Here is a 57,544-nt window from a genome sequence, read left to right on the forward strand (position 1 = left end):
CGGGAGGCTGGCGCGCGCCGCGGGCCCGTGCCCCGATCCTGTCCGGGTGCTGAGCGCGCCCTTCGACGAGCGGTGGCTGATCCCCGATCACCGGCTGATCGACGCGGCCCGCCCCGAGTTGTGGCGGGTGGCCGACGACCGGCAGGTCTTCGTGGTGGAGACGGCGACGGCACCCGAGGCTCCCCCGCTGCTCGCCACCTCCTGTCTGCCGTTGCTGCGGCCCGGCCGGGTGCGCCCGCTGTTCCGCCGCCCCGGCGGCACCGAACCCAACCTGGCCCCCGGCCTGATCGACCTGCTGGCCGCCCGGCTCGGCCTCTCCCCCACCCCGCGTGACGTGCTGGCCTGGATCGTCACGGCCGTCCGCGACGACCTGACGGTGCCGCTCACCTCCGACCCCGAACTGTGGTCCCGTGGCGTCGAGTCGGGGCGCAGGGCGCTGTGGCTGATGCTGCGCGACGGCGAGCGCCCCCGGCTGCCCGGCGGCCGTCGCCCCTATGTCCGCGCCCCGTTGCCGTCCCGCCCGCTGACCCTGCGCTACGACCGCGCCGAGGAGACCCTGCACCTGGACGAGGGCCGGGTCTCCCCGGTGCCGCCGGCCGCGTGGGAGTTCCGGACGGGGCAAGTCCCGCTCATTCAGGAGTGGTTCACCGCCAGGACCGCGGAGCCCGAGGAGGGCGGCCTCGCGGCGATCCGCCCGGCGCTCTGGCCGCAGTCCTGGACGTCGGAGCTGCTGGAGCTGATCACCGTGCTGACGCTGATGGCGGAGGTGGGCGAGGAGCGGGCCGGGCTGCGGGTGACCGCGCCGATCACGGCGACGGAGCTGCGCGGGGCGGCCGTCCTGCCGCCGCCGCGGGCGTCCCGGCGCCCGGCGTCGGTCCTCGATCACCACGAGGAGGGCCCTGACGGGCAGTTCGCGCTGCTGTAGCGGGCGGGGCGAGCGCGAACAAGCACGGGGGGTGCGCCGTTCACGTCGGCCTGGGGAGGTACGGGTGTGGGCGTGGCATGCGTCGACCTCCGTGCGGCGTGGGTGCGTCGCACGGAGGTGGGGTGTGTCTCGGGTACGGAGCGGGCGGGTGCGTACGGAGACCTGACGAGGGGGCGGTTTCGGCTAGTGGCCGCCGAAGAGCGAGCGGCGCAGTCGGCGCAACGGCGCGAAGAGCGACACCCTGCGGACGCGGGCACCCCGGTCACTGCGGTTCTGCACGGTGCTACGCGCGGTCAGCTCACGCATCAGCGAGGTCGCCTCGTCCGCCTCCCGCCGCGGTACGGCGGGACCCGCCAGCACCGAGAGATGGCGGTCGAGGCGCGAACTGGTCGCGCTGCTCCCGCACGTGATCGCAGGGACCCTGGCCCTGCTGCGTGTTATCTGTTCCATGTCACTCCCCACCCGTACGAATCCACCCGGCACGGGCAGGGTAACCCTATCGCCCTCCCGAGGCACCCGTGTATCCCGGTCACAGGATTCACCTTCCCCGTACGGGGGTTGACGACTCCTTTTTGATTACTCTCCGAATCCAACCGATTTCAGGGCGAGTTGGACAATCGGCTGACTTGTGGGCTGCTCCGAACCCCCGTCCGGCTCGACGGTCACAGCGAGTGAGATGGCGGACCGGTCGAGGTCCGTCGCGACCAAGGGCGTGTCGCCCCCTCGGAAGAGGCCGAGGGAGCGCGGTTCGGCGTCGGGACGCATCAGCCAGAGCTGGTGGACGCGCCCCCCGGGAAGGGGGTCGTACCCGCTGAGGGTGACGATCGCGTCGCCCTCCGACGCGGAGGCGATCACCGTGACGCTCCGCCCGCCGGCGTCCCGGCCGGAGCCCGCGCGGGCGTCGGGGGCGGCGAGAACGTGGGCGATCTCACGTGACTGCGCGCGAGCGGCGTCCAGTTGCTCCCTGGTCCTGTCCGCCTGCACGGCGAAGAGGGAGGCGACCACCAGGGCCGCCGCCGCGGTCGCGGTGGCGAACGGCACGAAGAGCGGTCGGCGCTCGCGCGGCGCACGGGAGCGTCCGGGCGGCGGTTGCGCGCCCCAGACGTGCGGTGGGAGCTGGGCACGTCGGCCGCGCGCCGGAGCGGACTGCGGCGAGGTGGCGCGCGCGGGCTCCTGCGGGGTGGTGCGGACGGCGGCCAGGACGCGGTCGCGCAGCTCGGCGGGCGGCCTCACGGCGGTGGACCAGGCGAGCCTGACCGCGTCCTCGGACAGGGCGCGCACCTCGGCCACGCACGCGGGGCAGCGCGCGAGGTGCTTCTCGAAGCGGACCCGCTCGGCGGGTTCCAGGGCGTCGAGGGCGTAGGGGGCGGCCAGCGAGTGGCGGTCGTCCCGGCCGAGCATCCGGTCGAGGAGACTCACGCGGCACCTCCCAGGCAGTCGCGCAGCCGGGTCAGTCCGTCGCGCATACGGGTCTTGACGGTGCCCAGCGGCAGCGAGAGCCGCTCGGCGACCTCACGGTAGGTGTACCCGTCGTAGTAGGCCAGCGTCACCGACTGGCGCTGGAGATCGGTGAGCCGCTTCAGGCAGCGGCGCACCCACTCGCGTTCGAGGCCCGCCTCGACCTCCTCGGAGACCTGGTCGAAGGCGGTGCTGTGGGAGCGGTGGGCCTCGCGCTGCTCGCGCTCCCCCGCGGCGCGGGCGCTGCGCACCCGGTCGACGGCGCGCCGGTGGGCGAGGGTGAGGACCCAGGACAGGGCGCTGCCCCTGAGCGGGTCGAACTTCGGGGCGGAGCGCCAGAGTTCGAGCAGCACCTCCTGGGACACCTCCTCGGACTGCGCCGGGTCCCGCACGACGCGTCGCACCAGTCCGAACACCGGGCCCGACACGATCCCGTACAGCGTCTCGAAGGCCCGCTGGTCACCGCCGGCCACGAGCACCAGAAGCTCGTCCGCCTCCATCCGCTCCCCCTCCCGCCGGCCGCCGCATCCGGACCGACCCGTCACCCCAGGCATTCGCAACGCACGCACCTCCGCCAGGGGTTACGGATCAGCGGGCTCGAAACGCGGGTCGGGGGACGGAGAAATAAGTTTTGGATTCGACCAATCCGGTCCGCGGGGCTCTCCGAATGTCCGGTCGTCAGGCAAGTTGGCACAGAGGACGGACGGCATGACACCTCACTCGACCGGCAGTGCGGGACGCAGGAGCCTCGCGACCCTCGTATGCGGCGCGCTGGCCGCCGGCGGGCTCGTGGCCGCGGGCGTCGCCACGCTGGAGCCGGGGGCGGCCTCCGCCTCCAGCCACCGGGAGGCCCCGCTGATCTCGGGGCAGCCCCAGTACGACAACACCGACGTGTACGCGTTCGTCAGCCCGGACAAGCCGGACACGACGACGATCATCGCGAACTGGATCCCGTTCGAGGACCCGGCGGGCGGCCCGAACTTCTTCACGTTCGCGGACGACGCCCAGTACGACATCCACATCGACAACAACGGTGACGCGCGCAGTGAGTTGCTGCTGCGGTACACCTTCACGACCCACACGAAGAACAAGGACACGTTCCTCTACAACACGGGCGCGGTCACCAGCCTCGACGACCCCGACCTCAACGTCACCCAGACCTACGACATCGACCTGGTGAAGTCGCACGGCGGGAAGGTGCGCTCGCGGACCAGGCTCGCCGACGACGTGCCGGTGGCGCCGTCCAACGTCGGCAAGGCGTCGATGCCGGACTACGACACCCTGCGCAAGCAGGCGGTCCACAAGCTCTCCAGCGGCGCGCAGACCTTCGCGGGCCAGGCCGACGACCCGTTCTTCCTCGACCTGCGGGTCTTCGACCTGCTGTACGGCGGCAACCTCTCCGAGGTCGGCCGGGACACCCTCAAGGGCTACAACGTCAACTCCATAGCCCTCCAGCTCCCCACGGACATGATCACCGAGTCGGCGGAGCAACCGGTCGTCGGCATCTGGTCGACCACCCAGCGCCGCAACGCGCAGGGCTACTACCAGCAGGTCTCGCGGCTGGGCATGCCCCTGGTCAACGAGGTCGTCAACCCGCTGAAGGACAAGGACAGGTTCAACGCGTCCTCGCCGCGCGACGACGCCCAGTTCCTGAAGAACGTCACCAACCCGGAGCTGCCGAAGCTCATCGAGCAGATCTACAAGATCAAGGCGCCCGCGGAGCCGCGCGACGACCTGGTCGACGTGTTCCTGAAGGGCGTCGAGGGCCTCAACCAGCCCCCGCACGTGGTCCCGTCGGAGCAGCTGCGCCTCAACACCTCGATCAAGCCCACCCACAGCCCCAAGCGGCTCGGCGTCCTCGACGGCGACAACGCGGGCTTCCCGAACGGCCGTCGGCTCACCGACGACGTGATCGACGCGGCCCTCCAGGTCGTCGAGGGTGAACTGCTGGGCGCGAAGAACGACTTGGGTGACGCGGTCGACAAGAACGACAAGAAGTTCGGCTCGTCCTTCCCGTACCTGGCGAACCCGACGGCCGGTTCGCGCGGCGCGGTCGCCAAGGGCGTCAGCGGCGGCAACGACGTCCGCAACCAGCTCGGTGACGCGCTCCGGCCGGCCGGCGCGTCCGGCACCGGGAACATGGGGCTGATCACCGCGTCAGCGGGCGCGGGCGCGGCCGGTATCGCCCTGATCGGCGGCGGCCTGCTGTGGTGGCGCCGCATCCGGCGCGGGGCGTACTGACGCCCGGCCACCGACAGGCGCGGCCCGCTGTGTCCCCCACGCGCGGGCCGCGCCGCACCACCCCGCACCCGCCGACCAGGAGCCGAGGAGAGGGCATGGGCCCGCGCGAGAACAGCAACACCCCGAAGAGGGGCGACGACGGCCGACGGCCACCGGGCGACCAGACCGCCGGGGAGGCCGCGCGCGAGGCCGGGGACGGGTCGGGGTCGGCGGCGGGACCTGGCGCCGGGGACGACGGGACGGCGGCGGGGACGCACGAGGCAGCGACCCGGGCGGCGACCGAGTCGGCCGCCGAATCCGCCGCCGCCCGCGCCGCGGAGGCCGCCGCCGAGGCAGCCGCCCGTGACGAACGGGCCGCCACGCAGCGACGCACGGCCACGGGCCGCGTCCGGGGCAGGCGCGCCGACGGCCTCCGCCTGGTGCCCGACCCGACGCCAGAACTCCCCACGCCCTCCGTACCCCCACCCCCCGACTCTGCCGAACCCTCAGACTCCCCCGAACCCTCCGAACCCTCCGTCTCCTCCGGTCCCCACGACTCCTCCGGTTCCTCCGGCCCGTCCTCCGACCCCCGTGTCCTCGCCGTGCGGCGGTTCAAGGAGTTCGGCCGGCGGCTGCGGGCGCTGCGACTCGGCGGTTCCGTGGTGCTGTTGGCCGTCGCCCTCACCGCGGGCTCGGTCGCCGTGGGGGCGCTGCGCGACGACGGCACCGGGACCGCCGTCGCCGCCGCCGCGCCCGGCGTCCTGTCGCCTGCCGCCCTGAACGGCGGTGACCTCGAAGCGAACATCAAAGCCCTGCAAGCCCATCTGCGCGGCCAACCCAAGGACTTCGGCGGCTGGGCCACCCTCGGTCTCGCCTACGTCGAACAGGCCAGGACGAAGGGCGACCCTTCCCGATACCCGCAGGCCGAACGGGCGTTGCGGCGCTCGCTCGATCTGCGGCCCGGCAACGAGCAGGCTCTCACCGGCCGGGCCGCGCTCGCCGCCGCCCGGCACCGGTTCGACGAGGCGCTCGGCTACGCCGACCGGGTGCTGAAGGAGAACCCGTACAGCGAGCGCGCCCTGTGCTCCCGTATCGACGCCCTGGTCGAACTCGGCCGCTACGCCGAGGCGTCGAAGGCCGCCGACACCGCGGACGACCGTCGTCCCGGCATCCCCGTCTTCACCCGCTACGCGTACGTGCGCGAGCTGCGCGGCGACGTGCGGACCGCCCGCCGGGTCCTGGAGCAGGCCCTCGCCACCGCCGCCACCCCGGGCGACATCGCCTACGTCGCCGCCCAGCTCGGCCAACTCGCCTGGAACCAGGGCGACTACGCCACCGCGCTGACCGACTACGCCCGCGCCCTCGCCGCCGACGAGAACTACCTTCCCGCGCTGGAGGGCCGGGCCCGCGTCCTGGCCGCGCGCGGCGAACGCGCCACCGCCGTCGCGGCGATGGAACAGGTCGTCGCCCGCTTCCCGCTGCCCGGACCGCTGGTGGAGCTGGGCGAGCTGTACGAGGAGCGCGGCGGCGAGGGCGACCAGGCGCGGGCCGCCGACCAGTACGCGCTGGTCGACGCCTGGACCGCGCTGGCCCGCGCGGGCGGCGTCAACGCCGACCTCGACACCGCGCTCGCCGCCGCCGACCACGGCGACCGGGCGTCGGCGCTGCGCGCGGCCCGCGCCGAGTACGCCCGCCGCCGCACCGTGCACACGGCCGACGCCCTCGCCTGGGCCCTGCACATGGGCGGCCGGGACGCCGAGGCGCTCCGGTACACCCGCGAGGCCGCCGCCACCGGGTACCGCAACGCCCTGTTCCTGTACCACCGCGGCACCATCGAGCGGGCCACCGGACACGAGCAGGACGGCCTCGCCTCCCTGCGGGCGGCCCTGCGGCTGAACCCCGGCTTCTCGACGCTCGGCGCCCGTCAGGCCCGCGCGGCCCTGGAGGACGCCAAGTGACCACCAGGAGAGGGCTGTTCCCCTCGATCGCGGCCGTCTGCGCGGCCGTCTGCGCGCTCGTGCTGGCCCCTTCCACCAGCGCGAGCGCGCACCCCCTCGGCAACTTCACGGTCAACCGCTACGACGGTCTGGTCGTCGCCCCCGGCGCCCTCCGCGTCGACCATGTGGAGGACCTCGCCGAGATCCCGGCGACCCAGGCACGGCCCGCCGTGCAGCGGCTCGGCCTCACCGAGTGGGCCCGCGAGCGGTGCGCGGCGGCGGCCGAAGGCTCCCGCCTCACGGTCGACGGCCGCGAGGTCGCCGTCACCGCCCGCAGCGGTCTGGCCCGGGTCAGGCCGGGACAGGCCGGGCTCACCACCCTGCGCGTCGAGTGCGTGCTCACCGCCCCGCTGCCCGAGGACGCCTCCGTCGGGCTGCGCTTCGCCGGCGCGGGCGGCGCGGCCGGCGGCCCCGGCTGGCGGGAGATCACCGCACGCGGCGACCGGACGACCGTCACCGCGTCGGACGTGCCGACGGCCTCCGTCTCCCATGAACTGACCTCGTATCCTGCGGAGTTGCTCTCCTCCCCCGCCGACACCGCGACCGCGTCCCTGCGGGTGCGCCCCGGCGGCCCCGCGCTGGCGGAGGAGCCGGGGGACTCATCCGGCGCCCCCGGCGCGGCCGTTCTGCCGCGCGGCGCCGACCGGTGGACCCGCGCCCTGGAGTCACTGGTCGCCCGGCACGACCTCACCGTCGGATTCTCGGCGCTCGCCCTGCTGATCGCCGTCGTCCTGGGCGCCGGGCACGCGCTCGCCCCTGGCCACGGCAAGACGCTGATGGCCGCGACGGCGGCGGCCAGGGGCGGCCGGGCCCGCCTCAAGGACGTGCTGCCGCTGGCCGCTTCGGTGACGGTCACCCACACCCTGGGGGTGGTCGCCCTCGGCCTGCTGGTCACGGCCGGCTCGGCGCTGGCCCCCTCGGTGATCACCTGGCTGGGGGCGGCGAGCGGCGCCCTGGTGGTCGCGGCGGGCCTGACCCTGACCCGCAGGGCGTGGCGGGCCCGCCGTCCCGCCCCCGCGGCCGGGCCGCCCGCGGAGTCCGTTCCGGAGAAGACACCGGAACCCGCCCTGGCCCTGGCAGCCGCTCCCGGCGGCCACCACCGTCACCATGAGCACGACGGCCCGCGGGTTCATCACGCGCACCACGGTCACCGTGAGCATGAGGGTCCTCATGTTCCTCGCACGGAACACGGTCACCGTGAGCATGAGCGTCCTCATGTCCATCGCACGGACCACGATCACCGTGAGCATGAGCGTCCTCATGTTCATCACGCGCACCACGATCACCCTGAGCACGACGACCGCCGGGTTCATCACGCATCCCACGCCCACCACGTCCACCACCGTCACCCGCACGCCCTCGAACACACCCACGGTGGTGTCACCCACACGCATCCCACGGCCCCCACGCTCCGCGGCACGATCCTGCTCGGGTTCGCCGGGGGGCTTGTGCCCAGTCCGTCCGCCGTCGTCGTGCTGGTCGGCGCGGCGGCGCTCGGGAAGGCGTGGTTCGGGCTGCTGCTCGTCGTCGCGTACGGTGTCGGGCTCGCCCTCACCCTGGGCGCCGCCGGGTTCGCCGTCGTGCGGTTGGGCACCGGTGTGAACCGGATGCTGGACCGGCGGCCCCGCTGGACCTCTCACCCCTTCGCGCTGCTGGTGCGCCGGTCGGCGCCGCTGGTGTCGGCGCTCCTGGTCGTCGCGATCGGGGTCGGTCTGATGCTCAACGGCGCCTCGACGGCGTTCGGTTGAGCCGCTCCGCGGGTACGTCGGAGCCGGCGCGTGCTCGGTGACGTGCGTGGGGGAGGTCCCGTCGGACGGGACCTCCCCCACGGACTGCGGGTCCGCTTCGCCCTGAGAATCAGGCCGCGTTGGTGAGGACGGGCAGGTAGCCGCCCGACTGGCCCGCGGCGGTGGGGTGGTAGGACTCGCCGACGTTCAGCAGGTTGAGGCTGTGCAGCCAGGCGCTGCCTGAGCACAGTTCGTGGCCGGTGAAGGTGGTGCGGACGTCCCCGAAGGAGAAGCCGTGGTTGGCGGCTGCCTTGGCGGTGGCGGTGTTGAGCTGGTCCGAGGCTTCGTTGATGGCTTTGCGCTTGGTGTCGGAGAGGCCGACACAGGTGGTGGCGAGCTGGTAGAAGCGCGGGTAGCCGAGGACGACGACGTGGGCGGACGGGGCTTTGGCGCTGATCGCCGAGTAGACGCTGTCGAGTCTGCCGGGGAGGGTGTTGGCGACGTACGTCTTCGCGGTGGCGATCCGGGAGAGGCAGGCGCTGTCGGACTGCAGGACGCAAGTCGTCATGACGTCGGAGAAGCCGGCGTCGTTGCCGCCGATGCTGATGGAGACGAGCTTGGTCGCGGAGCCGAGCGGGGTCAGCTGACCGGAGAGAACATCACTCGTACGAGCGCCCGAGCAAGCGGTGAAGTCGAACGTCGAGGGTGAATGGGCGGCCGCCCAGAGGTAGGGGTAGGCCTTCGTGCTGCGCTTGCAGTCGCCGCTCGAGCTGATGTAGCTGCCCGACCCGACTCCCGAGGAGTAGGAGTCGCCGAGGGCCACATAGCCTCCGGCCGCGGCGGTTTGGGACGCCTGCGCCGCGGTGGCACCGGTGAGGGCGGTGCCGGCGGCGAGGAGGAGCGAGCTCACGAGGACGGCAATTCGGGAACGTCTCATGGAACCTCCCTTTAGCAGGATCTCTGCCATCACGTTCGTACCAACTACGCGCGTCGAGCGGAAGTGTTCATGCCAATACTTTCCGGTCCCCACCCCTCTCCACCCCACATGTTCACCACGCGTTCGATTGCGCGCACATGACAAGTGTGGTGACGGAGACTCAACCCCTGGTGCTACGCCCGAAGATCGTGGCCGTCCGGGTCCTCGACCACAACGGGTCGGGCACCACCGTCGGGGTCGTCGACGGCATCGAGTAGGTGACCGAGTCGCACCTCGGCCACCCCGGCGCGGGTCGCGACGGCCCTGGTGGGCGGGGCCACGCTGAACGCCCTCACCGGCGTGGGCACCGGTTCGCCGAACAAGCTTCTGAAGCTCGTTCCGCAACTCCCGCCCCACCCGTCACGACGACCGTCCCCCGGAGGCGGCCGGCGCCCCCGGGGAACGCGTGTTCAGGCGTCCACAAGAACTGGTGTGAACGACCAGGACGTCTTGACGCCCGCTCTCGCCCTGCGCGACATTGAAGCCCGGCATCCGGCGCTTCGGGGGGCAAAGTCGGCCATGCAGGCCATACCTGTCAAGAGATCTTCAAAAAGCGGCACCGAGCGGGCAAAGACCACGTCGGGGAGGGATCTGCCGGCGCTGCTCGCCGGTGGAGCGACGGCCCTCGGGACAGCGGGGGCCGTTCTCGCGCTCGCCGACGCGCACTCCTGGATGCGGGGCCCGCTCACCCTGTTCTTCCTGCTCGCCGCACCCGCGTCCGCTCTCGCGGCCGTGCTCCGCGGGCTGGATCCACTGGGCCGCACCCTGACCGCGCTCGCCGGCGCGATCGTCGTCGACATGCTCGTGGCACAGGGAATGCTGGCCGTTCACCGATGGTCGGTCACCGGCGGAATCATCGCCGTCACGGTGATCAGTCTCTGCATTCTCCTCAGTTGTGTAACGGTCAAACCAATAAAAACGTGAGGCCGCCTTCCGGGCCTTGCTCAACGGGTTCAATCATCAATACCGTCGTACATCTCACTCGCGTCGGACCATCATCGAGCGGCTCCAGGGGGAGGGCTCAGGACCGCGATGGACCCCGGCGCGAGGCGCGGTAGGGGGGTGCCGTGCTCGGTGACCGCACCGGTGACCGGGCCGTGCCGCGCGACCGGCGGCCGCTGTCCGGCTGCCGGCCAGTCATGCCAGCTCACCCGACATGCACGGAGCGCCAATTCGTCATGCCGCCGGGGTGAGAACCCCCCTTTCGAACCGGATATATCGCCGGGCCGCCCAGGGGCGGGCGGTCCAGCCGGACGAGAGGGACCAGACTCATGAGTTCCGTTCTGCGGCCCGCGGCCACCGGCCACGAACCGTCAACCACCGTCACCTATCGGCCCATCTCTTCCCATCTGGCGATCACGCCGCCGGTGAGCGTGGTCATTCCCGCCATGAATGAGGCCGAGAATCTCCCCTACGTCTTCAAGACACTTCCTGACTGGATACATGAAGTGGTTCTCGTGGACGGCAATTCCACCGACGACACCGTCGAAGTGGCCCGTTCGCTGTGGCCGCAGGTCAAGGTCGTCGAACAGCGCGGCAAGGGCAAGGGCGACGCGCTGATCACCGGGTTCGAGGCGTGCAGCGGCGACATCATCGTGATGGTCGACGCGGACGGCTCGGCCGACGGCAACGAGATCGTCTCCTACGTCTCCGCGCTGGTCTCGGGCGCCGACTTCGCCAAGGGCTCCCGCTTCGCCAACGGCGGCGGCACCGACGACATGACGTTCATCCGCAAACTCGGCAACTGGGCGCTGTGCACCGTCGTCAACCGCAAGTTCGGCGCCCGCTACACCGACCTCTGCTACGGCTACAACGCCTTCTGGCGGCACTGCCTCGACAAGATCGAACTCGACTGCACCGGCTTCGAGGTGGAGACCCTGATGAACATCCGGGTCGTCAAGGCGGGCCTGAAGGTGCAGGAGATCCCGAGCCACGAGTACCTCCGCATCCACGGCACCAGCAATCTGCGGGCCGTCAGGGACGGGCTGCGGGTCCTCAAGGTGATCCTCGGGGAACGCTCCAACCGGCGCGCCCTGCGCCGCCGCGTGCGCCACTCGCCGATGCTCGACTCGGTGCGGGGAGAGGTGTCTTGAGCGGTCCCGACATATCCGTCGTGATCTGCGTCTACACCGAGGACCGCTGGGAGGACATCCTCGCGGCGGTCTCCTCGGTGCGCGCGCAGTCCCGCCAGGCCAGGGAGACACTGCTCGTCGTCGACCACAACCAGGCGCTGCTGGAACGGCTCACCAAGGAGTACGGGAACGCGCCCGAGGGGCCAGGCGCGGTGCGGGTGCTCGCCAACGCCGGGCCGCGCGGCCTGTCCGCCGGGCGCAACACCGGCATCGCCGCCTCGCACGGCGAGGTGATCGCCTTCCTCGACGACGACGCGGTCGCCGAACGCGACTGGCTGCGCCGCCTCGCCGAGGGCTACGCCGACCCGCGGGTGCTCGCGGTCGGCGGCCGTACCGTGCCCGTCTGGGCGTCGGGCCGCCGACCCGCCTGGTTCCCCGAGGAGTTCGACTGGGTGGTGGGCTGCACCTACCGCGGGCTGCCGCCCGGCCGGGTCAGGGTGCGCAACGTGCTCGGCGGCAACGCCTCGTTCCGGCGCACCGCGTTCGACGCGGCGGGCGGCTTCGCCACCGGCATCGGACGCGACGGCGACCGGCGCCCGCTGGGCGGCGAGGAGACGGAGCTGTGCATCCGTCTCGGCCAACTCCGCCCGGACGCCGTCCTGCTGATCGACGACCGCGCGGTCATCCACCACCGGGTGCCCGCGGCACGTGAGCACTTCGGGTACTTCCGCGCGCGCACCTACGCCGAGGGACTCTCCAAAGCACTGGTGGCGCGAAGTGTCGGCGCGGGCAAGGGACTTGAGTCCGAACGCCGGTACACCACCCGGGTGCTGCCCGCCGGCGTCGTGCGCGGGCTGCGGGACGTAGTACTGGCCCGCCCCGGCGGCGCGGGACGGGCGGGCGCGATCGTCGCCGGGGTGCTCACCGCGGCCGGCGGCTACCTGGTCGGCAGCGTGCGGGCCCGCCGCGACGCGACGGCCTTCACCGCCACCAGGATCGAGGGGACCCGTGATGCCTGACGCCACCCCCGTGCCGATCCTCATGTACCACGCGGTCGCCACCACCCCCCACCCCGCCACCCGGACCCTCTCGGTGACCCCCAGCGCGTTCGCCGAACAGCTGCGGCTCATCGCCGACCTGGGCATGACGCCGGTCAACACCGCCGACCTCGCGTCCAGTTGGCGCGGCGGCCGGCCCCTCCCGGCCCGCCCGCTGCTCATCACCTTCGACGACGGCTACGAGGGCGTCCACCGGTACGCGCTGCCCTCCCTCGCCCGGCACGGCTTCCCCGCGACCCTGTTCGTCTCCACCGGCTGGATCAGGGGCGCCCACCACACCGGGGGCTGCCCCGACACCATGCTGGACTGGGACCAGGTGCGGGAACTGGCCGCCGTGGACGTCGAGATCGGCGGCCACAGCCACACCCATCCGCAGCTCGACCAGCTCGACGACGGCCCGCTCCGGCACGAGCTGCGCCACTGCCGGGAGATCGTCACCGCCGAACTGGGCCGCGCACCCGCCTCGTTCGCCTACCCGTACGGCTACTCGAACCGCCGGGTGCGGGCGGCCGTGCGCGAGACGGGCTGGTCGCAGGCGCTCGCCGTCGGCAACGGCCTCGCCCGCCGCCGTCAGGGCCCCTACGCGCTGCGCCGCGTCACCGTACGCCGGGGCACCGGCATCGAGGAGTTCGAGCGGCTCCTCCAAGGCCGCGCCCTCACCCGCGAGTTCGCCAGGGACCGGGCCCTCACCAAGGGGTACGCCCTGGTCCGCAGAGCACGACAGCTCCGCCGGAAGGCCATCCGTTCCCGTGTCTGACACGACCACCACCACCGAGGCCGCGGCGCCCCCGACCGAGGAGAAGACCCGGCAGCGGGGTCGCCGCCTCAGACTGCCGGGGCTCGGCGGGTCCGACGGCGGCAGCCAGCTGTTCCGCAACGCCTACGCGCTGATGCTGAACACGGGCATCTCCGCCGTCCTCGGACTCGGCTTCTGGCTGGCAGCCGCCCGCTACTACACCGAGGACGCGGTCGGGCAGGGCTCCGCCGCCATCGCCGCGATGAAGTTCCTCGCGGGCCTGACGGCGGTGACCCTCACCGGCGCCCTGGCCCGCTTCATCCCGGTCGCGGGACCCGCCACCGGGCGCCTCATCCTCCGCACTTACGCGGGCAGTTCGCTGGTCGTGGCGTGCGCGGCCGGGATCTTCCTGCTGACCCTCGACCGGTTCGGGCCCTCGTACCGCTTCCTGCACGGCGCGCTCGCCGGCGCCGGGTTCCTCCTCGCCGTCGTCGCGTGGAACCTGCTCACCCTCCAGGACGGGGTGCTGACCGGGCTGCGCAGCGCGCCCTGGGTGCCGGTGGGCAACACCCTGTTCTCCGCCGTCAAGTTGGCGCTGCTCGTCGGGTGCGCGTTGGCGGTGCCGATGGCCGGCGTCTTCGTGTCGTGGGTCGCCGCGATAGCGACCTCGGTCGTGCCGCTCGGCTGGCTGGTGTTCCGGCGCCTCGTGCCCCGGCACGTGCGGGCCACCGAGGGGCGGGCGGCACCGCCCACGCTGCGCGAGATCGGGCGGTTCCTGGCCGGTGACTACACCGGCTCGCTGTTCTCGCTCGCCGTGGTCTACCTGGTGCCGGTGCTCATCGCGTCCCAGGTCAGCTCCGAGGACAACGCGTACTTCTACATCACCACGACGATCGGCGGCACGGTCAACCTGCTCGCCATCAACATGGGCGCCTCGCTGACCGTGGAGGGCTCGCACGACCCAGCCAGGCTCGCCGCCGACACCCGCGCCGCCCTCAAGCGGATGGCGCGCATCATGCTGCCGGTCTGCGGCGGCCTCTTCGTCGGGGCGCCGTGGATCCTGGGCGCGTTCGGCGCGGGGTACGCGGACGCGGCCACCCCGCTGCTGCGCTGGTTCGCGGTCGGCGCGCTGCTGCGGGTCGTGATGGAGACGTACTTCGCGGTGCTGCGGGCCCAGAGCCGTACCGCCGGACTCGCCTGGCTCCAGGGCCTGTTGTGCGTCCTGGTGCTCAGTCTGACGCTGCTGCTGCTGCCCCGGATGGGGCTGACCGGCGCGGGCGTCGCGGAGATCTCCAGCCTCGCGGTGATCGTCGCGGTCGCCGCGCCGAAGCTGCTGCGCACGATCAGGACCGCGCCCGCGCCCGGCCGGGACGACGGGGTGTCGCCCGACGGGGACCTCGCCGACCTGGGCGCGCGCGAGGCGCCGTCCGCCGGGAAGCCGCGCAGACGCGGCCCGGCCTGGGCGCTGGACAGCGACACGCTCGCACTCGGCGTCCACGTCGACTTCGACCACCAGGAGCGCAGGCCCGACGTCCGCCCGGGTCCCGGCACCCCGCCCTCGGGCACGCCGGTTCCCGACCCCGGTGAACCGGCCCTGGGCGCGGACCGGTCGCCGCGATGGGCGCAGGGACGGGCGGGGGCCGGCTCCGACGGGGAGCCGGACGGGGTCGACGGGCACGGACCTGGCCAAGGCGGGGTCGGTGAGGGCGAGTTCGGCTGGGGCGGGCTCGGTGAAAGCGGATTCGGCCAGGGCGGGCCCGGTGGGCACGCGTTCGGTCGGGGCGGGCTCGGTGACGGCGGGCTCCCCGACGACGGGCTCGACGAGGACGAGTCCAGCCGGGGCGGGCCCGGTAACGGTGGGGTCGGTGACGGCGGGCTCCTCGACGGCGGGCTCGACGTGCCGGCGCAGGCGTCGCCGTCCTGGCGGGAGCGGCTGCGGCCGACCAGGGCCGGGGCGGTGCTGGGCTCGCTGCTGGCCGCCGCGCTGCTGCTGTACTGGGTGCCCGCCGCGCGGCTCGGCGAGGCCGACCTGGACCGGATGGGCGGGCTCGGCCTGATCTCCGTGCTGCCGCTGCCGACGCTGGCCGGGGCCGCCCTGCTCGTGCTGGTCTTCGGTGCGCTGCTCAGGCTCGGCCACGAGCACAGGGCGCTGCTGCTGGTGACCCTCCTCGCGACGGTCCTGTCCCTGCACGCGCTGCCCGCGGTCATCGAGACACAGCCCCGGTTCGCGACGGCGTGGCAGCACCTCGGCTTCCTCGACTACATCGACCGCACCGGGTCCGCCGTGCCCGACCTGGACGCCCGCTGGAGCTGGCCGGGGTTCTTCGCGGTGGCCGCGTTCGTCGCGCGGGCCTGCGGGGTCACGGACCTCACCGAGGTGATCCGCTGGTGGCCGACCCTCATCGAACTCCTCTACCTGGCACCGCTGTTCCTCCTGACGCGTTCTCTACGGGCGAGCTGGCGGGCCCGGTGGACCGGCGTCTGGGTCTTCGCGCTGAGCAGTTGGGTCGGCCAGGACTACTTCTCGCCGCAGGGCTTCACGTACCTGCTCTATCTGGCGTTCGTGGCCGTGCTGTTGGTGTGGTTCCGGGCGCCCCGGGTGGTGTGGACCAGGACGCGGCCGGGCGAACTGGAGGTCGAGCCGACCGAGCGGCGGCAGCAGGCCGTGCTGCTCGCGGTGGTGATCGGCCTCTTCGCGGCGAGCGTCCCGGCCCACCAGCTCACCCCGTTCGTGATGCTCGGCGTCCTCACCGTGCTGGTCATGCTGCGCCGCAGCGAACTGCGCGGCCTCCCGCTGCTGTTCACGGTGCTGGTCGTCGGCTGGCTCGGCTTCATGGCCGAGCCCTACTGGTCAGGGCACTTCGACGACCTGTTCGGCGGGCTCGGCGGGGTCGGCGGCAATGTGTCGTCGTCGGTGTCGGGGCGGATCGAGGGCGGCAGCTCGACCCACAAACTGGTGCTGTACGCGCGGGTGCTGCTGGCCGGCGGGGTGATGGCGTCCGCCTGCTGGGGCTGGCTGCGCCGGCGCCACCACCGGTACCGGGAAGTGTCCCTGCCGGTCCTCACGTTCGTCCCGTTCCTCGGCTTCGGCATGCAGTCCTACGGCGGCGAGATGGCGCTGCGCGTCTTCATGTTCGCGCTGCCCGGCGCGGCCCTCCTCTCGGGTCTCGCCCTCTTCCCGCGCACAGGCGTCACCGCCGAGGAACGGGACAAGGACCGGGTGAGTCTCGCCCCGCTGGCCGCGGTGCTGGCCGGACTGCTGCTCATGGGCGGCTTCCTGGTGGCCCGTTGGGGCAACGAGGCGTTCGAGCGGATCAGACCGGGCGAGGTCACGGCCATGGAGTACGTGTACGCCCACGACGATCCGACGGTCAGGCTGCTGTGGTTGAGCGACGACCCCGTCAACAACGTGACCCCGGCGATGCCGTGGGGCGCGAAGGACATGGAACGGGTCGACTATGTGCCCACCCTCGCGCCGGGCGACCCGGTGCTGGTGTCCGGCCTGGTCAAGGCGTTGCGGGACGCGGGCCCGCACTCCTATCTGATGGTCAACCGGAGCCAGGTGACGTATCTGGAGATGGACGTCGGCTACGCCACGACCTGGGAGCCGCGGCTGCTCCAGAACCTGGACCGGCGGCCCGAGTTGGAGAAGGTCCTCGGCAACGGGGACGCGACGGTCTACGCCTTGCGGGAGCAGCCGCCCGGCGCGGTGCCGAAGGCCGACCCGGGTCCGATCGGGCCCCGGATCACCTGGACGCCGTGGTCGATCGTCGGCGGCCTCGCGGCGGTGGCGCTGATCGTCCTGCTGACGGCACGGGAGGTGGTCCGGGTGGCGGTCCGGCCCAGCGTGCGCCAACTGCACTGGATGCAGGGCAGCTTCTGGTTCTGCCTGCCGCTGCTCGCGGTGTTCCTGGCGTCGCTGGTGCAGCGGTTCCTGACGATGAAGTAGCAGCGGGGACGGTGGCGCTCGGCCGGCCGGTGGGAGAGCGGCGGCCCAGCGGTCGGCCGGCGCCGTCGGGTGAAGGGGCTCAGCGCCGCCGCTTGAGCCACTTCCGCCGTCGGGTGAAGGGTGCTCAGCGCTGCCGTTTGAGCCACTTCACCCCGTACGCCTGCATCTCGAAGCGTTCGCCGTCGACCTTCGCGCTGATCGTCCGGTCGAGGGTGTTGACCACCAGGACCGTCCGGTCGTCGGCGAGGACCCGGACGTTCGGCACGTCGTCGGCGGCCACCGGCACCGACCGGTACCGGGTGCCGGGCGGGAACTCCCGGTGGAAGCGGGAGAGCAGCCCGAACATGGGCAGCTTGCGGCCGCCGTCAGAACCGTAGGTCGGTGTCCACAGGCAGCCGGGGCAGTCGGTGCCCTTCTCGTCCTGCGGGTTCCAGTAGAAGCCGGACGTGGCGCCGCCCTTGACCATCGCGATCAGACCGGCGGCCTGGACGGCGACCCTGCGGGTCTCGGACCAGCCCCGCCGCTCGTCGTTGCCGTCGGCGGGCTCGACGTAGTACTCGGACCACCACAGGGGCAGCTCCCCGGTCTGCCGCCGCACCCAGGCGCCGACGGCGGTGAACTTGTCGGTGGCCGCGAACTCGTCCGGCAGCAGCTCGTCGTCGTTGGTGTAGCTGGAGCCGTCGACGACGACGAAGTCGGCGCCCGCCTTGTGCCGGTTCCAGTAGGTGAAGGCGTCCAGGACCCGCTGGTCCATCGCGCCCCAACTCCCCCGCACCGTGCGGGAGGCGTCGTGCGCCCGAGGATCCAGGCTGTCCATGGCCAGGTAGGGGCCGCCGACCATGATGTCCTTGTCGACCTTCTTCAGGGCCCGGTACACGAGGTTGTACAGCCTGGTGTAACCCTCGTAGTCCCAGCGGGCCTTGGCGTCGTCCCAGAAACCCTTGAACTCGTTCCAGACCATGAAGTGCCGTACGTCCGGGTACCGTTCGGCGACGGTCGCGGCGAGCGCGGCGAAGTCCGCGTAGTGCTCGGGCCGCGGGGCCGTCTCCAGCGCGGCCTGGCTCCAGTCGGTGGCGCCGACACCCGGCTCGCCGCCCTTCATCCAGTCGGGTGAGCAGCACAGGGTGACGACGGGGGTGCCGCCCGAGGCGCGGATGAAGTCGATGCGGCGGTCCATCGCGCCGAAGTCGTAACGCCCCTTCACCGGCTCGGGGTTGTCGGCGCCCCAGCCCATCAGCGCCTGGTCCTGCGGCATGCCTCGGGCGTCCCGGACGAGCCGGTCGACCCGTTCGGTCGCGGTGTCGTCGCCCTCGTCGGCGCTGTACTGGGTGTGGGTGAAGCCCCAGCCGACCTCGGGCCCCCGCGGGCCGGGCGGGGTGGCCGGGGTGCCGTGCACCCGGTCGCCGTCGCGTGAGGTGCCCGCCGTGTCGGCGCCGTCGTCGGGCGGCGTCCTGATCACCGTCACGACCAGGGCGAGTACCGCCACGCCCACCCCGAGCAGGGCGGCGAGCCGCCACCGCCATGCCCCCGAAGTCCACTCATGACGTGCCATCGTGGCAACAGTAACCGGGCCGGGACCCGGGCGGGCGGGATGTCGGGACGTCCGGCACCGGGGCCGGGCGGACCGGGCGCCCCGGCCGTCCGCGACACGGCCGACACACCCGGCGGACCACGAAACCGGGTGCACTCGGCGCCCCGGTGCCGGATCATGGACGGCATGTCTGCGAACCCACACGACGCGCTGCCGATCCGGCTCAACGTCGACGACAGCGACTCGCCGTCCGACGTCGTCGACGCGCTGTTCCTCGGCCGTTTCGCGACGGGCGAGCAGCCGTACTCGCACGCGGCGAACATCGAACGGGTGAAGTCCGCGGCGACGCTGCTGCCGCCCGGCGCTCGGGTGTTGCGGGTCGCGCGCGACGACGACCGCAGCGCGACCCTCGCCGAGGGCGACGGCTGGACGCTGCTGATCTCCCGCTGGAGCCGAGGCGCGGACGTCACGGTCACCGCGACCACCGCCGACCTCGCCGAGCAGGTCCTCGACCAGGCCACCGACGGCGCGGCCGACGAACCCGAACCCCAGCCAGACAACGTGACGATGGGCTTCTGGTACGTCTCCCCCCGGCGCGGCCCGTACCGCACCACCCGGCAGATCTCGGCCGGCACCTGGGACGAGGTCCGCCCCAACTACACGGCGCCGGTCGCCGACGCGATGGACCGGCTGATGAAGACGACCCCCGAGGACATCGCGGGCCGGCTGCTGCTGCTGCACGGTCCGCCGGGCACCGGGAAGACGTCGGCGCTGCGCACCCTGGCCCGCTCCTGGCGTGACTGGTGCCAGGTGGACTGCGTCCTCGACCCCGAACGGCTGTTCTCCGACGTCGGCTATCTGATGGACATCGCGATCGGCGAGGACGACGGCACCGGCAAGGGCCGCTGGCGGCTGCTCCTGCTGGAGGACTGCGACGAGCTGATCCGCGGCGAGGCCAAGCACACGGCGGGCCAGGCGCTCTCCCGGCTGCTCAACCTCACCGACGGGCTGCTCGGGCAGGGCCGCAACGTCCTGGTGGGGGTCACCACCAACGAGGACCTGGAGCGGCTCCACCCGGCCGTCGTGCGCCCCGGCCGCTGTCTCGCCCGCATCGAGATCGGCCCCCTCACCCGCCCGGAGGCCACCAACTGGCTGGGCACGGAGGAGGGCGTGGGCCGCGAGGGCGCGACACTCGCGGAGCTGTACGCCCTACGCCGGGGCACCTCACCGACGTCCCTACCGGAACCCCGAGAGGGCACGGACGCGGGGCTGTATCTGTAGGGGGCGGGGGGCGAGGGGGACGGCGAGGGCAGGGGCAGAGGTCCCGTCCCGGCCGTCAGCCGTTCCCGTCCCGCCCGTCAGCCCTTCCTGTCCCGGCCGTACCCGGCCCGCAGCGCGTCCCGGACGGTGGCCAGGGCCGTGGCCTCGTCAAGGCCGAGCCGTCGGGCCCGCTCCGCGTAGACCTGCGCCGCCGCCGCGGCCTCCCGTTCCGCCGCCGGGCCGGCGGCGGCGACGAACGTGCCGTTGCGGCCCCGCGTCTCGATCACCCCGTCGGCCTCAAGCGCCCGGTACGCCTTGGCTACCGTGTTCGCCGCCAGGCCCAGCGACTCGGCGAGCCCCCTGACCGTCGGCAGCCGGTACCCCACGGGCAGCGTCCCGGCCCGCGCCTGTTCGGAGATCTGCGCCCGCACCTGCTCGTAGGGCGCGGCACTGTCATCGATGTCGATCTTCAACGTCACGCGCTGATTGTCCCGCACCCGCCGGAAAATGAGGGGCGCACGATCCTGCCCCGCCCGTAGCGTGCACGCCCATGACCGTGATCGTGCGCGACCTCCGCACCGAGGACCGGGACGATGCGGAGCGCTTCGCCCGCTCCCGCCACCGGGCCCTCCCCCACCTCCTGTGGACGGCGGAGGGCACCCTCCACCTCCTCGCCCACACCCCGCCGGCGGCCCGCCGACGCGCCCTGGTGGCCGAGGCGGACGGCGAGGTGATCGGCACCGCCCAGGTGGACCTCGTCCACGACAGCCCGGAGCCTGGACAGGGCTGCTTCACTGTCTATGTCGCCCCGGAGCGGGCGCGCCGGGGCGCGGGGACGGCGCTGGTCCGCGCCTGCGAGGAGCACCTCGCCGCGCACGGGGCGACGAAGCTGTTCGCCTGGGTGCTGGACGCCCCGGCCCACCGCGCGTTCGCCGAACGGCACGGCTACCGCGCCGCCCGCCACGCGCACTTCCTGCGGCTCGACCTGACGGCCGCCACGCTGCCGCCGCTCCAGCCCGCGCCGCCCGGTGTCCAGCTGCGTCCCGCCGCCGGCTTCGCCGACGATCCGCGCCCGCTGTTCGCGCTGGACCTGGAGACCGCGGCCGACGAACCGAGCGACGTCGAGAGCGGGTCAGCCGGCTACCAGGAGTGGGCCGCGTCGACGTGGGAGCATCCGATGCTGGACCGGGAGCTGTCCATGGTCGCCCTGGTGGACGGCGTTCCCGCCGCGTTCAGCCTCGCCCACACGGACGGGCGGGGCCGCTACGCCACCGCGATGACCGGCACCGCCCGCGCGTTCCGGGGCCGCGGGCTCGCCAAGCTCACGAAGAACGCCTCCCTGCACCGGGCCCGTGCCGCGGGTGTCACCGAGGCCCTGACCGGCAACGACGGCGGCAACGGACCGATGCTCGCGGTCAACTCGTGGCTGGGCTACGAGATCGTCGCCACGGAGGTGCGGTATGTCCGCGAACTCGGCTGATCCCGCGACCGGGTTGACGGTCAGGCTCGTCAAGGCGGGCCGCACGAAGATCCGTTACGCGGCCGGGCTGGTCCACGACGACGGTGTCCGTATCGTCGTCAGCGCCCCCTGGGCGGGCGAGGGCGTGCGGGACTTCGGGTTCGTGCGCTTCGCGCCGGGCGATGTGTTCACCGAGTACTACTGGCGGGACCGCTGGTACGCGGTGAAGGAGGTGCGGGACTCCTCTGGTGCGCTCAAGGGCTGGTACTGCGATGTGACCCGCCCGGCCGTGCTGACCGGCTCCGAGCTGCTCGTCGAGGATCTCGACCTGGACCTGTGGCGGTCCGCCGACGGGACGGACGTCCGCAGGCTCGACGAGGACGAGTTCGCCGCGAGCGGCCTCGCGGAACGCGACCCGCGGGCGGCGAGGGCCGCGACGTCGGCCCTCGACGAGTTGGCGGCGCTGGCCGCGACGGACGAGTTCACGACGCTCCTGGCATGAACCCGCTCCGGTCTCCCCCGCGTTCACGACCCGCTGCCCCGGCCGTCCCCGCTAACCCGACCGTCCGGCTGGCCCGGTCGTTCCCGCTGCCTCGGTCGTCCCGGCTGGCCCGCGCGAGCACCGCGTACCGTTCGTCCGCGACGGGTCCTCCCCACAGCGCGGGGTCGTCCGACAGCCGCTCCAGACGGATGTCGGGGGCGATCGGCGCGAGCAGGGCGGTGAGCCGCTCGGCAGGTATCCCGACCGGGTCGACGGCGCCCCACACGCCCTCCACCAGGACGAGCCGGCCGGCGGGACGCAGCAGGTCGTACCAGCCGCGCAGGGTGCGGGCAGGGTCGGGCAGCGTCCACAGGACGTGCCGGGCGAGGACGGCGTCGAAGCGCTGCCCGCCCACCGGGGGCGCCGACGCGTCGCCGACGAGGAACCGCGCGTCCCGGCCGGCGAGCTTGGCCCTGGCCAGCGCCACCATGGCGGGTGAGAGGTCCACACCGGTGACACGGTGGCCGCTCTCGGACGCCAGGAGGGAGAGGCTGCCGGTGCCGCAGCCGACATCAAGGACGGCACCAGGGCGGCCCGGCAGCCAGTCGGCCAACCGGTCGGCCCAGGCTCGGCGGACCAGGGGGTCGCGCAGCCCGTGGTCGGGCTCGTCGTCGAAGGAGGCGGCCCGCGCGTCCCACTCCTCGCGGGCCCCGCGCCGGGCCCCGCCCGGCTCGTCGATGGTCATGGGCCCAGCGTGACACCCGCCACTGACAGTCCCGGAGTGACGGGCGCCACAGACAGGCCGGGGCCGATGGGTCACCCTCCCGGAAAGGGTCTGCCGCCCTGAGCGCAGGGAACCCGGCAGGCGCTGCGAGGAGGCAGGCATGCGCCGTACCACCGTGCAGAAGCCCCTGATCAGGAAGCCGGACTCGCGCCGTGTGCGCGAGGAGTCCGAACGGCGGCCCGGCGCGCGCCCGGAGATCCGCGAGGACATCGCCCGCACCTGGTGGCCCGACAACTGACCCGACGCCCGGCCGGTCCGGCAGACGGACGGGCGGACGGGCGGACGGACAGGCGACCGGGCCGCCGGCCATCGCCCCGTCGGCCATCGCCCCTCGCTCACCGCCGCGTCGGTCGTCGCCCCGTCGATCACCGCCCCGCCGGCCGGTCTCCGTCCCCGTGCGTCGGGTCGAGCCGCTTGCGGTAGTGGAGCCGGTCGTACGGGCCGTCGAGACGGCGTTCCACCAGTTCGTACCCGTAGCGCGGGTAGATCTTCTGGTTCTCGGTCATCAGCGCGTTGGTGTAGAGCCTGACCTCGGGCAGCCCGAGGGCGTGCGCGTGCGCGTCCACGAAGTGCAGCAGCCGCCGTCCCACGCCCCGGCCGTGCGTGTCGGGGTGGACGGCGATGCTGTCGAGGAACAGATGGTCCCCGCGCGCCTCCACGACGACGAGACCGGTCACCGGGTCGCCGGTCACGAACACCTTCCCGGCGGCGACGTCCGCCGCGTGGTCGGCCCGCATGGGCACCGGCACCAGTCCGATGCGCGCGATGAAGGGCCGGTAGGCGGCGTCGGTCACGTCCCGCACGGCCGGTACGTCGGCGGCGACGGCGAGCCGGATCTCGTCCTGCGTCATGGGGTGAACGGTACCTACCTGAGCGCAGTCTCAGCACTCCCTTAACGGCACCATAAGGATCTCCCCCGGCCGCCCTCAGCAGGCGATTCCGCGGTTTCTTGGCGCTAGCTTCTGATCGCCCCCCACGGGATCGCACCCGCGGGACCGGACCCCGACGGGCCGTGTGCCCCACCAGGCCGCACCCGCCGGACCGGACCCCGTCGGGACCGCGCCCACGCCAAGACGAGGCCGTACCGAGGAGTTCCCCCATGGCACCCATGGCATCCATGGCCCCCCAGCCCGCCGTGCCCGCGCGCCGCAGGGCCGCCGCCGTCGTCGCGAGCTTCGCCGCCGTCGGTGTCGCCCCGCTCGCCCTGACCGCGCTGGCCGCAGCCCCCGCGGCCGCGCACGGCACGATGGGCGACCCGGTCAGCAGGGTCTCGCAGTGCTACGCGGAGGGACCGGAGAGCCCGAGGTCGGAGGCGTGCAAGGCGGCGGTCGCGGCCGGCGGTACGCAGGCGCTCTACGACTGGAACGGCATCCGCATCGGTGACGCCGACGGCCGCCACCAGACGCTGATCCCGGACGGCAAGCTGTGCAGCGCGAACAGTGAGGAGTTCAAGGGCCTCGACCTGGCCCGCGCCGACTGGCCCGCGACCGCCGTGAAGGCCGGTTCGTACACCTTCAAGTACCGGGTGACGGCGCCGCACAAGGGCACGTTCAAGGTGTACATCACCCGGTCGGGCTACGACCCGGCCAAGCCGCTGGCCTGGTCCGACCTGGATCTGGAGCACCCGGTGGCGACGTCCACCGACCCGGTCGCGACGGGCGGGTTCTACACGTTCTCGGGCGCGCTTCCGGAGCGCGCGGGGCAGCAGTTGCTGTACGCCGTCTGGCAGCGCTCGGACAGCCCGGAGGCGTTCTACTCCTGCTCGGACGTCACCTTCGGCGGCGCGGGCGGGGCCGGGGGCGCCGGGACGGCGAGCGGTGACACCCCCGGTTCGGCGGCCGGTCCCGCGCCCGCGCCGAGCGCGTCCGTGCCCTCCGAGAAGCAGATCGAGGCGGGCGCGGACAAGTCGACGGTCGAGCACCACGGGCACGGTGACGACGACGCCGCCACCTCGGCGGAGCCGACCACGGCAGCGACGACGGCGGGCACGGAGCCCTCGCAGGCCGCCGCGGCCACCGGTTCCGACCCGGGCAGCGGGGTCAACGAGCCCAAGGCGGCCGGGAGTTCGCAGAACCTCGCGGAGACGGGCGCGGACTCCACCACCCCGTATCTCGCCGTCGGCGGCGCCGCCGTCCTGGCACTGGGCGCGGCGACGCTGTTCGCCTCGGTCCGCCGTCGCGCCGTGAACGTCAGTGGCCGACACGGTCGTTGACGGCCGACGAGGGGCGGGGTCTGTCCGGCGGCTCAGGCCGGACAGACCCCGTTGTGCGTCAACTGAGCGCCGAGGCGCAGGTGGTGGGCGTGGCGTGGGCGGGGTCGAGGGAGTTGGCGACCTCGTGGAAGGCGATCCGGTCGGTCAGGCCGATCAGCACGTGCTCGCTGAGGTCGACGGCGCACAGGTTCTGCAACAGGACGTTGCGCACGTCGGATCCGCTGAGGAACTGGCTCCGGTAGGGCGTGACCACCTCGTCGTACTTGGAGGCGATGACGGTGTAGTGGACGCCCGGCACGGTGTCGCCGCCGGCGTTCAGCTTGGTGAGGAGCGCGGAGCCGACGACCTGGTCGGCGAGGGCGGGGGTCTTGGTGGTGAGCAGGTCGCCGACGCCGGGGAAGTACGGCAGGAGGTTGGTGAGGCCGTCCAGGTCGGTGCCGTGGTTGCTGGGCGCGATGCCGACGAGGGCGTTCACCTTGGCGGCTCCGCCGAGGAACTTCAGGTAGTAACGGGGCATCATGCCGCCCTGCGAGTGGCCGACGAGGTCGGCCTTGGCGGCGCCGGTGGCGGCGAGCACCTTGTCGACGAAGGTGGACAGTTGGGCGGCCGACGCGTCGACGGGTCCGAGGCCGCCGATGAGCGGGACGCCGGGCAGCCGGCCGTAGTCGAGGGAGAAGACGCAGTAGCCGCGGTCCTCCAAGTAGGGGGCGAGGCCGAGCCAGTTGTCGACGGAGTTGGCGAACGTGCCGTGGACCAGTACCACGGGGCGGGGGTGGGCGGCGGAGGGTTTGCAGGAGTAGTCGTTCCAGCCGGTGCTCGGCGCGGACGCGGCGTGTGCGGCGGTGGCGGGGATGACGGACACGGCGGCGGCGAGAAGGACCGCGGCCAGGGGTCTGAACACTCGTTTCCAGGGCAGCATCGAGTGATCTCCTTGCGGCTCAAGGGGGGTGCGACGGCCTGACGCCCTGTGATCCGGATCACGAGGATGCTTTTCATTCGCCAAGTTACGGGCGAGTAGTACAACTGTGAAGTTACGCGTCAGTAAAAAGTTCCGGCACCGACCGAACGACCCGCCGGGCGGACGGAATCCTCCGATCCGTCACCGGGAAGCGCCCGCCCCGCCGTCGGGACCCACCCGGCCTGCGACCGGAACCCTCCGGTCCGTCACGGAACCCTCCGGCCCGCCACCGGAAACCAGAGAGTCGGCCGCCCGGAAGCCGAGGGTCGCCCGCCCGGAAGCCGAGGGCCCGCCCGCCAGGGAACAGAAGCCGCACCCGTCACACGCGAACCGCTGCGCGCTCCCTGTACGCACGGCACGTCCTGGGATAACGTCGCCTCGCCCGACGCGTTTGAATCGTTTCAGTCAGTTGACCACTGAGGAATGAGAGGCGTCATGACGTTGCCAGAAACCCCCGGTACCGGCGCGCGGCCAGCCCCCCGCAGACGTACGGTCGTCGCCGCAGGGGCCGGTGCGGTGGCCCTCTCCGCGCTCGGAGCCCCGACGGCGGGCGCGGCCGACGGCGACGCGGTCCACGGGACGGCGGTCCACGGGAGAACGCCCCGCGCCCCGCGCCTCGGCACCGGCTGGCAGCGCTATGTGCAGGCCCCCGCCTCCCGTACCGTCCGCCCGGTCCTGGTGCTCGCCACCACGGGCGATGTGCGCGCCCCCGAAGGGCTGTTGGCGCCCGGCGGTGCCCGGACCGTGCTGCGCAGACCGCGGCCCGCGGCGGCTCCGCGCTGGCCCGAGGGGACGGTGGCCGAGGCGTCGTCGGCGCACGCGGGCAACAACGGCAACGACGGCAGGCCGCGCACCTACGACGCGGGCAACGCCATCGACGGCGACCCGGACACCTTCTGGAACGACGACACCCTGGGCGAGTTCCCCGACACGCTCACCCTCACGTTGCCCGCCGCCCGGGAGCTGTCCGGGATCACCGTCGTCTCCAACAGCGACGGCGTGCCGACCGACTTCACCGTCGACGTCTGGCGGGACGGCGGCTGGTGGACCGCCGCGACGGTCGCCGACAACGATGTCAGCCACCGGGCCGTCCCGTTCGCCCGGCCGGTCTCCACCACCCGGGTCCGCATCACGGTGACGGCGGTCCAGGACACCCCGCGCGGGGCCTTCACCCGGATCAACGAGGTGTGGCCCGAGGCCGTCGAACCGGTCGAACCCCCCAGCGTCACCGTGGACTTCGGCAAGGTCGTCGTCGGGTACCCGCGCGTCCGGTTCACCTCGGCGTCCGACAACTCCCCCGGTGTGCGCCTCGCCTTCTCCGAGACCCGGCAGTTCCTCACCGACCGCTCCGACTTCACCCGCTCCGACCAGTCGGGGGTGCCGGCCCAGGGCACGGACCAGTTCGCCGTCCCGGCGGGCGGCGCGGACTGGACCGACCGCAAGGGCCACCAGAACGGCACCCAGGTGTACGCGGACGGCCTGCACGGCTTCCGCTATCTCAAGATCACCCTGGACGCCCTGGCGTCGGACGCCCCGGCGGCCGAACCCTGGGGGACGGTCGAGATCGACTCCGTCGGCCTGGACTTCACCGCCTATCTGGGCACACCGGCTACCTACCGCGGCTGGTTCCTCTGCTCCGACGACGACCTCAACCGCTACTGGTACGGCGCCTCGTACACCAACGAGCTGGTCACCGACACCTTCCGGCAGGACGACGTCGACCCGCGCAACGCCTGGAGCGCCTCCCTGGAAGGGCAGTTGGTCCTGCACGACGGGCCGAAGCGCGACCGCGACCCCTACGTCGGCGACCTGGCGGTCTCCGCCCGCACCCTCTATCTGACCCATGACGAGGCCGCCGAAGCGGCCCGCAACGTACTGGCCGACCTGGCCGCGCACCAGCGCGCCGACGGCTGGATACCCCCGGCCTCCATCAACGCCTACACGCTCCCCCTGTTCGACTACCCCCTGTGGTGGGTGACGTGCAGCTGGGACTACGTCCTGTACACCGGCGACCGCGGCTACGCCGAACGCCACTACCCGAACCTGCTGAAGGTGCTCGACGTCTGGTACCCGAGCGTCACCGACAGCGCGGGCCTGCTCAGCAAGGGCCTCAACGACACCGGCGGATACGGGGACTACGCCTTCCTCGGCCGCACCGGAAGGATCACCTACTACAACGCGAACTACGTCCAGGCCCTCAACGACGCGGCGGCGCTGGCCCGTTGGCTGGGGCGCCGGGCCGACGCGGACCGCTGGACCGAGCGGGCGGGCCGGGTCCGGGACGCGGTCAACGCCCAGTTGTGGGACGCGTCGGCCGGCGCCTACCTGGACTCGGGGACCGGTCCGGTGCGGCACGCGCAGGACGGCAACGCCATCGCCGTCACCGCGGGGATCGCGGACGCCGGGCGGGCGGCGTCGGCGCTGGCCCATCTCGACGCGACCACCCGCCGCCCGTACGGCAACGCGTTCATGGACAACGACACGCTCTTCGACGGCGCCTCCCAGCGGGTGTACGCCTTCACCTCGTACCCGGAGATCGTGGCCAGGTTCGAGACCGGGCGGGCCGACTCCGCCCTCGACCAGATCCGCCGCACCTACGGGTGGATGGACGGCCACGACCCCGGCATCACCCACTGGGAGGGCATCGGGCCCGACGGCTCCCTCTACGAGGACGCCTACACCAGCATGGCGCACGGCTGGTCCACCGGTGTGCTGCCGGCGCTGACCCATCAACTCCTGGGCGCCCGGCCGACCTCACCGGGATACGCCACCTGGGAGGTCAGGCCGCACCCGGGGGACGTCAGCTGGGCGCAGGGCCAACTCCCCACACCACACGGTCCGTTGCGGGTCGAGTGGAACCGGACCTCGACCGCTTTCGCCGTCACGGTGCACGTGCCCGCCGGTACCCGGGGTGCCGTCGCGCTGCCGGGGGACAGCGGCCGGCTGACCGTCCGCGGCGGGGGCCGGGTGCTCTGGAACGGCGGCCGCGTGTCGGCCCGTTCGGTGTCTGTCAGCGGAGGCCGCGTCACGGTCTCGGACCTGGGCCCGGGGACCCACTCCTTCACGGCGACGACCGGACGCGGATAGCGGCGGACGGGCCTCGGGCGGGGACGAGGGGCGGGCGGCTGGTCGCCTCTGCCGGGACCGGTCCGCCGACGGTCCCGATCCCGCCCGCGACCTCACCCCTCACCCCTCACCCCTCACCCTCGACTGCGCCCTCGGCTCCGGCTCCGGCCCGGCTCCGGAGCCCGGCGTCCGGGTTCATGTCCGGCGTCCGGGTTCACAGGGAGCCGTCAGTCCGCCAGTGCCGCGGGCCGTACCGCCTGCGGGCCGAAGCGGCGTCTGGCCCGGTCCGCCGCGGACTCGACCGCGCGGGCCCGGTCGGCGCCGGGGTCGAGGGAGAGCTGGCGGTGGGCGCGTTCGGCGGGCAGCAGGCCGTCGGCGCGGACCACGAAGGCCCGCACCCGGGCCCGTTGCAGCCCGAGGCCGTTCAACAGCCCCAGCGCGGCGGCGGCGAGGGCCGGTGAGTGCGCGGTCGGCTCCGGGAGCGCGCAGGTGCGGGTGGTGGAGCTGCGGTCGGCGTACCGCACGGTGAGGGTGAGCCGGCCGGCGATCAGCCCGTCGCCGCGCAGGCGTTGGCCGATCCGGTCGGCGAGGCCGAGGACGGCGCGGTGGTGCCGGTCGGGGTCGAGGCAGTCCCGGTCGAGCACGAGGTCGGCGGCCAGCTGGGCGGCCGGTTCCGACGGGGTGACGGGTCGGGGGTCGTGGCCGCGGGCGCGTTCGGCCAGCAGCCGGGCCGAGCCCGTGCCGAGGAGCCGTTGCAGGGTCGCGGCGGGCAGGTCGGTGACCTGGCCGATGGTGTGCAGACCGTACCGGCCGAGGGTGTCGGCCGTGACCCGGCCGACGCCGGGCAGCGCGGTGACCGGGCGCGGGTACAGCCAGGCGGCGGCCTGTCCCTCCCTGACCCAGGTGGTCTCCCCCGGCCCGGACGCGTCGGCGGCCATCGCGGCGAGCATCCGGTTGCCCGCGAGCCCGGCGCTGCCGTCGATGCCGTGGTGGGCCTTCAGCCGGAGCAGCACCGTCTGGACCAGGTCGTAGGGGGACAGGTCGAAGTAGCGCAGGGCGGAGGTCAGGTCGAGCTGGAAGGCGTCGGGCGGCACGGCCTGCACATGAGGCGTGATACCAGACATCAGTTCGATTATTTGGGCGTACTGCTCCTCGTTCGGCACGGCGTGCAGATGGAGGTGGGCGATGTGCCGCTGCCGTGTGCTCATCCCGCGCTCCCCGGACTGGTGTGGCCGAACTTCTTCAGGTCGGCCGACCGGCTGCCGGCCGGCTGGAGGTCGGCGTACGGGTGGAGGCGGGCACCCGTGGTGCCGTTGGCCAGGGTGCGCCGCGGCTGGGCGGGGGTCGGGTGCGGGCGGCTCTCGCCGAGCAGGGCGAGCGCGGCCTCGGGACCGTGGTCGCGGCGGGCGGCGGCGATCTCGTCCAGGTCCCAGACCATGGTGCCGACGACCGTGCGGCGGCTGCCGCGCACCTGGACCGTGCCGCGCACCAGCAGCAGCCCGCTGTGGAAGACGGTGTAGGCGCAGGCCGGGTGGGAGTCCTCGAAGAACGCCAGGTCGACCAGGCCCGAGCCGTCCTCCAGGGAGACGAAGATGATCCGCTTGCCGCTGGCGATCGGCGGGGTCTGGGTGGAGGCCCGCACCCCGGCCACCAACACCTGGCGGCCGGCCCGCAGTCCGGCCAGATGGGCCGCGTCGGTCGCGCCGATCTCGCGCAGCAGCCGGTGGTGATGCTCCATCAGATGGCGGGAGACGTCGATGCCGAGCGTGCCCAACTCCGCTCCCAGCGCCTCGCGTCCGGTCATCTCGGGCAGTCCGCTGGGCTCGGCCCCGCCGACGGCGCCGGTGTCGAAGGGGAGTTGGCCCGCGCCCGCGGTCCTGGTACGGGACTGGCGGTGCAACTCGGTGATCTGGAGCAGGAGATCGCGCCGGGTGAGGCGGCCGTCGTGCAGTGAGTCCAGGGCGCCGATCCCGGCGAGCCGTTCGGCGACGGGCCGGCTGGGGCGGCCCCGCTGCCAGAAGTCCGACAGCGACCCGTACGGTCGGCCCGCCTCGATGCGCGCGCACTCCTCCGCGCCGATGCCGTGCACGGCGGACAGCGCGAGCCGTACCCCCCACCGGTCCCCTTCGGCCTTCTCCACGGTGTGCGTCACCCGGGAGTGGTTGACGTCGACCGGCAGGATCGGGACCCCGCGCCTGCGGGCGTCGGAGACCAGGACCCGCTTGGGCCACATCCCGGGGTCGTGTTCGAGCAACCCGGCGAGCAGGAACGCCGGATGGTGCGCCTTGAGCCAGGCGCTCTGCAGGGCGGGGACGGCGAAGGCGACCGCGTGGGCGCGGCAGAAGCCGTACGCGCCGAACGCCTCGACGGTCCTCCAGACCTCGTCGCGGACGGCGGTGTGGTAGCCGCGGGCCCGTGCCTGCCGGTGGAACCAGTCCCTGATCCTCGGCAGCCGCTGCTTGTCGCCGAGCGCGCGCCGGGCGATCTCGGCCATGGCGAGGTCGCAGCCGGTCATCACGTGCAGGGTCTCGATGATCTGCTCGTGCCAGATGGTCACGCCGTAGGTGTCGGCGAGCACCGGTTCCAGGTCGGGGTGGGCGTACGCCGGTGTCCCGCCGTGCCGGGCGGCGATGTACCGCTCGGGCATGCCGCCCGCGACCGGACCCGGGCGGAAGAGGCTGATGTCGGCGATGACGTCCTGCTGGTCGCGCGGCTGGAGCCGGGACAGCAGGTCCTGCTGTCCGGGCGACTCCAGTTGGAACAGGCCGAGGGTCTGGCTCTCCTGGATGAGCTTGAAGGCGAAGACGTCGTCGAGCGGCACCTGCCGGGGGTCGTCGAGGTCGACGCGGTCGCCGGTGACGCGTTCGATCTCGGCGACGGCGTGCGCCATCGCGGACTGCATCCGCACGCCCAGCACGTCGAGTTTGATGTTGCCGAGCGCCTCGATCTCCTCCTTGGCCGCCATCGCCATCGGGTAGTCGCCCTGCGGGGTGGGCTGGACGGGCAGCCGGTCCAGCAGGGTGGCGTCGCTGATGACGACTCCGCAGGGGTGCATGGCCATGCCGTGGACGAGTGAGTCGAGGCCCTCGGCGAGTTCCCACAGCGGCCCGAACCGGGGTGCCTCGGTGGCCAGTTCGCGCAGTTCGGGCAGTTCGGTGAGGGCGCTGGTGATGTCGGAGGCGCGCAGGTGCGGGAAGCTCTTGGCGATCCGGTCGACGTCGGCGGGCGCGATCCCGAGGGCGAGGCCGGTGTCGCGCAGGGCGCGGCGGGCCCGGTAGGTCTCGGGCATGGCGGTGACCGCGACCCGTTCCCTGCCGAACCGTTCGAAGATCGCGTCGTAGCACTCGAGGCGGCGGGCGGACTCCACGTCGATGTCGATGTCGGGCAGCGAGCCCCGGCGCACGCTCAGAAACCGTTCGAACAGCAGCCGGTGGTCGAGCGGGTTGGCGGTGGCGATGCCCAGCGCGTGGCAGACCAGCGATCCGGCGCCCGAGCCGCGGGCGGCGACCCGGATGCCCTTGGCCCTGATGTCGGTCACGACCTGGCCGACGGCGAGGAAGTACGAGTCGTAGCCGAGCGTGGAGATCACTTCGAGTTCCTGTTCCAGCCGCTGCCGCGCGTCCGGGTCGTGGTCGAGGCCGCGGCGGGCGAGGCCCTCCTCGCTCTGCCGGCGCAGCAGCCCGGCGGCGCCGCGGGCTCCGGGCGGGGCGCCGAACAGGGCGGGTTCGGGGAAGTGGTGGGTGCCGAGTCCGAGGTCGGCCCGGGGGTCGACGGCGCACTCGGCGGCCGTGGCGGCGGTGTCCGCCAGCAGCCGTTCGGCGCGCCGGGGGTCGGCTCCCGCGCATTCGGTGACCATCCGGGCGACGGCTGTCATCTCCCGTTGGCCTTTGAGCCAGCGCTGTCCGCTGTCCAGGCGGCGCCGGTCGATCGGGCGCAGCAGCCGGGCGGCGTCCAGGACGTCGGCGAGGCGGTGCTGGTCGGGGTCGGCGTAGCGGACGGCGTTGGAGAGGACGGCGGTGGTGCGGGTGCGGTCGGCCAGGGCGAGGGTGCGGGCGGCGAGCCGGAGCGACCCCGGCCCGGTGCCGGAACGTTTCTGCGCAACGACTTCGAGCCGGAGCCCGGGGCCGAAGATCTCCCGCCACGGTGTCAGCAGCCGCTCGGCGACGTCCTCCCGGCCCACCGCCAGCGCCCGCGCCGGCTCGGAGAGCGGCCCGAGCAGCACCGTCAGCCCCGGGCCGCCGTGTTCGCGCAGCGCCTCCCACGACACCACAGGGGCGGTGCCCGACAGGGCGCCGACGTGGGCGGCCGAGGTGATCCGGCACAGCCGCGCCCAGCCCGCCCGGTCCCGGGCCAGCAGGGTGAAGCGCAGCGGCGGCTCGACGACGTGCGCGCCGCCGCGCGCCGGGGTGCGCGGGCGCGCGGCGGGCGGCGGGGGCGCCAGGGCCGTCACCGCGAGATCGACGCCGAAGACCGGCCGCACCCCGGCCCCGGCGCACGCCCGCGCGAACCGGACGATCCCGGTGACCGTGTCCCGGTCGGTGAGCGCGAGGGACGTCAGACCGCGTTCGGCGGCCCTGCGGGCCAGTTGCTCGGGATGCGAGGCGCCGTAGCGGGCGGAGTAGCCGGACGCCACATGCAGATGGGCGAAGCCCGTCATGCCACACCTCCCTTGCCTCACGCCCCCTTTTCGGCCATACGCCCCATATGCTCATCGTACGCTCGTTCGATTACCCTAGCCCCATCCTCCCCGGTAAGCGACTGGGTGCGGCGTTTATTCGAACACATCAGCGATTCTCGAGGCGAGCGAGGGGTGGCCGAAACCCACTGCCCGCCCCGCCCGGCACGGCGACACGCCTTGTCCGGCACGGCGACACGCCCTGTCCTGCACCGCGACACGCCTTGTCCGGCACCGCGACACCCGGGCGCCCCGGCCCCCGCGCCCGGCCGTCCGGCTCCGTCGGCCCCCGACGGACGGGACGGCCCACCCCCGGAGCGGCTGGTCTTCGGCGGGCGCGGCGTGGTTGTCTGGCGGACGAGTCATCGGGCGAGGCGGGCGGGGTTGTGGCGGAAGCGTTGGAGTACCCGGACGGCACGCGGGGCGACGGGCTGCCCGCGGTGCTGGCGGACCCCGGGCGGCTGGCCGCGCTCGCGGCCAGCGGGCAGGTCGGCAGCGGGCCCGAGCCGGTGTTCGACGACCTGACGCGGCTGGCGATGACGGTGAGCGGGTGCAAGATCTCCGCGGTGACGTTCGTCGGGGAGAGCCGGACGTTCTGGAAGTCGGTGCCGTTCCTCCCGTACACGGACGCGGAGAGCTGGCAGAACGCGGTCGGCGACAGCTTCTGCTACTTCCCGGTGGGCCTCAACGCGCCGTTCGTGGTCGAGGACGCGGAGAAGGACCCGCGCACCGCGGGACACCCGGCGATCGGACCGTGGGGCGTGGGCGCCTGGGCCGGGTTCCCGATCGTGACCACGGACGGCCACGCGATCGGCAGCATGTGCGTGATCGACGACAGCCCGCGCGCCTGGACCGCCCAGGAGCTGGAGACCCTGGGCATCCTGGCCCGCGCGGTCTCCAGCGAGGTCAACCTGAGGATCTCCCTCAGCACCGCGCGCATCGCGCTCCAGAGCGCGGAGAACGCCCTGGAGACCTCCAGCGCGCTGGCCCGCAGCCTCCAGGAGAGCCTGCTGCCGCCGGTGCTGCGGCCGGTGCCCGGTCTGGACACCGCCGCCCGCTACCTGCCCGCCACCGGGGACGCCACCGTCGTCGGCGACTTCTACGACCTCTTCCAGGCCCGCGGGGCGTGGTGGACGGCGGTGATGGGCGACGTCTGCGGCAAGGGCACCGAGGCCGCGAAGGTCACCGCGCTGGCCCGCTACACCCTGCGCGCCGACGCCGGCGAACACCTCTCGCCCGCCGCGGTCCTCGACCGGCTGAACACCGCGATGCTCGCCCAGCGCGCGCCGCGCTTCCTCACCGCGGTCCAGGCCACCTTCCGCGCCACCTCGGGCGGGGTGGCCGGACGGGTGTGCCTGGCCGGGCACCCGCCCGCGCTGATCCGCAGGGCCGACGGCCGGGTCCAGCGGCTCGGCACCACCGGCACCCTGCTGGGCGTGCTGGAGACCGTGCGCCTCACCGACGTCCGCTTCCGGCTGGCCCCCGGCGACCTGCTGCTGCTCTACACCGACGGCGCCTGCGAGGCCCGGCCCGACCCCCGCGCCGCCGGGCCGCGCCGGCGCATGTTCGACGAGGTGGATCTCGCCCGCGCCCTGGCGGCCGGCCGCGGTCTGGACGCCGCCGCCACCATCGACCACGTCGCCGCGGCGCTCTCCGCCCACCACGGCGGCTGGGCCAGCGACGACACCGCGCTCCTCGCCGTCCGCGTCCCGCACCGCCCCTGACCGCGCCGCCCTCCCCCGGCGCCGGTACAGCCGTTCGGCCGCCTCCGCCTGCGCGGACGCCCGGTGCCCCGGAGCGTGAGGGCATGACCGAGACCTCCTTCCTCGACGAGGTGAAGGACGCCGTCACTCCCCGGGCCACGCTGCTGGTCGTCGGCGTGATCGCGCTCCAGTTGCTGTTCATCGCCTCCTACGTGGGCGCCCTGCACGACCCGAAGCCCAAGGACGTGCCGTTCGGCGTGGTCGCGCCCCGGCAGGCGGCGGCCCAGCAGACGGTCACCCGTCTCGCGCGGCTGCCCGGTTCGCCGCTGGCCCCGCGCACCGTGGCCGACGAGGCGACCGCCCGCGCGAAGATCCTGAACCGGGAGCTGGACGGCGCCCTGGTCGTCCACCCGGACCGGAACACCGACACGCTCCTGGTCGCCGGCGGGGGCGGCACCGCCCTCGCCACCACCCTGGAGCGGCAGCTCACCGCCGTGGAGGCCGCCGAGCAGCGGTCGCTGCGCACCCGGGATCTGTCCCCGGCCTCCGGCCAGGACTTCAACGGGCTGTCGTCCTTCTACCTGGTCATCGGCTGGTGCGTGGGCGGCTATCTGTGCGCCTCGATCCTCGCGATCAGCACCGGCGCCCGGCCCGCCAACCTGCGCAGGGCGGTGATCCGGCTGGCCGCCATGGCGCTGGTGTCGCTCGTCGGAGGGCTCGGCGGCGCGGTGATCGTCGGCCCGATCCTGGGCGCCCTGCCCGGCGGCGTGGTCGCCTTCTGGGGTCTCGGCGCCCTGACGACGTTCGCGGTCGGCGCCGCGACCCTCGCCCTCCAGGGGGTCTTCGGCGTCGTCGGCATCGGGCTCGCCATCCTGCTGGTGGTGATCGCGGGCAACCCGAGCGCGGGCGGCGCCTTCCCGCTGCCGATGCTGCCCCCGTTCTGGAAGGCGGTCGGCCCGGCGCTGCCGCCGGGCGCGGGCACCTGGGCGGCCCGCTCGATCGCCTACTTCAAGGGGAACGCGATGACAGCCCAGTTGCTGGTCCTGTCGGCCTGGGCGCTCGCCGGGATCGTGGTCACCCTGGCGGCCGCGGTCCTGCGGAGCGACCGCCGAACGGCGCGCGGGGCGCGCGGGGTTCAGGAGCCGAGGCCGTCCTGAAAGCCGAGAGGTCCCGCCCCTCGCGAGCGGGGCGGGACCTCGGGGTGGCCGGTGTGGGGCCCGGCCCGGGTGGGTCAGCCGATCTCGGCGCCGAACGTCGAGAGCGCCTCGGTGACCGGCTGGAAGAACGTTTCACCGCCGGAGGTGCAGTCGCCGCTGCCGCCGGAGGTGAGGCCGATCGCCGCGTCGCCGTCGAACAGCGAGCCGCCGCTGTCGCCGGGCTCGGCGCAGACGTCGGTCTGGATGAGGCCGTTGACGATGTCGCCGTTGCCGTAGTTCACGGTGGCGTCGAGACCGGTGACCGTGCCGTCGTGGACCTGTGTGGTGGAACCGCTGCGGGTCACCTTCTCGCCGACGGTGGCGTCCGCGGCGTGCGTGATGGCCTGCGTGGAGCCGTTGTAGAGGTCGACCTCGCTCGGGTGGTCCACGTCAGACGTGTACTTGACAAGCCCGAAGTCGTTGTCGGGGAAGCTGGACTGCTCGTTGGTGCCGATCTGGGTGCCGCTGGAGTCCGACCAGGTCGAGATCGACTCGGTGCAGTGGCCCGCGGTGATGAAGTACGGCTCGCCGCCCTTGACCACGTTGAAGCCCAGCGAGCAGCGCCCGCCGGAGCCGGTGATCGCGTCGCCGCCCGCGATCAGGGGCTTGTACTCCCCCTTGGTGCGCTTGACCTCGGCCACCTGCCCGAGGCCGTCGACGACCTTGGTGAGCTTCGCCCACTCGGCCTTGGAGACCGTGCGGTCCGCCGTGACGACGACCTTGTTGGTGGTCGGGTCGGTCACCCAGGACGTGCCCGGGATGGTGGCGTCACGGGTGAGCGTGGTGCGGGCGCTCTTCAGGTCGGCGAGGGAGTTCTCGACGATTCTGGCCCGCGCGCCGGCCGCCTCGACGGTCTTCGCGGCGGTCGCGTCGAGGACGTTCACGACGAGGCTCTTGGCCTTCGCGTCGTAGTACGTGCCCGCGGCGTCGGCGCCCAGGTCCTGGCCGAGGGCCGAGGCGAGCTTTCCGGCCGTCGCGGCCGACAGGGTGCGCGGCGCCGAATCCTTCGCCGGCTCACTGGCGTTCGCAGTCTGGAAGGTGACTCCCGCGGCGACCAGCGCGACAACTCCCGCGCCTACCATCGCCGTCCGCCGCCTGGGTATGCGTCGGTGCTTCAACTCGCGTCCTCCTGTGGGGGGTCGACCCGGGAGGTAGTGGGGACCTCACGGGCCGGAAGGCTGGTTGACGTGCGCCACTATTCCGAGATCCGCGGGGAGCACACAAGGTCGACTTCAGGACGCGCGTACGGTCACGGAGCGCACGCCCGCGCCGCCCGTCGTTCGCAGGAGGGGCCAGGAAATTCGCATTGCAAACACTACGAGCGAGTAACCATGGGCAGAGGGTAAGGATCGCGCCTGGCTGGAAATCGACCATTCGCCGGGCGCGGACGGCCGTTTCGGCGATCCGGGCGGTCAACTCCGGTGGCGTTCACGGAACTCGCACAAGGGGCGAGCCCCCGCACGGCTGTCGCGTGCGGGGGCTCGCCCCTTGCCGAAGTGCCGGGTGCTGTCCGATGCCGGTGGAGCGGATCAGAAGACGTGCACCCCGTAGGCGCTGAGCGCCTCGGTCACCGGCTGGAAGAACGTCGTACCGCCGGAGGTGCAGTTGCCGCTGCCGCCGGAGGTCAGACCGTACGCGATCCCGCTGTTGGAGTAGAGCGAGCCGCCGGAGTCGCCGGGCTCGGCGCAGACCGTGGTCTGGATGAGCCCGTACACGATGTCGCCGCTGCCGTAGTTGACCGTCGCGTTGAGCGCGGTGACCTGGCCGCTGTGGATACCGGTCGTGGAACCACGACGGTAGACCGTGGTGCCCACGGACGGCGTGCCCGCGCTGGTGATGTCGACGCTGCCGACGGTGCCCGCCTTGGCGACCGACGAGTTCGTGTAGCGCACGAGACCGTAGTCGTTGGTCGGGAAGCTGGAGCCGGCGGTGGTGCCGAGCGTGGTGGTGTGACCCGAGTTGGACCACCAGGTGCCCGCGCCGTCGGTGCAGTGACCGGCGGTCAGGAAGTAGTAGTTCCCGCTGTTGTCCTGGACGTTGAAGCCCAGGGAGCAGCGCCAGCTACTCGCATAGATGGCGTCGCCGCCCGCGATCAGCTTGTTGAACTTGCCCGGCGTCCGCTTGATCGTGAGAGCGCCGGAGTTGCCCGCGGCCTGCCGCTTGATCTTCGCGATCTCGGCCTGGGAGACGGTGCTGTCGACGGTCACGACGACGCGGTTGGTCTTGCTGTCGACGACCCAGGCGGTGCCGGGGATGTCGGCCTTGAGCACCGAGTCGCTCGCGCTCTTGAGCTGGGTGGTGCTGAACGGGGTGGCGGCCGAGGCGCTCGCGTTGGGGAGGGCGATGGCGGCCGCGGCGACGAGTCCGGTGGAGACGGCGATCAGCCGGTTCCGTCTCGAGACGCCGCTGCGGGGGGTGGTGCGCTTGATCCTCACTTGTCGTTCCTCCACATGGGAAGTCGGGGGCCTTCGTGGGGTTCGGGCCCGTGAGGCGCAGCCAGGTGCGGGGCTCTCCGGATTCCGGATACGCCATGCCCCTGACAAGCACTGAGGGGGAGTATTCGGCCGCACCGCCGACAGGCGCAAGGGCGCCTTTCGGCCGTCAACCCTTGAACCAACCATGGGGGAATCTTTAGATACCGCGCCGACGCCCCCGAGCGCGCCGCACACCCCCGGACGGCGATGCCCGACGGCTCCCAACTCCCCCGCGCCCGACGGCGGTTGTGCTCGCACCGGAGAATCAGGCGGGTCCCGGCCGCGGGCCGGGGCGGCCGTGGTGGTCCGCGAAGGCGCACGGAGGCACCGGGGCGCGGTCGGGGACGACGGCCGCGCGCCCCTCGGGGCCGGGCACGACCGGTCACCCCGGACGGCGACGGTGGCCGCCGTTCCCGCTGGTGGCGTCGGCGAGGACCACGGACGGCCCCGGACGGCCGTCCGCCCCGACCGCGCCGGTCCCTGCGGCCCCCGACCGCCGAGGACGCAGACCGGCTCCCCGCCGGACCCGAGGGCGTGGCGCGATCACCGCCGCCCCGGAGCACACCGTCACGGCCCGCACGGCACACCCCCCACCGGCCGCCGCACCCCTCCCCCGCGCCGACCGACGCGTGCCGCAGGGCGCGGGCGCCCGCTCCCCGTGACGGGCGCGAGGACCCGGCACGGAGGGTCGAAGTCGGCGCTCCAGCCGTCCCCTTCACCCATCCGCGCGACCAACCACCGTGATGCGCACGCCAGTCGGTCGCCGCCACCGCCGCCACGCCTCCGACCAGCCGGACTTCGCGACCGCGGGTCCGTCGCCCGCGCCCGGACCGCCGTCCGCGAACGTCGTCGGGCGGCCCCCGCCGGCATCAGGCGTCCGGCCCCCGGGGTGTCCGGAAGTAGACCGTCCGAATAATCCTCCCGTGCCCCGGTTGCAGCCCCCCGTCGCGGCCCTGATCAGCGCGTCTGTGCCGGTTCCGGCAACCCGAGATGTGCGCGCAGGGTGGTCCCCCGGTACCGCGTGCGGAAGGCGCCGCGCTCCTGGAGCAGCGGCACCACCCGGTCGACGAACTCGTCGAGCCCGCCCGGCGTGGGATCAGGGACGAGGACGAAGCCGTCGGCGGCGCCGTTCCTGACGAACCGGACGAGTTCCTCGGCGACGGCCGCCGGGGTCCCGACGAACGACGGGGTGCGGCCCGCCTCGATGACGGTCTCCCGGATGGACAGCCCCTTCTCCCGGGACAGCGCCCGCCACTTCTGCGCGAGCGCGACGGTGTCACCGCGCCCGGCCCGCCCCTGCGGGAGCGCCGGGTCAGGCACCGGGTCGATGTCGGGGAGCGGCCCTTCGGGGTCGTAGGAGGAGAGATCGGTGCCCCAGATCCGCTCCAGGGTGAGGATCGCTTGGAGCGGTGACACCTCGCGGCGTCTGAGGGCGGCGGCCCGCTCGCGCGCCTCGGCCGCCGTCTCGCCGAGGACGACGCCGACACCGGACATGACCCTCACGTCGTCGGGCCCGCGCCCGTGCCTCGCCGACCGGCGCTTCACGTCGGCGTAGCGGACACGCGCCTCCTCCAGGGTGCCGTGCCGGGTGACGACGACATCGGCGCGGGCGGCGGCCGACTCCCTCTCCCGCGGGGTGTTCCCGTCCTGGATCAGCACCGGATGCCCCTGCGGCGGACGCGGCACGGTGAACTCGCCCGCGATGTCGAAGTGCCGCCCCCGGTGCGCGAAAGGCCGCGCGGGCTCGTCGGGCGACGGCCAGGAGTCCCACAACTCCGCCGCCACCCGCTGGAGTTCGGCAGCCCTGCGGTCCCGCTCGGCGGGGTCGGGGCAGCCGCCGCGCCGGAAGTTCCCGCCGTCGCGCGCGTCGCCGGTACCGGTCAGGTGCCAGGCCGCGCGGCCGACGCTGAGATGGTCCAACGTGGCGAGTTCGCGGGCGAGTTCGTAGGGCTCGGTGAAGGACGCGTCGACGGTGGCGGCGAGGCCGAGCCGCTCGGTGACGCCGGTCAGCGCGGCGAGCACGGTGAGCGGCTCGGGCCGGCCGGCGACGTCCAGGTCACGCCCCCGCCCGGGGTGTTCGCGCGGCCACAGCCCCGCGGGCTCGGTGAGGAGCAGGAAGTCGAGGTGCCCGGCTTCGGCGGTCCGCGCGAGCCGCTCGTAGGCCGCGAAGTCGACCGGTGAGCGGGACGACGCCTCGGAGCGGGACCGGGAACGGAAGCGGGCGCCGGACTCGGCGCCGGTGCCCACCGGCGGTGCGGCCGTGGCGGCTGCGGGCAGGCACACCGCGAGATGGACGCGGCTGCGCGGTCGCGCGCTCATCGGACACCCCCGGTCACGAGGTGCTCCCCGCCGTGGCCGCGTACCGGTTGGCCGGCCTGGGCAGGTCGAGGTGTTCGCGCAGGGTGCTGCCCGGATAGAAGGTGCGGAACAGGCCCCGGTGCTGGAGCAGCGCCACCGTGCCGTTGACGAGCCGTTCCAGGTCGCGGCCCGGCTCGACGGGGACGAGGTGGAAGCCGTCGACGACACCGGCCGTGTGCCAGCGCGCGATCAGCTCGGCCAGGTCGACGGGACCGCCCCGGTAGAGCGGACCCTGCACGGTCTGCCGGGGGCCGCCTCCGCCGTGGCCGCGCTCGGCGGCGCGCTCGCCGTCCCCGAGGTCGACGAGCAGGCAGGCGAGGACCCGCAGCCCGTCCGGGTTCCGCCCGAACTCAGCAGCCGAGGCGCGCAGTTGATCCCGCACGGCGGCCGCCTGGGCCGGGCTCGCGGCCCGCACGAGGGCCACGTCGGCGTGGCGGGCGGCGACGGTCCTCGCGGCTTCCTCGGTGGCGTCGACGAGCCGCACGGGGTGGCCCTGCGGCGGGCGCGGCACCAGGGAGGGGCCCCGCACCGAGAATCCGGTGCCGGTGTAGTCGACGGGGTGCAGTCTGGCGCGGTCGACGAGCCGGCCGCCCGCCGGGTCCCCGGTCTCAGCGCCGTCCTCCCTGCTGTCCCACAACAGGGCGGCCACTTCGGCGACTTCACCGGCCTCCCGCCACAGCGCGGCGGCGGGCGCGGCGGGTCCGCGGCCGAACAGGCGGGCCTCGTCGTCGGTGCGCGACACGTCGATCCACCAGCCGGCCCGGCCCCGGCTGACCCAGTCGAGGGTGGCGAGCGCCGCCTGCACCCGGAAGGGCTCGGTGTGCGTGGTCGTGACGGCGGGCACCAGGCCGATCCTGGTGGTGGCGGTCGCCGCCCGGGAGAGCACGGCGAGCGCGTCAGGCCCCGGGCGGGCGAAGGAGTCGCCGAGGGTCACGAAGTCGAGCCCGCCGCGCTCGGCCAGCCGCGCCGACTCCAGGTGCCGGGCGCCGTCGTACGCGGCTTCGTGGTCGAGAGCCGCGGCCAGGTGCAGCAGCCCCCGGCCGTGCGTTGAGGTCATGGGGAACCTTCCGGGAAGACCACGGGACGTCACAGGACCTTGGACAGGAAGGCACGGGTGCGTTCCTGGGCCGGGGCGTCCAGCACGGCGGCGGGCGGCCCCTGTTCGACGATCCGCCCCTCGGCCAGGAACACCACCGTGTCGGCGACCTCACGGGCGAACCCGATCTCGTGCGTGACGACGATCATCGTGGTGCCGCTGCGCGCCAAGTCCCGCATGACGTCGAGGACTTCACCGACCAGTTCGGGGTCGAGCGCGGAGGTCGGTTCGTCGAACAGGAGCAGTCTCGGCTCCAGGGCGAGCGCGCGGGCGATGGCGACGCGCTGCTGCTGGCCGCCGGAGAGCCGCCTCGGGTAGGCGTCCGCCTTGTCGCCGAGGCCCACGCGTTCGAGCAGCCTGCGGGCGCTCTCCTCGGCCTCCTTCCGGGGCCGTTTCAGGGCGTTGACCGGCGCCTCGACGACGTTCTCCAGCGCGGTCAGGTGCGGGAAGAGATGGAAGTTCTGGAAGACGAAGCCGATCCGGGTGCGCTGTCTGAGCACCTCCCGCTCGGGCAGCTCGTACAGCTTGCCGCCGGAGCGCCGGTAGCCGATCAGTTCGCCGTCGACGCTGATCGTGCCCCGGTCCACCTTCTCCAGGTGGTTGACGGTCCGCAGCAGCGTCGACTTGCCCGAGCCGGACGGCCCGAGCACGACGGTGACCTCACCGGCCTGGACCTGGAGGTCGATGCCCTTGAGCACGTCGAGCGCGCCGTAGCTCTTGTGGACGGACCTGATGTCGACCATGACGCTCATCGTGGGCAGCCCTCGGAGTAGGGGGAGAGACAGGGGCAACGGGAGAAACGCGAGCAACGGGAGAGGCCGGGGCGGTGACGGCGGGACGGGCGGCGCGGTTCATGTCGTCCCGTCGCGGTCAGGTCCGCGCAGGAACTCCAGGACGACCCGGGCCGTCGCGTCGTTCTGCCGGAAGGCGGGTCCGCCGGTGCGCGGCCGGGTGAAGGCGCCCGGGGCTCGGGCGTCGGTGTACGGCCCGAGCGCGAACCGCCGGGGGTGCGGGCGCCCGTCCCGGTCGAGGACGCGCCCGTCGACGGGGTCGACGCGCAGCAGTCCGTCGGGCGTCTCGTCGGCGCCGTCGGCGTGCAGCGCGCGCAGCAGGCCGTCCCTGGCCCGTCCGAGCGTCGGTTCCGGCAGCCGCGCCTCGACCAGCGCGCGGGCCTGGACGACGGCGCCCGGCACGGAGGCACTCGACGCCCGGAACACGCCGTCCTCGGCGGTGACGACGGTGTCGGCGCCCAGGAACTTCACGATCCCGGCCCGGGACAGGGCGAGGAGCTGCCGCAGCCGGGGTCCCGGCGGTCCCGAGGCGAGGTAGCTGAAGAAGCCGTGCCACCAGGAGCCGATGCCGCCGAGCCGGATCAACTGGTTGTACACGGAGAGGAGTCCGAGGAACACCGCCAGGTCGGGGCTGTGGTCCGAGTCATGACGGCGCGTCAGGTCGCTTTCTATGTAGGCGCGCAGGCCGTCCTGGAGGTCCTCGAAGGAGTCGTAGCGCACGCCTCGCAGGGGGCGGTCGAGCGCCGTCAGGTCGAGGCGGTCGGCGGGGTCGGGCACGGCGGACGCCACCAGGGCCGTCCGTTCGGCGAGGCCCTCGGCCGCCGCGTACTTGGCTTCGAAGACGTCCCAGGCCACGCTGGTGCGCCCCGGGTGGACGTGGAACAGCCGGTGGTAGTGGGCGAACCCCAGCTCCTTCTCCACCAGGGGCCAGATGTCCTCGCGGAAGTCGAACCCGGCCGGCCTGGCGAGCAGTGCGTCGACCTGCTCGGGCCCGAAGAACCGGGGCAGCGGCGGCCGTTCGCCGGTCCAGTCGTAGCCGATCTTCGAGTGGTAGGGCACACCGCGCCGCGACCCGACGTACAGGACCGGCTCCTGCCCCGAGGGCAGATAGGTGTCGCCGTCGTAGCGCCCGCCGCGGCCCTCGGTGAGCAGCACCATCAGGTCGACGAAGGCCAGTCCGAAGCCGCGGACCAGGACGGACTCGCCCGCCGCGAGCGCGGACAGGTCGCTGTCCGCGGTGAAGTCGGGCGGCAGGTGGACCAGGCCGTGGGTGTCCGCGTAGGCGGCCAACGCGGCCTGCTCCTCGTCGAGTTCGGCGTCGAGGTGGCCGAGGGTGAGGACCACGAGGTCGGCGACGAGCGGGCGCGGACGGCCGTCGAGCCAGACCCGCTGGCGGCCCTCGGGCGCCCCCTCGACCCTGAGCGCGCGCCGGGCGTGGTGGTGGACGGTGACGGTGTCGGGCAGGGCGGCGACGGCCTGTTCGTGCACCCAGCTCAGATAGTCGCCCTGGGTGCGGCGGTCGGCGAACAGCCGGCCCTGGACGCCGGCCCATTCGTGCAGGGTGGGCCCCTCGCGCACCGGCCCGGCCATGGCCACCGTCTCGTCGGTGAACATGGTGACGTCCTCGGCGTGCGAGTTCATCCAGAGCAGCGGTGACTGCGCCTGCCGCCAGATCCGTCCGCCGCCCGGCGGGTAGGGGTCGACGAGATGGATGTCGAGGCTCGAACCGTCGTACAGCTCGGGCGCGTTGGCGGCTATGCGCTCGATCAGGCCGGTCCCCCGCGGGCCGGCCCCCACTATCACCAGGGTGGGCCTCATCGGGTGCGCTCCGTACCGCGCGCGTAGCGCTTCTCCACGTAGTACTGGCCCACGCTCAGCACCGAGGTGACGACGGTGTACCAGAGGGTGGCCACCATCAGCAGCGGGATCACCTGGTAGGTGCGGTGGTAGATCAACTGGGTGGAGAACAGCAGGTCGTTGACGGCGATGACGCTGACGATGGAGGTGCCCTTGAGGGCGCCGATCAGCATGTTCCCGGCGGGCGGCACGATGGCGCGCATCGCCTGCGGGAGGATGATCCGCCGCCAGCGCCGCCACCGGCTCAGGCCGAGCGCCTGGGCGGCCTCGATCTGGCCGGGGTCGACGGAGAGGATGCCGCCGCGCACCACCTCCGCCGCGTAGGCGGCCTCGTGCAGGGTGAGCCCGACGATCGCCACGGTCACCGGGCCGAGCAGGTCGACGGTCTTCACGCCGAACAGCACCGGGTACAGCGCGCCGATGTTGAACCAGAGCAGCAGCTGCACCAGGATCGGGATCGATCTGAACAGCCACACGTATCCCCAACTGACCGCGCGCAGCACGGGGTTGGCGGAGAGCCTGAACGCGGCGAGCAGGGTGCCGAGGCCGAAGCCGAGGACCATCACGACGGCGGTCAGCCAGAGTGTGAGCCAGAGTCCGCGCAGCACTGAGTCGGAGGTGAAGTAGGCGGCGACGACGTCCCATTGGAAGGCGTCGTTGCGCAGCACGGAGTCGACGACGAGGGCGAGCAGCGCGAGCACGACGACCGCGGCGGCCCACTGGCCGCGGCGGCGCTGCGGGACGATCGGCAGGACGTCGGCGGGCGGCGCGGTGACGGGGTCGTGGGCGAGGGTGTCGGAAGGCATGCGAAGACTCCGTGACGTAGGTCGAACACGGGTGGTGCCTTCACACGGACGCGCTCTGCGACGCGTCACGGCCGAGCCCCTCAGCAGGGCCGTCCGTCGACTGTACGGCGCCGTTTCCCCTCGCTGTCAAGGCCGTCCATGATGTGAGCGGTGCGTCTCATGTCGTTGACGTGGAACCGGAGACCTGTTCCACTTGGCCCATGCATCCACAGCAGTGGCTGGTCACGCGCTCCCACATCGACTTCGGTCGTGTGTGGTCCTCTTCCTGTTGAGCCGACCTTCCGCGCGCCCGGTCCGCTGACCGGGCGGACGCCTTCAGCGCACTTCTTCTCCGCCTTCACACGCGCACCCCTCCCCTCGCGCCCGCTCCTTTCTTCTCCCCTTCCAGGAGACAGCATTCATGCGCCCGCTCTCGCGCGCCCGCACCCGGCTCCTCGCCTCCTACGCCCTGCTGACCTCGGCCGCCCTGCTGCTCACGGCCTGCGGTTCGGGCGACTCCACCGACGCCACCGACACCACGGCCAAGGGCAAGGCGTCCGTGGCCAGGATCCCGACCACGGACGTGGTCTCCGACATCGGGAAGGACCCGGCGTCGGCGAAGCTGCTGCCCGCAGGCACCACCTCCCTGACCCTCGCGGTCAGCGTCGGCGGCAGCCCGCCAGGCACCACCTACCTCGACGACGGCACCACGCTGACCGGTGAGGACGTCGACTTCTCGCTCGCCGTCGCGAAGGTGCTCGGCATCCGGCTGAAGACCGAGCAGGCCAGCTTCGAGGCGATCCTGCCCGCCCTCGACAGCGGCAAGTACGACGTCGGCGCGAGCAACTTCGGGGTGACCGACGAACGGCGCAGGACGATCGACTTCGTCACCTACATCAACGACGGCCAGGGCTTCGCGACCCGCGAGGACAGCAAGCTCTCCAAGGTGACCGATCTCCGGCAGCTGTGCGGTCTGAACGTCGCGACGGGCGCCGGCACCACCTTCGAGGCCACCTTGGAGGAGAACAAGCACCTGTGCGCCGACGCGGGCAAGAAGGCGTACCGGGTGCAGACGTACAGCGAGCCGGGCGCGATCTGGTCCTCGCTCCAGCAGGGCCGCAGCGACATCGTGATGTCCACGATCAACGGGCTGCGGTACGCGGTGGCGCAGCAGACCGGCGTGAAGTTCCTCAACGAGTTCCACCGCCTCGACGTCGGCTTCGCGTTCAAGAAGGGCTCTCCGCTCGCCCCGGCCTTCCGGTCGGCGGTCGACAAGCTGATCGCTGACGGCGCGTACGCCAGGATCCTCAAGAAGTGGGGCACGACGGGCTCGGCCCTCACCGAGTCCAGGATCTCGCCTCCCGAACTGAAGAACTAACGCGCGAGCGCCGCCGTCCTGGAGTCGGCGCGCACCCCGATGACCCGGTCCATCAGGGTGCCGAGGACGTCCCGCACGGACCCCCGGTCCCGCGCGTCGCACTCCAGGACGGGCACCGTGTCGCCCAGCCGCAGGGCGTCGCGCACCTTCTCCGTGCCGTACCGCTCGGCGCCGTCGAAGCGGTTCACGGCGAGCACGAACGGCACTCCCCTGGCCTCGAAGTGGTCCACGGCCGAGAAGCTCTCCTCGATGCGCCGGGTGTCCGCGAGGACGACGGTGCCGAGGGCGCCCTCCATCAGGTCGTCCCACAGGAACGAGAAGCGGGCCTGGCCGGGCGTCCCGAACAGGTACAGGGCGATCGACGGGTCGAGGGTGATCCGCCCGAAGTCGAGCGCGACCGTCGTCGTGGTCTTGGACTCGACGCCGTCGAGGGAGTCGACGCCGACCGACACCTGGGTCATCGCGGCCTCGGTGCCGAGCGGCTCGATCTCCGAGACGGCCCTGATGAACGTGGTCTTGCCGACCCCGAGGCCGCCGCTCACCACGATCTTCACGGCGAGCGGCACGATCCTGTCAGAGCACCCGGACATGGTCCCTGGTCCTTTCGGGCGGCTGGAGCGACGAGCCTTGCGCCGTTCTGTACGGCTCGCGCGCACCGGGCGTTCAGCGCGCCGCGGCCCGCTCGACGGCGGGCGGCCCCGCCGCGCCCTCGGGGTGTGCGGCCTCAACAGCCGCAATCGCAGCCGCAGTCGCAGCCGTCACAGCAGTCGCATCCGTCGCAGCAGTCACCGCCGTTGCCGCAGCACTCGCAGCACTGGCAGCAGTCGCCGCAGTCACCGCAGTTGCCGCAGCCCTCGCAGGGACCCTTGCGCGGCTCCCGGCTCCAGGGGCTCTCGTACTCGCCGCAGCACAACTGGCAGGTGCAGGCGAGCCCGGCCCACACCGCGCAGCCCGCCAGCAGTCCGCGCGGCGGACGGGGCCCCCGCTCCGGCGGCCCCCACGGGCCGACGGGGCGGTCGGGGTCGCGGGGCGGCGCCTCGGGCTCCTTGGGCGCGGGACCGTGGGCGTGGGCGTGGGCGTGGCCGGCGCCGGTGCGGAAGGCGCGGTCGACGGAGGCGCCGAGTTCGTGCGCGAGCAGCCGGTGGACGAGCCCGGCGTCGGTGAACTCCGCGTCCCGCAGGGCGAGCCGGATGCCGTGCAGCGCGTCGCCCGCGATCCTGCGGGCCTCGGCGGGCGGGGTGCCGGTGGCGGTGAGCGGGTTCCAGGCGCCCGACGCGGCGTCGGCCTCCCTGTCCTCCACGGCGTCCAGCAGATGGGCGAGACGCCCGAACAGGCGTCCGGCCTCGGCGAGCGGCGCCGCGTTCTCCGGCCGCCCGGCCAGCAGCGCGGTGTGCGCGAAGGCGGCGGCGGTGGCGGTCTCGGTCGGCTCGGTGACGGTCAGGATCGGCGTGCCAGGACCGGCGAGGGACTCGACGCCGAGCTGCCGGTCCACGGCGTCGACGAGCACCGCCGTGTCGAAGCCGACGGCGCTCCCGGTGCGGGCCCCCGCGGCGTCCCAGCCCGCGGCCACCCGGCGGGCGGCGGCGGCGACCGGACGGCGGGCCAGCAGCCCGTCCCCGTCGGCGACATGGTCGCGGACCTTCGCCGAGGCCAGCACCAGCGAGACGGCGGCGGCCAGCCTGGCGCCCTCGCCCCGGGCGACGGACGCGGTCCGCATCCCGCGCAGCGGACACGGCCCGGCCGTCCGCCGCCTCTGTCCGCCGTCCCGTTCGGCCTGAGCCTCCGTCAGGACCGAAAGGAGAAGCCCGTCGTAGTTCGTCACGATCCGGGCGAACTGTCCGTGGTCCGCGCGCAACGCGAGGCAGAGCCCGCACAGATGCGCCGTCCACTGAGCGGTGAGCCGCTCGCCCAGCCGATGACGGCAGGGTCTGATGATTCCGAACATGCCGATTTCCCCCCGGGCACACAGGACATCCGACGATCCGATCGAGCGGTGAGCCGGGGTCGCGCGAGCACCGTCCGTTCACCCGAACGCCCCGCCCGTCACCCGTCCGCCGTGAAGAATCATATTTCACTCACAGTCAGCAGCGGTGTAGGACAGGACCCTTGGGGCATCCGGCCTCTCGACGTATTCGCTGTGCACCAGTACCGTCACAAACCCCCCGCGCGGCGTCTAACCACTTGGCACGCCGTCCGCATCATGGATGACCATAGGGATGCGGAAAGCAAGAAAGACCGCTGTGAGAGGAGGCGTCCATGGGATCGGTACGCAAGGCAAGTGCCTGGCTTGGCCTCGTCGACGACAACGATGACGAGCGTTACTACGACGACGACTACTCCGATGGGACCGAGCAGCCCAGGGATGCCTGGGTCACCGACCCCCGGGTCCAGGTGGCCACGGACGTCGCCGAGGAGAAGGGCCGCCGGATCGGCACGGTCACCCCGGACAGCTTCCGGGACGCCCGCGCCATCGGCGAACTCTTCCGCGACGGCGTCCCGGTCATCATGAACCTCACCGCCATGGAGGCGACCGACGCCAAGCGCGTCGTCGACTTCGCGGCCGGGCTCATCTTCGGGCTGCGCGGCTCCATCGACCGCGTGTCCAACCGCGTCTTCCTGCTCACCCCCGCCGACACCGAGATCGTCAGCGGCGAGGCGGCGGCGCACCGCACCGACGGCTTCTTCAACCAGAGCTGAGGCAGGGCCGCTCACCGGCCCTGCCCCGCGCAGGGTTCACCGGAAGGCGTCGAGCCCGGTGAGCGCCTTGCCCAGCACGAGCTGATGCATCTCGACGGTCCCCTCGTACGTCAGCACCGACTCCAGGTTGGTGGCGTGCCGCATCACGGGGTACTCCAGCGAGATCCCGTTGGCACCGAGGATCGTCCGCGCCGTGCGACAGATCTCGATCGCCTCCCGGACGTTGTTGAGCTTGCCGAAGCTGACCTGCTCGGGACGCAGGCGGCCGGCGTCCATCCGCCGCCCCAGATGATGGGCGAGCAGAATCCCCTTGTGCAGCTCGACCGCCATGTCGGCGAGCTTGGCCTGAGTGAGCTGGAAGCCACCGATGGGCCGGCCGAACTGCTCCCGTGACGTCGCGTACTCGACGGCCGTCTCGAAACAGCTGCGCGCGGCACCCATCGCGCCCCAGACGATGCCGTAGCGGGCGTGCGACAGACAACTCAGCGGCCCCCGCAGCCCCGTCACCCCGGGCAGCACGGCGTCATCCGGCAACCGGACGCCGTCGAGGACGAGTTCGCTGGTCACGGAGGCCCGCAGCGACCACTTGTGCTTGATCTCCGGAGCGGAGAACCCGGGCGTGTCCGTGGGGACGACGAACCCGCGGATGCCGCCCTCGGTCTGCGCCCAGACGACGGCGACGGCGGCCACGGACCCGTTGGTGATCCACATCTTGCGTCCGTCGAGGACCCAGTCGGTGCCGTCGCGCTTGGCGTACGTGCGCATGGCGGCGGGGTCGGAGCCGTGGTCGGGCTCGGTCAGCCCGAAGCAACCGATGGCGTCACCCGCGGCCATGCGGGGCAGCCAGCGCAGCTTCTGCTCCTCGCTGCCGAAGCGGTGGATCGCGTACATGGCGAGGGAGCCCTGCACCGACACCAGGGACCGGATGCCGGAGTCCGCGGCCTCCAGTTCGAGGCAGGCGAGCCCGTACTGGACGGCGCTGGCGCCCGCGCAGCCGTAGCCGCTGAGCGACATGCCGAGGGCGCCGATCGCGCCGAGTTCTCTGGCCAGTTCGCGGATCTGCGGCAGCTCGCCGTCCTCGTACCACCGCGCCACGTGCGGAACGACCCGATCCGCGGCCCAGGCCCGCACGGTGTCCCGCACGGCGAGGTCCTCCACCTCCAGGAGGTCGTCGATCCCGAGCGGATCGGCGGGATCGAACGGGGGCAACTTCGGGGACGCGGCCATGCTCCACCCTCCGACAAAACTAGCACCGCTAGCCACGGACACTGGTCCCGACGTTACGACGGGGGGAGCGGGGAGTCCAGCGAGGACGGGGCCGAGGGGCGGGCTTGCGGGTGTGGGTGGCGCTGTCGAGTGAGCCGCGGTCGCCGATGGCGCTGAGCCCCGGCGGGCGAGGGTGACGACTCAAGTGACAGCAACGCACGCCCCGCACCCGCCGACCACGCGCAGCAGCGGCCAGGCGACGCCCGGCATCCAAGTGACCGCCGCGGGCGGCGCGTGGGTGGGCGAGCCCCGCCCTCACCGCCCCCCGCGCCCCACCGACTCCGCGGGCACCGACCCCCCGCTCGCGGCAACCCGCGCCGCGTCCCGAGGCCCAGGCACCCCCGCGACCTCGGCTCCCGGCACCTCACCCCCTGTCACTTCACCGACCGTCACGCCCGCCACCGTCACGTCCCCGTCCGCCTCGCACTGCATGGCCCGTGGCAGTCGTAGTGCCATCGCCGCGCCCAGCAGCAGCAACCCCGCGCTCACCAGCAACGTCACATGCAGCCCGTGCACGAAGGAGTCGCGTGCCGCCGCTCGCAGGGCGGTTCCCGCCGGGCCTCCGAGCCGGCCGGCGATGTCGTACGCCTCGCCCAAGGAGTGGCCCGCCGAGGCGGACGCCGCCGCCGGGACGCCGGCCACGGACGTGAGTCCTGGCGCGTACGCCGCGTTCATCACGCTGCCGAGGAGCGCGATCCCGATCCCGGCGCCGAGCTGGTACGACGTCTCGCCGATCGCCGCCGCCCCGCCGGCCTGCGCGGGTGGCGCCTCGCTCAGCATCGACTCGTACGCCCCGAACAGCGTCGTCTCCAGGCCGAACCCGAGCAGCAGGAACCCGGACAGCAGGAGTCCCGGGTTGTCGGAGCGGCCCATCGCGGTCAGCACCAGCACGGAGCAGGCGGTGAGGCAGAACCCGAAGCACACCATCCGCCGCGGCCCGAACCGCCGCAGCGCCCGCGCCCCCGCGAGCCCCGCGGCCATCGCCGCGAACGTGAGGGGGAGCAGGCGCAGGCCGGTCTGGAGGGGCGAGAGGCCGAGGACGAGTTGCAGGTACTGCGCGGCGATCAGTTCGAGTCCGACCAGCGCGAGCATGGCCAGCACGATGCAGCCGACGGACGTGCTGAACGCGGGCCGCGCGAACATCCGCAGGTCGACGAGGGGGTGGGTGCGGCGTCGTTGCCGTCGCACGAAGAGGATCAGCAGCGCGGCTCCCACCACGAGCGGCGCGAGGGTGTACGCGCCGGCCACCGCCTCACCGCCGCCGAGCCGTTTCACGCCGAAGACCACGCCGAACAGCCCGCCTGCGGCCATCAGCGCGCCGACGACGTCCCACGGCCCGTCGACCGTGCCGCGCGACTCGGGCAGCACCAGGCGGCCCACGGGGAGGCTCACCAGCATCAGCGGGATGTTGACGAGGAAGACCGAGCCCCACCAGAAGTGTTCGAGGAGGAACCCGCCGAGCAGCGGTCCCGCCGCCGCGCCGACCGCGGCGACCGCGCTCCACACGCCGATGGCGACCGCCCGTTCGCGCCGGTCGGGGAAGACCTGGCGGAGGATCGACAGCGTGGCCGGCATGATCATGGCGCCGCCGACTCCGAGCAGCGCGCGGGCCATGATCAGGAGCTGCGGGTCGTGGGCGAGGGCGGCGATCCCGGAGGCGACGCCGAACAGGGCGTAGCCGAGGAGCAGGATGCGCCGCCGGCCGACCCGGTCGCCGAGCGTGCCGAAGAGGATCAGCAGCGAGGCGCAGACCAGGGGGTAGACGTCGACGATCCAGAGCAGTTCGATCGCGCCGGGCTTGAGGTCCTCGGTGACGGCGGGCACCGCGACGTGCAGCACGGTGGCGTCGACCGCGACCAGGAGCAGGCTCACACAGAGGACGACGAGGACGACCCAGCGGTTGGCACCGGCCCCGGCCGCCCGACGGCGCGGCGCTGCGGCGGCCGTGGTCGTCCCGGACATGTACGTACCTCCCAGATTCCCTCGCGTTCGGCGGGCTCGCGGGGTGGGGACTCCCGGTGACTCGGCCGGAGAGGAGCGGTGGTCCCCGGCCCGCGCAACGATGGCGAGTGAGACGTCAATGTACGCGAGTCCGTGCTTCGTCCTAGTGGCGGACCTCTCAGAGATCACGCGCAACCCGTGTGGCGTACGCCACTCCCCCGGCGTCCGGTCACGGTGCGTCCGAACGGGCGGTACTGTGCGCCGTCGATAATCGTTCCTGTGAACGATCTCGACACCCGCGCAGGACCGAGGGCCGCCCTGCGCAGGGCGGCTCCCGCCCTGGTGGGGTACGCCGCCGTCCGGGCTCTGGGGCTGCTGGTGCTGGCCGTGTGGAGCGCGGAGCGCGGCAAGAGCGCGTACACCTTGTTGACGGCGCGCTGGGACGCCCTGTGGTACGGCCGGGTGGCCGAAGGGGGCTACGGCTACGAGGTGCGGCTGCCGAACGGCGACGTCCACGCGGATCTGGCGTTCTTCCCGCTGCTTCCCTGGCTGGAGCGCGGCCTCGCGGCGGTGACGCCGCTGTCGCACGCGGACGCGGGGTTCGTCGTCACCCTGCTCGCCTCGGGTGCGGCGGCGTGGGGGATCTTCGCGGTCGCGGATCACGTGTACGGCCGTCGGGCGGGCGTGTGCGCGGTCCTGCTGTGGGCGGTGCTGCCGGTCGGGATCGTGCAGTCGATGGCATACAGCGAGTCGCTGTTCACGGCGCTGGCCGCGTGGTCGCTGTACGCGGTGCTGACCGGCCGCTGGGTGACGGCGGGTTCGCTGGCGCTGCTGGCGGGCCTGACCCGGCCGGTGGGTGTGGCGGTGGCCGCGGCGGTCTGGGCGGCGGGCCTCGCGTCGTTCGCGCGCGACCGTGACGCGCCCCCTTCTCGCGCCCCTCGCCCGCCCCCCTCGTTCGGGCAGACCCGAAGCGTGTTCACCGCGAGCGGCGCGCAGCTCTCGCCGCACGCCCCCTCCCCCACGGTCACCGCACCGCACTCCGGCGCGTCCCCCGTCCCGCGCGCCCTCGGCATGCTGCTCGCGCCCCTGGGGGCCGTCGGCTACGTCCTGTGGGTCGGTCTCCACACCGGGAAGGGCCCCCTCGGCTATCTGGACGTCCAGGCGGGCTGGCGCAACGGCTTCGACGGCGGCTGGGCCTTCGCCCGTTTCGTCGGCGCGCGCCTCACCTCGTTCCCCTCGGCCCTCGCGGGCGTCGCCCTGATCGTCGGCGTGGCCCTGCTGATCTGGCTCTACGTCACCTGTGTGCGCGGGCGCCAGCCGCTGCCGCTGCTGGTGTACGCGGGGATCGTCACCGTGCTCGCGCTCTGCGCGTCGAGCTACTTCGGCTCGAAGCCGCGGCTGCTGCTGCCCGCCTTCCCGCTGCTGTTCCCGCCGGCCCTGGCCCTGGCCCGGCTGCGGACGCGCGGGGCGGCGCTGGTGGTGGGGGTGTTCGCGGTGGCGTCGGCGGTCTACGGGGCGTTCTGGCTGAACGGCTCGGGGCCGCCATGATCGTCCGGCCGCGCACGGTGAGCACGCGGAGAATCCGAGGCGAGGATTCGGTGAACGAATTAATAATCAGGATAAAATTTCCCCCCGGAACGATCAAAGGAATTGCAGGAGAGTGGCGTTCGGGATTACGGATTCACCAGGGATAAACCACCTGCTGAGAGCAATCCCACATCACATCGTCATCACAAAGCCGCTGATTCGCCCGGGATCAGAGCTCACTCGCTGTAACGTCGATTGGGTGCGTACCGAACGAAACCTCACCCGTCTGGACCGGGTGTTCGCCAGGCTGGACCGGGAGCCGGAACGGCCGGCGCACATCGACGTGCCCAGAATGAGTCGGCACCGGGTGGCGCTGTTCGCCGGAACCCTGGCCTTCTACCTGGCGATCGTGTGGGCCGTGGTGATCACCTCGTGGCTGGTCCGCTTCGACTGGCAGGTCATGTTCTTCCGGCCGTACCAGCAGTGGGCGGGCATCCACTGGTTCGTCGACTACTACGTGGTCCTCGGCCAGCGCGGCCCGACGGCGGTGATGGTCGCGGCCTGGCTCGGCTGGCGCTCCTGGCGGCAGCACACGCTGCGGCCGCTGCTCACGCTGGGTGTCTCGCTGCTGCTGCTGAACATCACCGTCGGCGCCGCGAAGATCGGCATGGGCCGTCTCGGCCCGCACTACGCGACCACCATCGGCTCGAACGAGATGGGTCTCGGCGGCGATATATTTCCCAGCGGCCACACCGCGAACGCCGTGGTGACCTGGGGCATCCTGGCCTATCTGGCCTCCACCCCGAGAGCCCGCCGCTGGCTGTCCGCGCTCTCCGCGGTGACCTCGCTCGGCGTCGGCCTGGCGACCGTCTACCTCGGTACGCACTGGCTGAGCGACGTGCTGCTCGGCTGGGCCGCCGGGCTGCTGATCCTGCTGGCCCTGCCCTGGTGCGAGCCGCTGATCGCCCGCGCCGAGGTCGCCGTCTTCGATCTGCGCGACCGCTGGCGGGAGCGGCACGGCGCCTTCGTGCCGGCCCCTGCCGCGCCGTCCGCTCCCGTGGGGGCGCCGGTGATGATCAAGCCGAGGACCACCCCCGCCCACGACGAGGCGGCGGCCCGCGAGACGGTCAGCGGCACCGGCCGGGCCGCGCGGGCGCCCGCGTACCACCTGGCGCCCGGACCGCACTCCACCCGCGCCGAACGCACCCCGGTCACCCCGGTCGGCAGCCGCAGACCACCGCACGCCGACCGGGTGCCGCGCGGCGCGTCGACGTCGGCGGCCCGCCCGCTGACCGGCGGCTGACGGGCGCCCCCGAGCGGCGGGCCCGGTACGCACATCCCGGTCCGGTACGGCGAAGGCCCCGGTTCCACCACGGAACCGGGGCCTTCGCCATGGACCGAGGCGGGCCCGGCCGGTGCGCGGAACCCGCCGCCGACGGTCGTCCCGCGGCGGTCGGTGCGCGCTCAGCCCTTCCAGGCCCGCGCCACCCGCCCGTCCCTCACCTCGAAGTTCAGCCGCCCGGCCCGGTACTCCATCGTGACGATCGCCCCCGGGGGCAGGGAGCGCACCGTCGACCAGCCGCGCGCCCGCGCGCGCCGCTCGGCGTCGGGCGCGTCGAGGCCGACGTAGCCTTCCGGACTGTCCTGGGGCTCCGGCTGCGGAGTGGGGATCGGTGCCATGCGGCCACGCTAGGCCGTGCCGGGCGGGCGGGGAAGCCGGGGCCGTCGCCCAGGGTCACCCGTCCCCTCACGGTCACGCTTCTGTCACAGGATCACGACACGCGTTTCGGCCGAACTCCCTCACACGATCGAGCGGTTCAGGCCGTGCTCACTACGCCATTCCGGGCCGCCTGGACATAATTTCCGCGCGCTGTCAGAACCCTATGAATAGCGACGCGCGGGCCTGCCGCAGACCGGCCGGAATACGCCGGTGAGGCGTCCGGGGAAGGGCCGCGGAACGACCGTACAAGGGCCTGGAAATACCTATTACCGGCCGTTTCCGCGCGGGCCCTGGACCGCTGACGGCGCGTAGGAAATACACGTTTCCCTCACAGGACCCCCGCACGCGCGGAGCCCACCGTCCGGCGCGCGGACGGCCGGACGGCGACAGTGGCGGCGGCGGTCGGCGCGGCGGCGGCGGCGGTCGGCGAGGGCGGCGGCGGCGATGGCAGCGGCGGCGGCGATGGCGGTGGCGGCGGCGATGGCGGTGGCGGTGGCGGTTCCGAGACGGCCGGGACCCGGCCCGGGGTGTCGGCGCGGGGCGCGTCCTGCGGGATGCGGAGCAGGGTGCCCGGGTTGAGGCGGTCCGGACTGCCGCCGACCATGTCCTTGTTGGCCTCGTACAGGGCGCGCCAGCCGCCGCGGACCCCGTACCTGCGGGCGATCGAGGTGAGGGTGTCGCCCGGTCTCACCGTGTGCATGCGGCCGCTGAGCCGGTACTTCCTGGCGCAGGCGGGCCAGGCCTCCCAGCCCTGGACGGCCAGCACCTCCTGGGCGACGGCGATCTGCTGGTCGCGGGTGGCGAGATCGGCGCGCGGCGCGTACCGCGGGCCGCCGAACTCCTCCCAGGTGGCCTGGCGGAACTGGAGCCCGCCGTAGAAGCCGTTGCCGGTGTCGGCGTCCCAGCGCCCACCGCTCTCGCAGTCGGCGAGGCAGCCCCAGGGCCACTGGTCGGCGGCGCAGTCCCGGGGCGCCAGGACGGGCGGCGGTCCCGCCGGCGGCGGCGCTCCGTGCGCGGCGCCGGGCAGCAGCACGGCGGGCAGGACCGCTGCGGTCAGGGCGGCGGCGAGGACGATCGGGGTGCGGGGCATCGGGCCACGCTAGGCAGGGCGCGGGGCGGGGCCGCCGTGGCGCGTCCGGGGAGCCGAAGGGCCCCACCCGGTCGGAGGACCGGACGGGGCCCCTGCCCGGGACCGGACGGCGCCGCTTCGA

44 protein-coding genes and 1 pseudogene (1 of these 45 cut by a window edge) are annotated in these 57,544 nt (G+C 73.2%); 21 read left to right on the plus strand and 24 right to left on the minus strand.

Annotated elements, in window-relative coordinates; all coding sequences use genetic code 11:
* Positions 1–925, plus strand: the 3' portion of a protein-coding gene (locus DDJ31_RS08095) for a type ISP restriction/modification enzyme (RefSeq protein ID WP_127180966.1). It extends 236 nt beyond the left edge of the window; the window shows 925 of its 1,161 coding nt (coding positions 237–1,161); the start codon falls outside the window, past its left edge; it ends in the stop codon at positions 923–925.
* A 183-nt stretch (positions 926–1,108) separates the two neighbouring features.
* On the opposite strand, the gene DDJ31_RS08100 is transcribed toward DDJ31_RS08095, so the two are convergent.
* From DDJ31_RS08100 to DDJ31_RS08110, 3 genes are all read right to left on the minus strand, one after another.
* On the minus strand, positions 1,109–1,375 hold the full coding sequence (locus DDJ31_RS08100) for a hypothetical protein (RefSeq protein ID WP_127180965.1): 267 nt from the start codon (positions 1,373–1,375) through the stop codon (positions 1,109–1,111).
* A gap of 126 nt (positions 1,376–1,501) precedes the next feature.
* Positions 1,502–2,326: an anti-sigma factor gene (locus DDJ31_RS08105; protein ID WP_127182902.1), complete on the minus strand. Its 825-nt coding sequence runs from the start codon at positions 2,324–2,326 to the stop codon at positions 1,502–1,504.
* A 14-nt stretch (positions 2,327–2,340) separates the two neighbouring features.
* On the minus strand, positions 2,341–2,937 hold the full coding sequence (locus DDJ31_RS08110) for a sigma-70 family RNA polymerase sigma factor (protein ID WP_276319317.1): 597 nt from the start codon (positions 2,935–2,937) through the stop codon (positions 2,341–2,343).
* A gap of 154 nt (positions 2,938–3,091) precedes the next feature.
* Between DDJ31_RS08110 and DDJ31_RS08115 the strand changes: the two genes are divergently transcribed.
* The 3 genes from DDJ31_RS08115 to DDJ31_RS08125 all read left to right on the plus strand — a co-directional run bounded on the left by DDJ31_RS08115 (position 3,092) and on the right by DDJ31_RS08125 (position 8,348).
* Positions 3,092–4,624 (plus strand): DUF4331 domain-containing protein, encoded by a 1,533-nt coding sequence (locus DDJ31_RS08115; RefSeq protein WP_127180963.1) that lies wholly within the window; start codon positions 3,092–3,094, stop codon positions 4,622–4,624.
* A 95-nt stretch (positions 4,625–4,719) separates the two neighbouring features.
* A complete protein-coding gene (locus DDJ31_RS08120; RefSeq protein WP_127180962.1) occupies positions 4,720–6,561 on the plus strand; it encodes a tetratricopeptide repeat protein in 1,842 nt (613 codons plus the stop codon).
* Complete coding sequence (locus DDJ31_RS08125; RefSeq protein WP_127180961.1) at positions 6,558–8,348, plus strand: urease accessory protein UreH domain-containing protein; 1,791 nt, start codon at positions 6,558–6,560, stop codon at positions 8,346–8,348. Before DDJ31_RS08120 ends, DDJ31_RS08125 begins: the two co-directional genes overlap by 4 nt.
* Positions 8,349–8,457: 109 nt before the next feature.
* Here DDJ31_RS08125 and DDJ31_RS08130 read toward each other — a convergent pair whose 3' ends face one another.
* Positions 8,458–9,264 carry an SGNH/GDSL hydrolase family protein gene (locus DDJ31_RS08130; protein WP_127180960.1) on the minus strand — a complete coding sequence of 269 codons (807 nt, stop codon included), beginning with the start codon at positions 9,262–9,264 and terminating at the stop codon, positions 8,458–8,460.
* A gap of 471 nt (positions 9,265–9,735) precedes the next feature.
* Between DDJ31_RS08130 and DDJ31_RS08135 the strand changes: the two genes are divergently transcribed.
* From DDJ31_RS08135 to DDJ31_RS08155, 5 genes are all read left to right on the plus strand, one after another.
* A complete protein-coding gene (locus tag DDJ31_RS08135; RefSeq protein ID WP_240678253.1) occupies positions 9,736–10,227 on the plus strand; it encodes a hypothetical protein in 492 nt (163 codons plus the stop codon).
* A 347-nt stretch (positions 10,228–10,574) separates the two neighbouring features.
* Positions 10,575–11,396, plus strand: coding sequence for a glycosyltransferase family 2 protein (locus DDJ31_RS08140; protein ID WP_127180959.1), 822 nt, complete (start codon positions 10,575–10,577; stop codon positions 11,394–11,396).
* A complete protein-coding gene (locus tag DDJ31_RS08145; RefSeq protein ID WP_127180958.1) occupies positions 11,393–12,394 on the plus strand; it encodes a glycosyltransferase family 2 protein in 1,002 nt (333 codons plus the stop codon). The genes DDJ31_RS08140 and DDJ31_RS08145 overlap by 4 nt, the downstream gene beginning before the upstream one ends.
* Positions 12,387–13,190: a polysaccharide deacetylase family protein gene (locus tag DDJ31_RS08150; RefSeq protein WP_127180957.1), complete on the plus strand. Its 804-nt coding sequence runs from the start codon at positions 12,387–12,389 to the stop codon at positions 13,188–13,190. The genes DDJ31_RS08145 and DDJ31_RS08150 overlap by 8 nt, the downstream gene beginning before the upstream one ends.
* Positions 13,183–17,118, plus strand: a complete 3,936-nt coding sequence (locus tag DDJ31_RS08155) for a lipopolysaccharide biosynthesis protein (RefSeq protein WP_127180956.1) — start codon at positions 13,183–13,185, stop codon at positions 17,116–17,118. The genes DDJ31_RS08150 and DDJ31_RS08155 overlap by 8 nt, the downstream gene beginning before the upstream one ends.
* A 124-nt stretch (positions 17,119–17,242) precedes the next feature.
* Here DDJ31_RS08155 and DDJ31_RS08160 read toward each other — a convergent pair whose 3' ends face one another.
* Positions 17,243–18,670 carry a GH39 family glycosyl hydrolase gene (locus tag DDJ31_RS08160; protein ID WP_127180955.1) on the minus strand — a complete coding sequence of 476 codons (1,428 nt, stop codon included), beginning with the start codon at positions 18,668–18,670 and terminating at the stop codon, positions 17,243–17,245.
* Positions 18,671–18,835: 165 nt separating this feature from the next.
* Between DDJ31_RS08160 and DDJ31_RS08165 the strand changes: the two genes are divergently transcribed.
* Positions 18,836–19,930, plus strand: coding sequence for a DUF5925 domain-containing protein (locus tag DDJ31_RS08165; protein WP_127180954.1), 1,095 nt, complete (start codon positions 18,836–18,838; stop codon positions 19,928–19,930).
* A 77-nt stretch (positions 19,931–20,007) separates the two neighbouring features.
* On the opposite strand, the gene DDJ31_RS08170 is transcribed toward DDJ31_RS08165, so the two are convergent.
* Positions 20,008–20,388 carry a GntR family transcriptional regulator gene (locus DDJ31_RS08170; RefSeq protein WP_164785022.1) on the minus strand — a complete coding sequence of 127 codons (381 nt, stop codon included), beginning with the start codon at positions 20,386–20,388 and terminating at the stop codon, positions 20,008–20,010.
* Between the two features lie 71 nt (positions 20,389–20,459).
* Between DDJ31_RS08170 and DDJ31_RS08175 the strand changes: the two genes are divergently transcribed.
* Positions 20,460–21,389 carry a GNAT family N-acetyltransferase gene (locus DDJ31_RS08175; protein ID WP_127180952.1) on the plus strand — a complete coding sequence of 310 codons (930 nt, stop codon included), beginning with the start codon at positions 20,460–20,462 and terminating at the stop codon, positions 21,387–21,389.
* Entirely contained in the window at positions 21,370–21,870 is a 501-nt protein-coding gene (locus DDJ31_RS08180) for a DUF402 domain-containing protein (RefSeq protein ID WP_127180951.1), read from the plus strand. The genes DDJ31_RS08175 and DDJ31_RS08180 overlap by 20 nt, the downstream gene beginning before the upstream one ends.
* Here DDJ31_RS08180 and DDJ31_RS08185 read toward each other — a convergent pair.
* On the minus strand, positions 21,851–22,594 hold the full coding sequence (locus DDJ31_RS08185) for a class I SAM-dependent methyltransferase (protein ID WP_127180950.1): 744 nt from the start codon (positions 22,592–22,594) through the stop codon (positions 21,851–21,853). The genes DDJ31_RS08180 and DDJ31_RS08185 overlap by 20 nt on opposite strands.
* Before the next feature lie 139 nt (positions 22,595–22,733).
* Between DDJ31_RS08185 and DDJ31_RS08190 the strand changes: the two genes are divergently transcribed.
* Positions 22,734–22,871: a hypothetical protein gene (locus DDJ31_RS08190; RefSeq protein WP_164785021.1), complete on the plus strand. Its 138-nt coding sequence runs from the start codon at positions 22,734–22,736 to the stop codon at positions 22,869–22,871.
* Positions 22,872–22,998: 127 nt separating this feature from the next.
* Here the strand turns inward: DDJ31_RS08190 and DDJ31_RS08195 are convergent, their stop codons facing one another.
* Positions 22,999–23,484: a GNAT family N-acetyltransferase gene (locus tag DDJ31_RS08195; RefSeq protein ID WP_127180949.1), complete on the minus strand. Its 486-nt coding sequence runs from the start codon at positions 23,482–23,484 to the stop codon at positions 22,999–23,001.
* 284 nt (positions 23,485–23,768) lie between these two features.
* Between DDJ31_RS08195 and DDJ31_RS08200 the strand changes: the two genes are divergently transcribed.
* Positions 23,769–24,845 carry a lytic polysaccharide monooxygenase auxiliary activity family 9 protein gene (locus tag DDJ31_RS08200; protein WP_127182900.1) on the plus strand — a complete coding sequence of 359 codons (1,077 nt, stop codon included), beginning with the start codon at positions 23,769–23,771 and terminating at the stop codon, positions 24,843–24,845.
* A 58-nt stretch (positions 24,846–24,903) separates the two neighbouring features.
* Here DDJ31_RS08200 and DDJ31_RS08205 read toward each other — a convergent pair whose 3' ends face one another.
* Positions 24,904–25,764 carry an esterase/lipase family protein gene (locus tag DDJ31_RS08205; protein ID WP_127180948.1) on the minus strand — a complete coding sequence of 287 codons (861 nt, stop codon included), beginning with the start codon at positions 25,762–25,764 and terminating at the stop codon, positions 24,904–24,906.
* 474 nt (positions 25,765–26,238) lie between these two features.
* Here DDJ31_RS08205 and DDJ31_RS08210 point away from each other — a divergent pair, with 474 nt between their 5' ends.
* Positions 26,239–28,890: an alpha-L-rhamnosidase C-terminal domain-containing protein gene (locus tag DDJ31_RS08210; RefSeq protein WP_127180947.1), complete on the plus strand. Its 2,652-nt coding sequence runs from the start codon at positions 26,239–26,241 to the stop codon at positions 28,888–28,890.
* 206 nt (positions 28,891–29,096) lie between these two features.
* Here the strand turns inward: DDJ31_RS08210 and DDJ31_RS08215 are convergent, their stop codons facing one another.
* Together DDJ31_RS08215 and DDJ31_RS08220 are read right to left on the minus strand one after the other, a co-directional pair.
* Complete coding sequence (locus DDJ31_RS08215; RefSeq protein ID WP_127180946.1) at positions 29,097–30,077, minus strand: DNA polymerase Y family protein; 981 nt, start codon at positions 30,075–30,077, stop codon at positions 29,097–29,099.
* Positions 30,074–33,526, minus strand: a complete 3,453-nt coding sequence (locus DDJ31_RS08220) for a DNA polymerase III subunit alpha (RefSeq protein ID WP_127180945.1) — start codon at positions 33,524–33,526, stop codon at positions 30,074–30,076. Before DDJ31_RS08220 ends, DDJ31_RS08215 begins: the two co-directional genes overlap by 4 nt.
* A 404-nt stretch (positions 33,527–33,930) precedes the next feature.
* Here DDJ31_RS08220 and DDJ31_RS08225 point away from each other — a divergent pair, with 404 nt between their 5' ends.
* A complete protein-coding gene (locus tag DDJ31_RS08225) occupies positions 33,931–35,268 on the plus strand; it encodes a GAF domain-containing SpoIIE family protein phosphatase (RefSeq protein WP_164785020.1) in 1,338 nt (445 codons plus the stop codon).
* Positions 35,269–35,351: 83 nt separating this feature from the next.
* Complete coding sequence (locus DDJ31_RS08230; protein ID WP_127180944.1) at positions 35,352–36,404, plus strand: DUF3533 domain-containing protein; 1,053 nt, start codon at positions 35,352–35,354, stop codon at positions 36,402–36,404.
* A 74-nt stretch (positions 36,405–36,478) separates the two neighbouring features.
* Here the strand turns inward: DDJ31_RS08230 and DDJ31_RS08235 are convergent, their stop codons facing one another.
* The 7 genes from DDJ31_RS08235 to DDJ31_RS08265 form a co-directional block, all read right to left on the minus strand.
* The gene (locus DDJ31_RS08235) at positions 36,479–37,561 is read right to left on the minus strand and encodes a S1 family peptidase (RefSeq protein ID WP_127180943.1); all 1,083 of its coding nucleotides are present in this window, start codon (positions 37,559–37,561) and stop codon (positions 36,479–36,481) included.
* Between the two features lie 411 nt (positions 37,562–37,972).
* A complete protein-coding gene (locus DDJ31_RS08240; protein ID WP_127180942.1) occupies positions 37,973–38,878 on the minus strand; it encodes a S1 family peptidase in 906 nt (301 codons plus the stop codon).
* Positions 38,879–39,874: 996 nt separating this feature from the next.
* On the minus strand, positions 39,875–41,236 hold the full coding sequence (locus tag DDJ31_RS08245) for an NtaA/DmoA family FMN-dependent monooxygenase (RefSeq protein ID WP_127180941.1): 1,362 nt from the start codon (positions 41,234–41,236) through the stop codon (positions 39,875–39,877).
* A gap of 13 nt (positions 41,237–41,249) precedes the next feature.
* Positions 41,250–42,332 carry an LLM class flavin-dependent oxidoreductase gene (locus DDJ31_RS08250; RefSeq protein WP_127180940.1) on the minus strand — a complete coding sequence of 361 codons (1,083 nt, stop codon included), beginning with the start codon at positions 42,330–42,332 and terminating at the stop codon, positions 41,250–41,252.
* Between the two features lie 29 nt (positions 42,333–42,361).
* On the minus strand, positions 42,362–43,123 hold the full coding sequence (locus tag DDJ31_RS08255; RefSeq protein WP_127180939.1) for an amino acid ABC transporter ATP-binding protein: 762 nt from the start codon (positions 43,121–43,123) through the stop codon (positions 42,362–42,364).
* 99 nt (positions 43,124–43,222) lie between these two features.
* Positions 43,223–44,980 carry an FAD/NAD(P)-binding protein gene (locus tag DDJ31_RS08260; protein WP_127180938.1) on the minus strand — a complete coding sequence of 586 codons (1,758 nt, stop codon included), beginning with the start codon at positions 44,978–44,980 and terminating at the stop codon, positions 43,223–43,225.
* Positions 44,977–45,825: an amino acid ABC transporter permease gene (locus tag DDJ31_RS08265; RefSeq protein ID WP_127180937.1), complete on the minus strand. Its 849-nt coding sequence runs from the start codon at positions 45,823–45,825 to the stop codon at positions 44,977–44,979. The genes DDJ31_RS08260 and DDJ31_RS08265 overlap by 4 nt, the downstream gene beginning before the upstream one ends.
* 400 nt (positions 45,826–46,225) lie before the next feature.
* Between DDJ31_RS08265 and DDJ31_RS08270 the strand changes: the two genes are divergently transcribed.
* Positions 46,226–47,182 (plus strand): ABC transporter substrate-binding protein, encoded by a 957-nt coding sequence (locus DDJ31_RS08270; RefSeq protein ID WP_127180936.1) that lies wholly within the window; start codon positions 46,226–46,228, stop codon positions 47,180–47,182.
* Here DDJ31_RS08270 and DDJ31_RS08275 read toward each other — a convergent pair.
* Positions 47,179–47,772 (minus strand): GTP-binding protein, encoded by a 594-nt coding sequence (locus DDJ31_RS08275; protein WP_127180935.1) that lies wholly within the window; start codon positions 47,770–47,772, stop codon positions 47,179–47,181. The two genes, DDJ31_RS08270 and DDJ31_RS08275, sit on opposite strands and share 4 nt — an antisense overlap.
* Before the next feature lie 134 nt (positions 47,773–47,906).
* Positions 47,907–49,127 (minus strand): DUF5685 family protein, encoded by a 1,221-nt coding sequence (locus tag DDJ31_RS08280; RefSeq protein ID WP_127180934.1) that lies wholly within the window; start codon positions 49,125–49,127, stop codon positions 47,907–47,909.
* A gap of 311 nt (positions 49,128–49,438) precedes the next feature.
* Here DDJ31_RS08280 and DDJ31_RS08285 point away from each other — a divergent pair, with 311 nt between their 5' ends.
* Positions 49,439–49,879, plus strand: coding sequence for a cell division protein SepF (locus DDJ31_RS08285; protein ID WP_127180933.1), 441 nt, complete (start codon positions 49,439–49,441; stop codon positions 49,877–49,879).
* A gap of 36 nt (positions 49,880–49,915) precedes the next feature.
* On the opposite strand, the gene DDJ31_RS08290 is transcribed toward DDJ31_RS08285, so the two are convergent.
* A complete protein-coding gene (locus DDJ31_RS08290; protein ID WP_127180932.1) occupies positions 49,916–51,106 on the minus strand; it encodes an acyl-CoA dehydrogenase family protein in 1,191 nt (396 codons plus the stop codon).
* Between the two features lie 294 nt (positions 51,107–51,400).
* On the minus strand, positions 51,401–53,107 hold the full coding sequence (locus DDJ31_RS08295) for an MFS transporter (protein ID WP_127180931.1): 1,707 nt from the start codon (positions 53,105–53,107) through the stop codon (positions 51,401–51,403).
* A 258-nt stretch (positions 53,108–53,365) separates the two neighbouring features.
* On the opposite strand from DDJ31_RS08295, the gene DDJ31_RS08300 reads away from it, so the two are divergent.
* Positions 53,366–54,634: a hypothetical protein gene (locus DDJ31_RS08300; protein ID WP_127180930.1), complete on the plus strand. Its 1,269-nt coding sequence runs from the start codon at positions 53,366–53,368 to the stop codon at positions 54,632–54,634.
* A 238-nt stretch (positions 54,635–54,872) separates the two neighbouring features.
* Entirely contained in the window at positions 54,873–55,916 is a 1,044-nt protein-coding gene (locus tag DDJ31_RS08305) for a phosphatase PAP2 family protein (protein WP_127180929.1), read from the plus strand.
* A 161-nt stretch (positions 55,917–56,077) separates the two neighbouring features.
* Here DDJ31_RS08305 and DDJ31_RS08310 read toward each other — a convergent pair whose 3' ends face one another.
* Both DDJ31_RS08310 and DDJ31_RS08315 read right to left on the minus strand, forming a co-directional pair.
* Positions 56,078–56,293, minus strand: a complete 216-nt coding sequence (locus tag DDJ31_RS08310) for an I78 family peptidase inhibitor (RefSeq protein ID WP_127180928.1) — start codon at positions 56,291–56,293, stop codon at positions 56,078–56,080.
* 590 nt (positions 56,294–56,883) lie between these two features.
* Positions 56,884–57,423 (minus strand): annotated as a pseudogene (locus DDJ31_RS08315) (transglycosylase family protein); the annotation flags it as partial.
* Positions 57,424–57,544: the final 121 nt, after the last annotated feature.

This window comes from Streptomyces griseoviridis, from assembly GCF_005222485.1.
In the GTDB taxonomy this organism is placed as follows: Bacteria; Actinomycetota; Actinomycetes; order Streptomycetales; family Streptomycetaceae; genus Streptomyces; species Streptomyces hintoniae.

Bases quoted from the DNA above. Each gene is read 5' to 3' on its own strand.
- DDJ31_RS08290 (WP_127180932.1), bottom strand. From the start codon at position 51,106: ATGGCCGCGTCCCCGAAGTTGCCCCCGTTCGATCCCGCCGATCCGCTC.
- DDJ31_RS08310 (WP_127180928.1), bottom strand. From the start codon at position 56,293: ATGGCACCGATCCCCACTCCGCAGCCGGAGCCCCAGGACAGTCCGGAA.
- DDJ31_RS08285 (WP_127180933.1), top strand. From the start codon at position 49,439: ATGGGATCGGTACGCAAGGCAAGTGCCTGGCTTGGCCTCGTCGACGAC.
- DDJ31_RS08160 (WP_127180955.1), bottom strand. From the start codon at position 18,670: ATGGCACGTCATGAGTGGACTTCGGGGGCATGGCGGTGGCGGCTCGCC.
- DDJ31_RS08165 (WP_127180954.1), top strand. From the start codon at position 18,836: ATGTCTGCGAACCCACACGACGCGCTGCCGATCCGGCTCAACGTCGAC.
- DDJ31_RS08250 (WP_127180940.1), bottom strand. From the start codon at position 42,332: ATGACCTCAACGCACGGCCGGGGGCTGCTGCACCTGGCCGCGGCTCTC.
- DDJ31_RS08110 (WP_276319317.1), bottom strand. From the start codon at position 2,937: ATGCCTGGGGTGACGGGTCGGTCCGGATGCGGCGGCCGGCGGGAGGGG.
- DDJ31_RS08220 (WP_127180945.1), bottom strand. From the start codon at position 33,526: ATGACGGGCTTCGCCCATCTGCATGTGGCGTCCGGCTACTCCGCCCGC.
- DDJ31_RS08245 (WP_127180941.1), bottom strand. From the start codon at position 41,236: ATGAGCGCGCGACCGCGCAGCCGCGTCCATCTCGCGGTGTGCCTGCCC.
- DDJ31_RS08210 (WP_127180947.1), top strand. From the start codon at position 26,239: ATGACGTTGCCAGAAACCCCCGGTACCGGCGCGCGGCCAGCCCCCCGC.
- DDJ31_RS08130 (WP_127180960.1), bottom strand. From the start codon at position 9,264: ATGAGACGTTCCCGAATTGCCGTCCTCGTGAGCTCGCTCCTCCTCGCC.
- DDJ31_RS08260 (WP_127180938.1), bottom strand. From the start codon at position 44,980: ATGAGGCCCACCCTGGTGATAGTGGGGGCCGGCCCGCGGGGGACCGGC.
- DDJ31_RS08255 (WP_127180939.1), bottom strand. From the start codon at position 43,123: ATGAGCGTCATGGTCGACATCAGGTCCGTCCACAAGAGCTACGGCGCG.
- DDJ31_RS08100 (WP_127180965.1), bottom strand. From the start codon at position 1,375: ATGGAACAGATAACACGCAGCAGGGCCAGGGTCCCTGCGATCACGTGC.
- DDJ31_RS08105 (WP_127182902.1), bottom strand. From the start codon at position 2,326: ATGCTCGGCCGGGACGACCGCCACTCGCTGGCCGCCCCCTACGCCCTC.
- DDJ31_RS08270 (WP_127180936.1), top strand. From the start codon at position 46,226: ATGCGCCCGCTCTCGCGCGCCCGCACCCGGCTCCTCGCCTCCTACGCC.
- DDJ31_RS08275 (WP_127180935.1), bottom strand. From the start codon at position 47,772: ATGTCCGGGTGCTCTGACAGGATCGTGCCGCTCGCCGTGAAGATCGTG.
- DDJ31_RS08230 (WP_127180944.1), top strand. From the start codon at position 35,352: ATGACCGAGACCTCCTTCCTCGACGAGGTGAAGGACGCCGTCACTCCC.
- DDJ31_RS08175 (WP_127180952.1), top strand. From the start codon at position 20,460: ATGACCGTGATCGTGCGCGACCTCCGCACCGAGGACCGGGACGATGCG.
- DDJ31_RS08140 (WP_127180959.1), top strand. From the start codon at position 10,575: ATGAGTTCCGTTCTGCGGCCCGCGGCCACCGGCCACGAACCGTCAACC.
- DDJ31_RS08115 (WP_127180963.1), top strand. From the start codon at position 3,092: ATGACACCTCACTCGACCGGCAGTGCGGGACGCAGGAGCCTCGCGACC.
- DDJ31_RS08185 (WP_127180950.1), bottom strand. From the start codon at position 22,594: ATGACCATCGACGAGCCGGGCGGGGCCCGGCGCGGGGCCCGCGAGGAG.
- DDJ31_RS08150 (WP_127180957.1), top strand. From the start codon at position 12,387: ATGCCTGACGCCACCCCCGTGCCGATCCTCATGTACCACGCGGTCGCC.
- DDJ31_RS08265 (WP_127180937.1), bottom strand. From the start codon at position 45,825: ATGCCTTCCGACACCCTCGCCCACGACCCCGTCACCGCGCCGCCCGCC.
- DDJ31_RS08120 (WP_127180962.1), top strand. From the start codon at position 4,720: ATGGGCCCGCGCGAGAACAGCAACACCCCGAAGAGGGGCGACGACGGC.
- DDJ31_RS08205 (WP_127180948.1), bottom strand. From the start codon at position 25,764: ATGCTGCCCTGGAAACGAGTGTTCAGACCCCTGGCCGCGGTCCTTCTC.
- DDJ31_RS08190 (WP_164785021.1), top strand. From the start codon at position 22,734: ATGCGCCGTACCACCGTGCAGAAGCCCCTGATCAGGAAGCCGGACTCG.
- DDJ31_RS08195 (WP_127180949.1), bottom strand. From the start codon at position 23,484: ATGACGCAGGACGAGATCCGGCTCGCCGTCGCCGCCGACGTACCGGCC.
- DDJ31_RS08215 (WP_127180946.1), bottom strand. From the start codon at position 30,077: ATGAGCACACGGCAGCGGCACATCGCCCACCTCCATCTGCACGCCGTG.
- DDJ31_RS08180 (WP_127180951.1), top strand. From the start codon at position 21,370: ATGTCCGCGAACTCGGCTGATCCCGCGACCGGGTTGACGGTCAGGCTC.
- DDJ31_RS08280 (WP_127180934.1), bottom strand. From the start codon at position 49,127: ATGTTCGGAATCATCAGACCCTGCCGTCATCGGCTGGGCGAGCGGCTC.
- DDJ31_RS08295 (WP_127180931.1), bottom strand. From the start codon at position 53,107: ATGTCCGGGACGACCACGGCCGCCGCAGCGCCGCGCCGTCGGGCGGCC.